This is a genomic window from Pseudomonas sp. FBCC-B545 (assembly GCF_059134095.1).
Genome location: NZ_CP101441.1, coordinates 3305983 through 3363281, shown reverse-complemented (window position 1 = coordinate 3363281; position 57299 = coordinate 3305983). Strand labels below are relative to the sequence as shown.

General features: G+C 60.6%; 52 protein-coding genes (2 of these 52 only partly in view). 20 read left to right on the top strand and 32 right to left on the bottom strand.

The window, feature by feature from the left end; genetic code table 11:
• The 4 genes in view from NMB39_RS15710 to NMB39_RS15695 are tightly spaced (at most 58 nt apart) and all read right to left on the bottom strand, a layout consistent with a single transcriptional unit that may run on beyond the window.
• On the bottom strand, positions 1-51 hold the 5' portion of the coding sequence (locus tag NMB39_RS15710; protein WP_494340477.1) for a MalY/PatB family protein. Its footprint begins 1095 nt before the window's first position; only the first 51 of its 1146 coding nucleotides appear in the window; the start codon lies at positions 49-51; its stop codon lies beyond the left edge, outside the window.
• Between the two features lie 58 nt (positions 52-109).
• Positions 110-703: an FMN-dependent NADH-azoreductase gene (locus NMB39_RS15705; RefSeq protein ID WP_494340478.1), complete on the bottom strand. Its 594-nt coding sequence runs from the start codon at positions 701-703 to the stop codon at positions 110-112.
• Complete coding sequence (locus tag NMB39_RS15700) at positions 700-1140, bottom strand: GNAT family N-acetyltransferase (protein ID WP_494340479.1); 441 nt, start codon at positions 1138-1140, stop codon at positions 700-702. The genes NMB39_RS15705 and NMB39_RS15700 overlap by 4 nt, the downstream gene beginning before the upstream one ends.
• Positions 1133-1609, bottom strand: a complete 477-nt coding sequence (locus NMB39_RS15695; RefSeq protein WP_056845868.1) for a carboxymuconolactone decarboxylase family protein — start codon at positions 1607-1609, stop codon at positions 1133-1135. Before NMB39_RS15695 ends, NMB39_RS15700 begins: the two co-directional genes overlap by 8 nt.
• Positions 1610-1740: 131 nt before the next feature.
• Between NMB39_RS15695 and pdxR the strand changes: the two genes are divergently transcribed.
• Entirely contained in the window at positions 1741-3162 is a 1422-nt protein-coding gene (gene pdxR / locus NMB39_RS15690) for a MocR-like pyridoxine biosynthesis transcription factor PdxR (RefSeq protein WP_494340480.1), read from the top strand.
• On the opposite strand, the gene NMB39_RS15685 is transcribed toward pdxR, so the two are convergent.
• From NMB39_RS15685 to NMB39_RS15665, 5 genes are all read right to left on the bottom strand, one after another.
• Entirely contained in the window at positions 3113-4423 is a 1311-nt protein-coding gene (locus NMB39_RS15685) for an MFS transporter (protein ID WP_494340481.1), read from the bottom strand. The two genes, pdxR and NMB39_RS15685, sit on opposite strands and share 50 nt — an antisense overlap.
• 185 nt (positions 4424-4608) lie before the next feature.
• Entirely contained in the window at positions 4609-5241 is a 633-nt protein-coding gene (locus NMB39_RS15680; RefSeq protein WP_494340482.1) for an N-carbamoylsarcosine amidohydrolase, read from the bottom strand.
• A gap of 10 nt (positions 5242-5251) precedes the next feature.
• The gene (locus NMB39_RS15675; RefSeq protein ID WP_043049871.1) at positions 5252-6004 is read right to left on the bottom strand and encodes a maleate cis-trans isomerase family protein; all 753 of its coding nucleotides are present in this window, start codon (positions 6002-6004) and stop codon (positions 5252-5254) included.
• Positions 6005-6014: 10 nt separating this feature from the next.
• The gene (locus NMB39_RS15670; protein ID WP_198721495.1) at positions 6015-6815 is read right to left on the bottom strand and encodes an alpha/beta fold hydrolase; all 801 of its coding nucleotides are present in this window, start codon (positions 6813-6815) and stop codon (positions 6015-6017) included.
• The gene (locus tag NMB39_RS15665; protein WP_057022420.1) at positions 6812-7945 is read right to left on the bottom strand and encodes an FAD-dependent monooxygenase; all 1134 of its coding nucleotides are present in this window, start codon (positions 7943-7945) and stop codon (positions 6812-6814) included. Before NMB39_RS15665 ends, NMB39_RS15670 begins: the two co-directional genes overlap by 4 nt.
• Before the next feature lie 306 nt (positions 7946-8251).
• Between NMB39_RS15665 and NMB39_RS15660 the strand changes: the two genes are divergently transcribed.
• The 4 genes from NMB39_RS15660 to NMB39_RS15645 all read left to right on the top strand — a co-directional run bounded on the left by NMB39_RS15660 (position 8252) and on the right by NMB39_RS15645 (position 14601).
• Positions 8252-9304, top strand: a complete 1053-nt coding sequence (locus NMB39_RS15660) for a 2,5-dihydroxypyridine 5,6-dioxygenase (RefSeq protein ID WP_043049868.1) — start codon at positions 8252-8254, stop codon at positions 9302-9304.
• Positions 9305-10012: 708 nt separating this feature from the next.
• Entirely contained in the window at positions 10013-10447 is a 435-nt protein-coding gene (locus NMB39_RS15655) for a MarR family winged helix-turn-helix transcriptional regulator (protein ID WP_046067991.1), read from the top strand.
• Positions 10448-10588: 141 nt separating this feature from the next.
• Entirely contained in the window at positions 10589-11074 is a 486-nt protein-coding gene (locus NMB39_RS15650) for a (2Fe-2S)-binding protein (RefSeq protein ID WP_057022416.1), read from the top strand.
• A 2-nt stretch (positions 11075-11076) separates the two neighbouring features.
• Positions 11077-14601, top strand: a complete 3525-nt coding sequence (locus NMB39_RS15645; protein ID WP_494340483.1) for a molybdopterin cofactor-binding domain-containing protein — start codon at positions 11077-11079, stop codon at positions 14599-14601.
• A 145-nt stretch (positions 14602-14746) separates the two neighbouring features.
• On the opposite strand, the gene NMB39_RS15640 is transcribed toward NMB39_RS15645, so the two are convergent.
• Positions 14747-15415, bottom strand: coding sequence for a TetR/AcrR family transcriptional regulator (locus tag NMB39_RS15640; RefSeq protein WP_494340484.1), 669 nt, complete (start codon positions 15413-15415; stop codon positions 14747-14749).
• A gap of 159 nt (positions 15416-15574) precedes the next feature.
• On the opposite strand from NMB39_RS15640, the gene ggt reads away from it, so the two are divergent.
• Together ggt and xth are read left to right on the top strand one after the other, a co-directional pair.
• A complete protein-coding gene (gene ggt, locus NMB39_RS15635) occupies positions 15575-17299 on the top strand; it encodes a gamma-glutamyltransferase (RefSeq protein WP_494340485.1) in 1725 nt (574 codons plus the stop codon).
• 60 nt (positions 17300-17359) lie between these two features.
• The gene (xth, locus tag NMB39_RS15630; RefSeq protein ID WP_057022413.1) at positions 17360-18154 is read left to right on the top strand and encodes an exodeoxyribonuclease III; all 795 of its coding nucleotides are present in this window, start codon (positions 17360-17362) and stop codon (positions 18152-18154) included.
• On the opposite strand, the gene NMB39_RS15625 is transcribed toward xth, so the two are convergent.
• The 4 genes from NMB39_RS15625 to NMB39_RS15610 all read right to left on the bottom strand — a co-directional run bounded on the left by NMB39_RS15625 (position 18151) and on the right by NMB39_RS15610 (position 22686).
• Positions 18151-19668, bottom strand: a complete 1518-nt coding sequence (locus tag NMB39_RS15625) for an FAD-dependent oxidoreductase (RefSeq protein ID WP_494340486.1) — start codon at positions 19666-19668, stop codon at positions 18151-18153. The genes xth and NMB39_RS15625 overlap by 4 nt on opposite strands.
• A gap of 85 nt (positions 19669-19753) precedes the next feature.
• Positions 19754-20284, bottom strand: coding sequence for an AAA family ATPase (locus tag NMB39_RS15620; protein WP_057022411.1), 531 nt, complete (start codon positions 20282-20284; stop codon positions 19754-19756).
• Positions 20281-20844, bottom strand: a complete 564-nt coding sequence (pnuC, locus tag NMB39_RS15615) for a nicotinamide riboside transporter PnuC (RefSeq protein WP_057022410.1) — start codon at positions 20842-20844, stop codon at positions 20281-20283. Before pnuC ends, NMB39_RS15620 begins: the two co-directional genes overlap by 4 nt.
• Positions 20845-21051: 207 nt before the next feature.
• Positions 21052-22686, bottom strand: a complete 1635-nt coding sequence (locus NMB39_RS15610; RefSeq protein ID WP_057022409.1) for a methyl-accepting chemotaxis protein — start codon at positions 22684-22686, stop codon at positions 21052-21054.
• Positions 22687-22913: 227 nt separating this feature from the next.
• Between NMB39_RS15610 and NMB39_RS15605 the strand changes: the two genes are divergently transcribed.
• Positions 22914-23744, top strand: coding sequence for an undecaprenyl-diphosphate phosphatase (locus NMB39_RS15605; RefSeq protein WP_057022408.1), 831 nt, complete (start codon positions 22914-22916; stop codon positions 23742-23744).
• Positions 23741-24124 carry a DUF1294 domain-containing protein gene (locus NMB39_RS15600; RefSeq protein ID WP_057022407.1) on the top strand — a complete coding sequence of 128 codons (384 nt, stop codon included), beginning with the start codon at positions 23741-23743 and terminating at the stop codon, positions 24122-24124. The genes NMB39_RS15605 and NMB39_RS15600 overlap by 4 nt, the downstream gene beginning before the upstream one ends.
• Here the strand turns inward: NMB39_RS15600 and NMB39_RS15595 are convergent.
• Together NMB39_RS15595 and NMB39_RS15590 are read right to left on the bottom strand one after the other, a co-directional pair.
• A complete protein-coding gene (locus NMB39_RS15595) occupies positions 24113-24469 on the bottom strand; it encodes an MmcQ/YjbR family DNA-binding protein (RefSeq protein ID WP_057022406.1) in 357 nt (118 codons plus the stop codon). The two genes, NMB39_RS15600 and NMB39_RS15595, sit on opposite strands and share 12 nt — an antisense overlap.
• On the bottom strand, positions 24466-25374 hold the full coding sequence (locus NMB39_RS15590; protein WP_056845880.1) for a LysR substrate-binding domain-containing protein: 909 nt from the start codon (positions 25372-25374) through the stop codon (positions 24466-24468). Before NMB39_RS15590 ends, NMB39_RS15595 begins: the two co-directional genes overlap by 4 nt.
• Before the next feature lie 125 nt (positions 25375-25499).
• Between NMB39_RS15590 and NMB39_RS15585 the strand changes: the two genes are divergently transcribed.
• Positions 25500-26111 carry an FMN-dependent NADH-azoreductase gene (locus tag NMB39_RS15585; RefSeq protein ID WP_494340487.1) on the top strand — a complete coding sequence of 204 codons (612 nt, stop codon included), beginning with the start codon at positions 25500-25502 and terminating at the stop codon, positions 26109-26111.
• A 190-nt stretch (positions 26112-26301) separates the two neighbouring features.
• On the top strand, positions 26302-27339 hold the full coding sequence (locus tag NMB39_RS15580; protein WP_494340488.1) for an alpha/beta hydrolase family protein: 1038 nt from the start codon (positions 26302-26304) through the stop codon (positions 27337-27339).
• Here NMB39_RS15580 and NMB39_RS15575 read toward each other — a convergent pair.
• Together NMB39_RS15575 and NMB39_RS15570 are read right to left on the bottom strand one after the other, a co-directional pair.
• The gene (locus tag NMB39_RS15575; protein ID WP_306957860.1) at positions 27333-28502 is read right to left on the bottom strand and encodes an MFS transporter; all 1170 of its coding nucleotides are present in this window, start codon (positions 28500-28502) and stop codon (positions 27333-27335) included. The genes NMB39_RS15580 and NMB39_RS15575 overlap by 7 nt on opposite strands.
• Positions 28503-28684: 182 nt before the next feature.
• Entirely contained in the window at positions 28685-30271 is a 1587-nt protein-coding gene (locus NMB39_RS15570; protein WP_080889092.1) for an ABC-F family ATPase, read from the bottom strand.
• A gap of 418 nt (positions 30272-30689) precedes the next feature.
• Between NMB39_RS15570 and NMB39_RS15565 the strand changes: the two genes are divergently transcribed.
• Both NMB39_RS15565 and NMB39_RS15560 read left to right on the top strand, forming a co-directional pair.
• Entirely contained in the window at positions 30690-31265 is a 576-nt protein-coding gene (locus NMB39_RS15565) for a hypothetical protein (RefSeq protein ID WP_494340489.1), read from the top strand.
• A 6-nt stretch (positions 31266-31271) separates the two neighbouring features.
• Positions 31272-31718, top strand: coding sequence for a hypothetical protein (locus tag NMB39_RS15560; protein ID WP_231989034.1), 447 nt, complete (start codon positions 31272-31274; stop codon positions 31716-31718).
• A 73-nt stretch (positions 31719-31791) separates the two neighbouring features.
• Here the strand turns inward: NMB39_RS15560 and NMB39_RS15555 are convergent, their stop codons facing one another.
• Complete coding sequence (locus NMB39_RS15555; RefSeq protein WP_057022401.1) at positions 31792-33051, bottom strand: MFS transporter; 1260 nt, start codon at positions 33049-33051, stop codon at positions 31792-31794.
• 154 nt (positions 33052-33205) lie between these two features.
• Here NMB39_RS15555 and NMB39_RS15550 point away from each other — a divergent pair, with 154 nt between their 5' ends.
• A complete protein-coding gene (locus NMB39_RS15550; RefSeq protein ID WP_057022400.1) occupies positions 33206-34018 on the top strand; it encodes a class I SAM-dependent methyltransferase in 813 nt (270 codons plus the stop codon).
• Between the two features lie 139 nt (positions 34019-34157).
• On the opposite strand, the gene NMB39_RS15545 is transcribed toward NMB39_RS15550, so the two are convergent.
• Positions 34158-34544 (bottom strand): TIGR03067 domain-containing protein, encoded by a 387-nt coding sequence (locus tag NMB39_RS15545; RefSeq protein WP_057022399.1) that lies wholly within the window; start codon positions 34542-34544, stop codon positions 34158-34160.
• A 340-nt stretch (positions 34545-34884) separates the two neighbouring features.
• Here NMB39_RS15545 and NMB39_RS15540 point away from each other — a divergent pair, with 340 nt between their 5' ends.
• Entirely contained in the window at positions 34885-36219 is a 1335-nt protein-coding gene (locus NMB39_RS15540; RefSeq protein ID WP_494340490.1) for a Wzz/FepE/Etk N-terminal domain-containing protein, read from the top strand.
• A 264-nt stretch (positions 36220-36483) separates the two neighbouring features.
• Complete coding sequence (gene lpxO / locus NMB39_RS15535; protein ID WP_059397409.1) at positions 36484-37383, top strand: lipid A hydroxylase LpxO; 900 nt, start codon at positions 36484-36486, stop codon at positions 37381-37383.
• A gap of 19 nt (positions 37384-37402) precedes the next feature.
• Here lpxO and ligD read toward each other — a convergent pair whose 3' ends face one another.
• Both ligD and ku read right to left on the bottom strand, forming a co-directional pair.
• Positions 37403-39901: a DNA ligase D gene (ligD, locus tag NMB39_RS15530; protein WP_494340491.1), complete on the bottom strand. Its 2499-nt coding sequence runs from the start codon at positions 39899-39901 to the stop codon at positions 37403-37405.
• A gap of 24 nt (positions 39902-39925) precedes the next feature.
• Entirely contained in the window at positions 39926-40765 is an 840-nt protein-coding gene (ku, locus tag NMB39_RS15525; protein ID WP_046068018.1) for a non-homologous end joining protein Ku, read from the bottom strand.
• Between the two features lie 184 nt (positions 40766-40949).
• Between ku and NMB39_RS15520 the strand changes: the two genes are divergently transcribed.
• Both NMB39_RS15520 and NMB39_RS15515 read left to right on the top strand, forming a co-directional pair.
• Complete coding sequence (locus NMB39_RS15520; RefSeq protein WP_494340492.1) at positions 40950-41264, top strand: hypothetical protein; 315 nt, start codon at positions 40950-40952, stop codon at positions 41262-41264.
• 11 nt (positions 41265-41275) lie between these two features.
• On the top strand, positions 41276-42433 hold the full coding sequence (locus tag NMB39_RS15515) for a PQQ-dependent sugar dehydrogenase (protein WP_198720461.1): 1158 nt from the start codon (positions 41276-41278) through the stop codon (positions 42431-42433).
• A gap of 68 nt (positions 42434-42501) precedes the next feature.
• Here NMB39_RS15515 and NMB39_RS15510 read toward each other — a convergent pair whose 3' ends face one another.
• Together NMB39_RS15510 and NMB39_RS15505 are read right to left on the bottom strand one after the other, a co-directional pair.
• Positions 42502-42981: a nuclear transport factor 2 family protein gene (locus NMB39_RS15510; protein ID WP_057022394.1), complete on the bottom strand. Its 480-nt coding sequence runs from the start codon at positions 42979-42981 to the stop codon at positions 42502-42504.
• Between the two features lie 55 nt (positions 42982-43036).
• Positions 43037-43600 (bottom strand): TetR/AcrR family transcriptional regulator, encoded by a 564-nt coding sequence (locus tag NMB39_RS15505; RefSeq protein ID WP_124356374.1) that lies wholly within the window; start codon positions 43598-43600, stop codon positions 43037-43039.
• A gap of 124 nt (positions 43601-43724) precedes the next feature.
• Here NMB39_RS15505 and pssA point away from each other — a divergent pair, with 124 nt between their 5' ends.
• On the top strand, positions 43725-45068 hold the full coding sequence (pssA, locus tag NMB39_RS15500; protein WP_494340493.1) for a CDP-diacylglycerol--serine O-phosphatidyltransferase: 1344 nt from the start codon (positions 43725-43727) through the stop codon (positions 45066-45068).
• Between the two features lie 71 nt (positions 45069-45139).
• Here pssA and efeO (NMB39_RS15495) read toward each other — a convergent pair whose 3' ends face one another.
• The 4 genes from efeO (NMB39_RS15495) to efeU are packed head-to-tail and all read right to left on the bottom strand — an operon-like array spanning position 45140 to position 49357.
• Positions 45140-45958, bottom strand: coding sequence for an iron uptake system protein EfeO (gene efeO, locus NMB39_RS15495; protein WP_057022392.1), 819 nt, complete (start codon positions 45956-45958; stop codon positions 45140-45142).
• Between the two features lie 25 nt (positions 45959-45983).
• Entirely contained in the window at positions 45984-47285 is a 1302-nt protein-coding gene (efeB, locus tag NMB39_RS15490) for an iron uptake transporter deferrochelatase/peroxidase subunit (protein ID WP_494340494.1), read from the bottom strand.
• A gap of 13 nt (positions 47286-47298) precedes the next feature.
• Entirely contained in the window at positions 47299-48501 is a 1203-nt protein-coding gene (gene efeO, locus NMB39_RS15485; protein ID WP_057022391.1) for an iron uptake system protein EfeO, read from the bottom strand.
• Between the two features lie 10 nt (positions 48502-48511).
• Positions 48512-49357: an iron uptake transporter permease EfeU gene (efeU, locus tag NMB39_RS15480; RefSeq protein ID WP_306957869.1), complete on the bottom strand. Its 846-nt coding sequence runs from the start codon at positions 49355-49357 to the stop codon at positions 48512-48514.
• Positions 49358-49525: 168 nt separating this feature from the next.
• Here efeU and NMB39_RS15475 point away from each other — a divergent pair, with 168 nt between their 5' ends.
• A complete protein-coding gene (locus NMB39_RS15475) occupies positions 49526-50548 on the top strand; it encodes an AraC family transcriptional regulator (RefSeq protein ID WP_494340495.1) in 1023 nt (340 codons plus the stop codon).
• A 728-nt stretch (positions 50549-51276) separates the two neighbouring features.
• Here NMB39_RS15475 and NMB39_RS15470 read toward each other — a convergent pair.
• The 4 genes from NMB39_RS15470 to mexE all read right to left on the bottom strand — a co-directional run.
• Positions 51277-51801 (bottom strand): hypothetical protein, encoded by a 525-nt coding sequence (locus NMB39_RS15470; RefSeq protein ID WP_057022388.1) that lies wholly within the window; start codon positions 51799-51801, stop codon positions 51277-51279.
• A gap of 290 nt (positions 51802-52091) precedes the next feature.
• Complete coding sequence (locus tag NMB39_RS15465; RefSeq protein ID WP_057022387.1) at positions 52092-53507, bottom strand: efflux transporter outer membrane subunit; 1416 nt, start codon at positions 53505-53507, stop codon at positions 52092-52094.
• Positions 53504-56683, bottom strand: a complete 3180-nt coding sequence (locus NMB39_RS15460; protein WP_057022386.1) for an efflux RND transporter permease subunit — start codon at positions 56681-56683, stop codon at positions 53504-53506. The genes NMB39_RS15465 and NMB39_RS15460 overlap by 4 nt, the downstream gene beginning before the upstream one ends.
• A gap of 15 nt (positions 56684-56698) precedes the next feature.
• On the bottom strand, positions 56699-57299 hold the 3' portion of the coding sequence (mexE, locus tag NMB39_RS15455) for a multidrug efflux RND transporter periplasmic adaptor subunit MexE (protein WP_494340496.1). It continues 641 nt past the right edge of the window; 601 of the gene's 1242 nt are visible here — the last part of the coding sequence; its start codon lies off the right edge, out of view — the gene reads right to left on this strand; the stop codon is at positions 56699-56701.

Genomic DNA, 57299 nt, shown 5'->3' with positions numbered 1-57299 from the left:
GGTACTGCCGGTGCCGAGGCGCGAGTGGAGGGTGTCGAAATCAAAGCTCATGGAAGGCTCATGTCAGGGCTGAGGCGAAAGAATGGCGCTGATTCTAGCGCCATTCATCTTATAGGCCAGCGTTGATTGCCGCGGACAACTGCCGGTGTGCCTGCTCCAGGGCACGGTTGACGGCTGCTTCGCCGCGGACCATGGCGCCCAGGTAGACGAACTCCACGGAGTGAATGCCCACGGTGGCCAGGATAGCGGTCAGGTAGGGCGTAAGAAAGTCAGGCTCATGCCCCTTGCGCGCATTGCCGGAACTCACCAGCACGAAGGTGCGCCGATCCCCCAGCAGGCCGACTTTGGCGAACTGTTCATTGAGCGTAAAGCTGCGGTGTATACGCACCACGTGGTCGATCCATGCCTTCAGCGCCGCCGGTACGGTGAAATTATGCACTGGGGTACAGAGGATCAACAGCTCGCAGGCTTGCAGTTCGACGATCAACTGTTCGGACAGCGCCATCGCATCGGCATTCAGGCCGCCTGGTGTCGTCAGTGCAGTGGCGTACTCACGGGTCAGCGCTGGCAATGCCTGGCTACCGTAGTCGCGTTCGCTGACCTGGGCGTTGGGCACCAGGTCAGTGAGCAGGGCGCGGGCCAGCTTGAACGTCTGCGCGGCTTTGCCATGGGGGCTGAAACTGAGTAACAGGGCGCGGGTCATTGGCTGAGGTCCTGGGAAAAGTGCATGCCTAGCGGCAGCAACCCCTGGCGGAAATAGAAACGCTGGGCCAGGGCCATATGCATGCCGGTGTCCAGCACCAGGTAACGATAGCCCAAGGCGCGGGCTGCCTGGCGTACCTGCTCAAGCAGCTGTTCACCCAGGCGCCTGCGTTGCAGGGGGGCGTCCACGACCAGGTCATCGACATAGATAAAGCGGCCGTAGAGGGTATTTTCCGTGAGGCGGTAACCGGCCAGGCCAATCACCCGTCCGTGCTCGCGGGCGGCCAGCAAGCGGTAGCCGTTTTCCCGTTGGCGTTGGACCTGCCCGGCGAAGGCGCTGGCGTCGGTCAGGTGCGGACGTAATTGTCGCATGATGTCGAAACTGACCATGCAGTCGGCCACGGTTTCCATCAGCTGGAACTCGACGTGCTCATTCATGGTTGAGGTTCTCCAGGTGCGCCTTGATCGCTGCCGGTACCTTGCGAAAGCTGATGGCGACGCGGTTCAGCGCGTTCATCAAGGAAATTGCCAGGGTCAGGTCGGCGACTTCCTTGTCACTGAATACAGCCGCGACGGCGGCGTAGTCGGCATCCGGGACCTGGCTTTGCGCGACCTGCGTGACTACCTCGGCCCAGGCCAGCGCCGCGCTTTCACGGCGTGTGAACAGCACTGGCGCTTCGTGCCAGGTGGCCAGCAACATGATCTTTTCCAGGCTCACGCCCTGTTTGAGCAGATCGCGGGAATGGGAGTCCAGGCAATAGGCGCAGCCATTGAGCTGCGAGACCCGCAGGTATACGAGGTCGATCAGTTCTTTCTCCAGGCCGCAGCGGTGGATATAGCTGTGCACGGAGCCCAGCGCTTTGTAGCCATCGGGGGCGGCCAGGGCGTAATCGAGACGGTGTTTCATGGTGCGATCCTTGTAGGTGTGGGGGATGCGCCATTTTCGCGGCGGCAGTTGCCCGTCGACAGGGGCATGATTGGACAAGTGGGTTGGGACATGATCAGACTCCCATCCGTCTTGCCAACGAGCTGAATACGATGCCGTCACTGCCCAAATACCAGGAAATCTATCGGCGCTTTCGCCTGGCTATCGACCAGGGCCAACTGCGCCCTGGCGAGCGTGTCCCTTCGGTTCGCGCACTGGCCCAGGAACTCAAGGTGGCGCGGGGTACCGTTGAGGCGGCGTATCAGTTGCTGGTCAGCGAAGGTTTTTTCCAGGCCCGTGGGCAGGCCGGTACGGTGATTGCCGCAACGCTGGCTCCGGTCAAGTTAAAGCCATTGCCCAGGCAGCCAGCGCTGGTCAGCGGGCCGCGCCCACTGCAAATGGGCTTGCCAGCGCTGGATGCCTTCCCGCGTAAATTGTGGGCACGCCTGGTCACCCGGCAAGTGCGGCGCATCGATGCCGACAGCCTGGCGATGGGCGACGAACAGGGCGCCCAGGCATTGCGGGTGGCGATTGCCAGCTACCTGGCGTTGTACCGCGGCGTGGAATGCACGCCCAGCCAAGTGTTTGTGTGTGCCGGCTACGCCGGGTGCCTGACACTGCTGTGCGATGCATTGGACATGGCGGGACAGGCTTGCTGGTTCGAAGACCCGGGCTACCTGCATGCACGTCAATTGTTGCGCCATCAGGGGGTGGCGCTGGTGCCGGTGCCTGTGGATCACGATGGGCTGGATGTGCAGCAGGGCATCCAGCGCGGCGAGCAGGCGCGGCTGGCGATCGTCACACCGGCGCACCAGAGCCCGTTGGGGGTGGCACTGAGTCCGACGCGGCGACGGGCCTTGCTGGGGTGGGCGCGGGCGCAGGGCAGTTGGGTGGTCGAAGATGATTATGACAGCGAGTTTCGCTATCAGGGCCAGCCGTTGGCTGCACTTAAGAGCCAGGACGCCGATGACCGGGTGATCTATGCCGGCAGCTTCAGCAAGATGCTGTTTCCGGGTTTGCGCCTGGGTTACCTGGTGGTGCCGGCGGCATTGATCGACACATTTCAGCACAGTGCCAAGGTGTTGCAGCAGCGCAGTGCACAGCTACTGCAACTGACGGCGGCGGACTTTCTGGAGCAGGGGCACTTCACTCGGCATTTGAAGAAGATGCGCGGCTTGTATGCGCAGCGCAGGGCCATGCTGGTGCAAGCGCTGCAGGCGCATTGTGCAGCGTTTCTGCAGGTGGATGAGCAGGCCGGCGGGATCAATTTGCTTGCGCGATTGCGCGTGCAGGTGCCGGATGTGCAGGTTGCAGAGGCCGCCAACATGGCCGGCCTGGGCGTTCAACCCTTGTCCGGCTGGACCCTCGAAGCCGGGGGCGGGCAGGGATTGCTGATGGGGTTCACCAATGTGGCAACGCCAGGGCAGGCCACGGACCTGGCCCTGAAGCTGTTGGAGATCTTGCAGGCATGTGCGGCTCAAGCGCTCAACGGTTCACCAGTTTCGCTGGCAGCGCAATCACCAGCAAACTGCTGAGCATCAGGCAGCCGGCAAAAAACCACAGCGCGCCCGCACTGCTGCCGGTTAGGTCGATCACCACGCCCATCAGCGAGTTGCTCACCAGGCCCGCGATATTGGCAACCGAACAGGCCAGGGCAAACCCGGTGGCCGCGGCAGTGCCTTTGAGAAAGGTCGCCGGCAGGCTGAAAAACACCGGCACGGCACCGATGATGGCGGCTGAGGCAATCGCGAACAACGCCACGGTGGCAGCTACGTTATGGGTGAAGAAAGTGCTGGTGGCCATCGCCGCTGCGCCGATGAAAAACGGCACGATGATGTGCCAGCGGCGTTCGCGGTGCTTGTCGGAACTGGCGCCGATCAGCAGCATGCCGAGCAGTGCGGCCACGCTGGGCAGCGCGGTGAGCATGCCGATATGGAAGGTGTCGGTGACCCCGGCATTGCGGATGAAGGTGGGCATCCAGAAGCCCATGGCATAGGCACTGAGCAGGATCGAGAAGTCGATACCGCCGAGCATCCACACCTTGAGGTTGAAGAAACCGTCACGGAAGCTGTGCTTGCTGCCGGCGCCATCGGCGTCGTCTTTGCGCAGCTCGTTTTCCAGCAGGGCCTTTTCCTCATCCGACAGCCATTTGGCTTGCTGGTAGCTGTTGGGCAGCGCCCAGAACGTCAGCACCCCAAGCAACACGCTGGGTACCGCTTCGATCAGGAACAGCCATTGCCACCCGCGCAGCCCGGCCATCTGGTCGAAGTGGCCCATGATCCAGCCAGACAGCGGGCCGCCGATCACGCTGGACAGCGGCAGGCCGATCATGAACAGCGCGATGATGCGCCCACGCCGGTGAGTGGGGAACCAGGTGGTCAGGTAATACAGCACCCCCGGCAGGAAACCGGCTTCGGCGGCACCGAGCAAAAAACGCAGGATGTAGAACTGGGTGGTGGAGGTGACCAGCATGGTGCAGGCCGAGAGCAAGCCCCAGGTGATCATGATGCGCGCGATCCAGATCTTCGCGCCGACCCGCTCCAGCACCAGGTTGCTGGGCACTTCAAAGATGATGTAGCCGACGAAAAACAAGCCGGCGCCAAGGCCGAAGGCGGTTTCGCTGAAGTGCAACTGGTCGAGCATCTGCAGCTTGGCGAAGCCGATGTTGATGCGGTCCAGGTAGGCAGCCAGATAACAGAAACACAGGAACGGGATCAGCTTCCAGGTGATCTTGTGGTAGAGCGTGGTGACGGGGTCGGCGACTGTAGTCGCGGGCACAGCATTCGCAATGGGCATGGGGTGTCTCCTGGCGGTGACTTATGGTTTTTATACAGCCGCTTTTGTTCCAGCACTTCGGCGTGCTGTTAAAGCGACGTCCAAAGGCAGTGTCAGAAGACTGAAAGCTGCGCCGAGGTTATCAACCTCGGCGGCTCACAGTTTTGTGCAGGACCGCGCTCTATGGCGCGGTTCCGGGTGAAACCTTATTGCTCCTTGAATTGGCGCATCGCGTCTTGCTTGCTCACCACATCACCGTACTTGCTGTCGATATCGAACAGGTTGGCTTCGTGGGGCGCCGGATGGCGGTCGCCGACGCATTCACGCACGACAATGGTGCGAAACCCGTGCTGCACCGCGTCCACCGCCGTTGCGCGGATGCAGCCGCTGGTGGAGCAGCCGGCCAGCACCACGGTATCGATACCTTTGGCGTGCAGCATCGGGGCCAGGCTGCTGCCGAAAAATGCGCTGGCGTACTGTTTGCTGATCACCACTTCAGCAGGCTGGGGCAATACCTCGGTGCAGAACGCCGCCAGTGGGTTGCCTTCGATCATGTCTTTCATCACCGGGGCCTTTTTTACCCAAATACCGCCGTCGGCGAAATGGCCGGGATGGTAGCGGATATTAGTGTGCACCACCGCAATCCCGTATCGGCGTGCACAGGCCAGCAGTTCGACGCTTTCAGCCACGGCGCTGACCACGCCGGGCGCGAACAGTGGCGCGCCTTCGCGGGTGTAGCCCTGCATGAAGTCGATCATCAGTAGCGCGGCTTTGTTGCCGAAGCCGATGCGGTTGCCCCACACGCCCTGATAGTTGGCGTCGGCGGATTGTTCACTCATCTCAATTTCCTCAGTAGGCGCCGGAAAGCAGGGCACCGGCCCCAGGAACGATGGGTTCCAGGTCCAGGGCCTTGAGCATGGCGTAGGTGGTGGCGATGGCGGCGGTGAGCACAGGTTTGCCGGTTTGCGCCTCGACCTTGGCCACCACCGGCAACGACTGCATTTGCACGCAGGCCGACAGCACGATCACGTCGACGCCTTCCAGGTTCATGCCGGCAACGATGGCCGGCAGGTTGGCCGGGTCGTGGCGGGCCACTTCGAGGTTGTCCGGGATCTCCAGGGCGCGCCAGTCGACGACTTCAAAACCTTCTGCGCGGATGTAGTTCACCACCAGCTCCGTCAGCGGTTTCATATAGGGCGCAACAATCGCGATACGCTTGGCGCCCATCACCTTCAAGCCTTCAATCAAGGCGCCTGCGCTGGTGATCACCGGGGCATTGGCGTCGTTGTCAGCCGTAGCCTGGCGCAGGCGCTGTTCGGAGTTGCGGTGGTAGCCCAGACCCATGGCCATGATCGCCACCAGGCAGGCGTACCCCAGCACGTCGACCTTGGCGTCTGACAATTCGATGGCGCAACGGTCGGACTCGCCATCCATCGCCGCCAGTTCTTCCTTGCGCACTTGCTTCATGCGCATGCGGCTGGAGTGGAAGGTAAAACGTTCAGGACGGATCGCCTGGCGCGCGTTGAGCATGGCTGGGATCTCGGTTTCCATGGTGGTGTTGGAACTGGGCACGATCTGGCCGATGCGGTAGGGCTTGAGCATGGGGGTGTCCTTATTGTTGGGTGAGGAAGTCGCCAAGGGCATCGAAAAAGCCCTCAAGGTCGTCCCACGGGATCATGTGCCCGGCATTCGGCACGCGCGCGACCTGGATACTCGGTTGCAGGGCCTGGATTTCGGCGATGTCTTCATCGAGGATCACCCCGCCGCGCCCGGCCACCATCAGCAGCGCAGGGACCTTGACGTGGGGCAGGTGCTGGTGGAAGTCCACCATGTGGAAGTCATTGAAGGCACGCACGATGGCCGGTTCGTAGCAGGTGTGCAGCCACTCGGCGCGCAGTTGCAGCTGTTCATCGGTCCAAGTGGCGCAGAAGGCGCGCATCGCCTGGGCATCCATGCCAATCAGTGACTGGCGGATCGAGTCGACATACCAGGGCAGTTTGCTCGGGTATTCCCGCCTGCCAGGACCGGACACCGGCGGGTCGATCAACACCATGCGGTTGACGCCTTGCGGGTGCTTGATCGCACTGTGCACGGCAAAGCGCGCACCCATGGAATGGCCGACCAGGTGGTAGCTGTCCAGGCCCAGTGCGTCGGCAAATGCGCCAATGTCCTCGGCGCAGGTGTCGGCGCTGTAATCCAGTTCCGGCCCGGTGGACGACAGCCCGCGCCCGCGTACATCCAGCACATAGGTATCGAACTGCTCACCCAGGCGCTCGGCGACGAAACCCCAGGTAATCGCCGGGCTGGTGATACCCGGGATCAGGATCAGCGCCGGGCCTGTGCCGCCGTAGCGCAGATAGTGCTGGCGAATGCCATTGGCCTGCACGTTGCCGCCATGGAGAAAGGTACTCATGCGGCCACCCCCGACTTCAGCTCCTGGGCATATAGGTCGTAGCCGTACACCCAGGCCGGGTCTTCCTGGGTGCGTAGCCAGGTGTTGGCATTGGACACCGCTTGTACCCGGGACGCACGTTCCTTGCGGTTGGCTTCATACAGTTCGAAGGCGCTGCGGTAGTCGCTGATCCCGGTTTCCTGCAGGCAGCGGGTGAGCATGGCGGCATCTTCGATGGCCATGCCGGCGCCCTGGGCCATGTGTGGCTTCATCGGGTGGCAGGCGTCGCCGAGCAAGACCAGGCGACCGCGACTCCACAGCGGCAGCGGGTTGCGGTTGCGCAGCGGCCACTTGGTCACGCTGTCGGTGGATTCGATCAACGCCTGCACGGTGGGGTGGTAGCCCTTGAAGGCTTCGAACATTTCCTCGCGGCTGCTGTCGACGAAGGCGCCCTGGAAGTCCCATTCGGCATGGGGTACGCCGGTCACGTAGTAGTACTCGTCGCGCTTGCCTGTGGTGTAGTAGACCATCATGTGGCGATCCTCGGTCCACCACTTGATGCAGTCTTCGAACTTGAGGTCGTACTTGGCCAGTTGTTCGCCTCGGATCAATGCGCGGTGCGCCACCCAGCCGCTGTACAAAGGTTTTTCCACCCCCAGCAGTTCTTCGCGAATCTTCGAATTGATGCCGTCGGCGCCGATTACGATGTCGGCATAGGTCACCGTGCCGTCGGCGAAGGTCAGGCGCACCTGGGTATCGGTTTCTTCGAGGGTTTCCAGGCGCTTGTTGAAGTGCAGGGTGCCGGGCTGCAGCGTGGACATCTGCAACGCATGCAGGTCGCCACGGTGCACGGTGATGTAGGAGGCGCCATAGCCGGTGAGCGGGATACGCGAGAGGTAATCACCACTTTCGCCGCAGCGGCTGAACCAGTGCTCAGGGTGCGACCCCATCAGGTCCAGCTGCTTCTCGATGCCCATGCGGCGGAAGATTTTCATGATGTTGGGACCCATGTGGATCCCCGCGCCCAAGCGGGAAAACTCCGGCGCCTGTTCGTAGACATCTACGCTGAAGCCGGCTTGCTGCAACAAGGTGGCCGCAGCGGCACCGCCCAGGCCGGCGCCGACTATGGCGATTTTTTGTGTGCTTCCCATGGGGCGTGATCCTCTCTTTTTTGAATTCAGGCGGCGTCTGTCCGCAAGGTTTTTAAAGTGTATACGCTCATTTTTTAAAATGGGAAGCCTGTGTGAGGAAATTTATTTTTTGGTATTTATAGGCTGGTGTAACCAGATGTGGCTAATAAATATTGAATATGTGTGGATTGGTAACGTTTTTATCTGGCACTTGCAGTCCGTCTGCAAATCAGGTCTCATCATTCTTAAATGGTGTATACGCTATAAAAATGCACTAAGTTGAAGCGCGCTGCCCGAACAGGGTGCAGCCCCTCAGGAGACAGGAAAATGCCGGTAAGCGACTGTGAACTGACCCAGATGTTTGAACACGTGTTGAAGCTGTCCAAGGTCGACCCGACCCAGAGCGTCGCGGTGCTCAAGAGCCATTACTCCGACCCGCGTACTGTGCGTGCCGCCATGGATGCGGCGCAGCGCCTGGGGGCCAAGGTGTATGCGGTGGAATTGCCGTCGTTCAACCATCCGCGGGCGATGGGCAACGACATGACTGCCTACTGCGGCGACACCGCGCTCACTGGCAATATTGCCGCCCAGCGTGCCCTGGAGGCGGCGGACTTGATCGTCGACACCATGATGCTGCTGCACTCGCCGGAGCAGGAGCAGATCCTCAAGACCGGCACGCGCATCCTGCTTGCCGTCGAGCCGCCGGAAGTGCTGGCACGCATGCTGCCGAGCGAAGAGGACAAGGTGCGTGTACTGGCCGCCGAACAGCTGCTGAAGAAGGCGCGCTCGATCCACGTCAAGTCCCGCGCCGGCAGCGACTTCCGCGCTGCTTTGGGCCAATACCCGTCGGTGACCGAGTACGGCTTCGCCGATGAACCGGGGCGCTGGGACCACTGGCCCAGCGGCTTCCTGTTCTCCTGGCCCAATGAAGAAACCGCCGAGGGCGTGCTGGTGCTGGACATCGGCGACATCCTGTTGCCGTTCAAGACCTACACCCGTGAAAAGATCACCCTGGAAATCGAAAAGGGCTTTATTACGCGGATTCACGGTGGGTTCGAGGCGCAGTACCTGAGCGACTACATGAAGTACTTCGACGACCCCGAGGTGTACGGCATCTCCCATATTGGCTGGGGCCTGCAACCGCGGGCGCAATGGACGGCCATGGGCTTGCACGACAAGAACGACGGCATGTGCATGGATGCGCGGGCGTTCTATGGCAACTTCCTGTTCTCCACCGGGCCGAATACCGAGGTGGGCGGCACGCGCAAGACGCCGTGCCATATGGATATCCCGCTGCGCAACTGTGATGTGTATCTGGACGATGAGGCGGTGGTGCTGGGTGGCGATGTGGTCGCGCCAGCGCGATCGCTGGCACGCTGAGTATCCGTGTGGGAGGGGGCTTGCCCCCGATGAGGGCGTGCCAGTGAACGCATCAATACCTGACCCACCGCCATCGGGAGCAAGCCCCCTCCCACAGTTTTTGCGGTGTGTCAGTTAACGTGGGTATCTCTTGGCTCATCCAAGCAAACACCGGGGTTCAAAGGTAATAACTCGAGCCAAATGTGGGAGGGGGCTTGCTCCCGATGAGGACGTGTCAGTGAATGCATCAATACCTGACCCACCGCCATCGGGAGCAAGCCCCCTCCCACAGTTTTTGCGGTGTGTCAGTTAACGTGGGTATCTCTTGGCTCATCCAAGCAAACACCGGGGTTCAAAGGTAATAACTCGAGCCAAATGTGGGAGGGGGCTTGCCCCCGATGAGGGCGTGTCAGTGAATGCATCAATACCTGACCCACCGCCATCGGGAGCAAGCCCCCTCCCACAGTTTTTGCGGTGTGTCAGTTAACGCGGGTATCTCTTGGCTCATCCAAGCAAACACCGGGGTTCAAAGGTAATAACTCGAGCCAAATGTGGGAGGGGGCTTGCTCCCGATGAGGACGTGTCAGTGAATGCATCAACACCTGACCCACCGCCATCGGGAGCAAGCCCCCTCCCACAGGCTCGGTGTGTTTCTTCAAGGGCATCTTGAGTCCGCCCGCCAACCCCGCCATCATGCCTTTCCAATACCCACCACCCACCGAGCCCGCCGTGCCTGATTCCTACGTTTTTTCTGAACAAGTCGGCCACCTGCTGCGCAAGGCCTACCAGCGCCACTTGGCGATATTCCAGCAGAATGTCGGCGACTCCCAGCTCACCGCCGTGCAGTTCGTGACCCTGTGTGCGTTGCGCGATCAGGGTGCAAGCTCCCTCACTGAACTGGTCAAGGCCACCGCCGTGGACCAGGCGACTATCCGCGGTATCGTCGAACGTCTCAAGGCCAAGGCGCTGATTACCCTGGAACCGGACCCTGCAGACAAGCGCAAGGTAATAGTCGACTTGTCTGCCTCAGGCGCCGAACTGGTCGCGCAAACCGCACCGCGTGCGGCCCAGATCAGCGAATTGACCATGAGCAATCTCAACCCAGCCGAGCGTGTGGCGGTCCTGTTTCTGCTGCGCAAGATGATTGACGATCCCCAGGAATAACCTGCGCTGGCATCGTTTTTGCTCTGTGTTGATGTAGTAGCCACTTCACCAGTCGAGTGTGTCGCGAGGCCCCAGGTCCGCGACGTTTTTTTTGACTGTTTGATGTAGTGGGCACTTCACCAACCGGCACAGGCGAAGCGAATGACCAGCCAACCCATCACGGTAACGCTTGAGGTCAACGGCCAGACAAGCGAAGTCAGCGCCATGGCGGATACACCGCTGTTACTGGTACTGCGCAACGACCTGCAACTCAATGGTCCCAAGTACGGCTGTGGCCTGGGGGAGTGCGGTGCCTGCACCGTGATCATTGATGGCGTGGCCGCTCGTTCCTGCGTGTTCCCGCTGTCGGGTGCATCAGGGCGCAGGATCGTCACCCTTGAAGGCTTGGGTACGCGCCAGGCGCCGCACCCGGTGCAGCAGGCGTTCATCGACGAGCAGGCCGCGCAATGCGGCTACTGCCTCAACGGCATGATCATGACCGCCAAGGCCCTGCTCGACCGCAACCCCAAGCCCAGTGAAACCCAGGTACGCAACGAGCTGTCGGGCAACCTTTGCCGCTGCGGCACTCATATCGAGATCCTGCGCGCGGTATTGCGTGCGGCACGCCTTATGAACGTGGATGGATGATCATGACCGAAACGACCCTTTCCCGTGAGCAGTGGCTGGCCAAGGCCGGTGTATTGCTGATTGTCGATGATGTATTGCCGCCGTCGGGGCCGGTGGCCAAGGGCGGCACGCCCACGGTGAAACCCAAGGAGCTGGGGTTGTTTATCGCTGTGAACGATGATGGCCTGGTGTATGCGTTCAATGGTCATGTGGACCTGGGGACCGGCGTGCGCACGGCGTTGGCGCAGATCGTCGCCGAAGAGCTGGACCTGGGCATGGACCAGGTGAGGATGGTGCTGGGCGATACCGCGCGTGCGCCGAATCAGGGCGCGACCATTGCCAGTGCGACCTTGCAGATTTGCGCTGTGCCCCTGCGCAACGCAGCAGCAGAGGCGCGACGCTTTTTGCTGGCGCGGGCGGCAGGACGCTGGGGCGTCAGTACCGCCAGCCTCAAGGTCGAGGCCGGTGTTATCCACGCCGCCGATGGGCGCACCACCACCTATTCCGAGCTGGTCAGCGGCCAGCATGACCAAGTGCGCATCAGCGGCAACGCGCCGCTCAAGGCCACCGCCGACTACCGCCTGGTCGGCCAGGATACGGCCCGCGTGGACATCCCCGGCAAAGCCACCGGCGAGCTGACCTATGTGCACGACATGCGCGTGCCGGGCATGCTCCATGGCCGGGTGGTGCGCCCACCGTATGCGGGGCTCGACTGTGGGGAGTTTGTTGGCAATAGCCTGTCGAGTGTGGACGAAACCTCCATCGCCCATATCCCCGGTATCGTCGCGGTGGTGGTGATCCGGGATTTTGTCGGCGTAGTGGCGTTGCGCGAAGAACAGGCGATCAAGGCTGCCGCCGAGCTGCAGGTGCAATGGAAATCGTGGGCTCACGCGGCGCCGGATATGCGCGACGTGGCGCAGGCCATTCGCGCTAACCCGCGCGTGCGCCGCACCGTGCTCGATCAGGGTGAGGTCGATGCCGCCCTGGCCAATGCCAGCCAGCGCATGCCGCGCACTTACCTGTGGCCTTACCAGATGCACGCCTCCATCGGCCCATCCTGCGCCGTGGCGGACTATCAGGACAGCGGCAGCCGCGTATGGTCCGGCAGCCAGAACCCGCACCTGCTGCGTGCCGACCTGGCCTGGCTGCTGGAGTGCGATGAAGCCCTGATCGAGGTGATTCGCATGGAAGCCGCCGGCTGTTACGGGCGCAACTGTGCCGACGATGTGTGCGCCGACGCCTTGTTGTTGTCCCGGGCGGTGGGCAAGCCAGTGCGCGTGCAACTGACCCGTGAACAGGAACATCTATGGGAGCCCAAGGGCACCGCGCAATTGATGGAGGTGGATGGCGGCTTGAACGCCGATGGCAGCATCGCCGCCTATGACTTCGAAACCAGCTACCCGTCCAACGGCGCGCCGACCCTGGCACTGCTGCTGACCGGCCGCGTCGAACCGGTGGCGGCGATGTTCGAAATGGGCGACCGCACCTCGATCCCGCCTTATGACATCGACAATATGCGCGTAACCATCAATGACATGGCGCCTATCGTGCGGGCCTCGTGGATGCGTGGCGTGTCGGCTTTGCCCAACACCTTTGCCCACGAATCCTATATCGATGAACTGGCTTTCGCCGCCGGCGTCGATCCGGTGGAATACCGCCTGCGTTACCTCAAGGACCCGCGCGCCATCGACTTGGTGAAATCTACCGCCGAACGCGCCGCCTGGTCCCCACGCACCGCGCCGATGCAAACCGCCAGCGATGACCACCTGTTACGTGGCCGCGGCTTTGCCTATGCGCGCTACATCCACAGTAAGTTTCCCGGCTTCGGCGCGGCCTGGGCCGCATGGGTAGCGGACGTGGCTATCGATAAACACACCGGCGATGTATCGGTGACGCGGGTAGTGATCGGCCATGACGCGGGGCTGATGATCAACCCGGCGGGGGTTGAGCATCAGATTCACGGCAATGTGATCCAGTCCACCAGCCGTGTGTTGAAGGAGCGGGTGACCTTCGAGGAATCCACGGTGGCGAGCAAGGAGTGGGGCGGTTACCCGATCCTGACCTTCCCCGAGGTGCCGAAGATCGATGTGCTGATGATGCCGCGCCAGGACCAGCCGCCCATGGGCGCCGGTGAATCGGCGTCGGTACCCAGCGCGGCGGCGATTGCCAATGCGATCTATGACGCCACCGGTATTCGTTTTCGCGAGTTGCCGATCACCCCGGAGCGAGTACTGGCGGCATTGAATGCCGGCACCTTGGCTGAGCCGGCCAAGTCGCCACAAAAACGCCGCAAATGGTGGTTCGGCGCGCTGTTCGCGACCCTCGGAGCGCTGCTGGCCACGGCCTGGCCGTTCCACAGCGAAATCGCGCCTATCGCACCGCCCAGCCCCGGCACCTGGTCCAAAGCCACCCTGGAGCGCGGGCGCCTGCTTGCGGCGGTCGGCGACTGCGCGGTGTGCCATACGGCGCCGGGCGGAGCGCCCAATGCCGGCGGCCTGGCCATGCAGACGCCGTTCGGCACCTTGTATAGCAGCAACATCACCCCGGATGTGAACACCGGCATTGGCGCCTGGTCGTACCCGGCATTCGAACGGGCAATGCGTGACGGCATCGGGCGCGACGGGCGTAACCTGTATCCGGCGTTTCCCTATACGGCGTTTCGCAATATCAACGAGGCGGACATGCAGGCGCTGTATGCCTACCTGATGTCCCAGGCGCCGGTCAGCCAGGCACCGACGCCGAACGCGATGAAGTTTCCGTTCAATGTCAGACCCTTGATGGCGGGGTGGAACGCACTGAACCTGAGGCGCGGCGAAATCACCCCGCAGCCTGAGCGCAGTGAACAATGGAATCGCGGCAATTATCTGGTCAATGGCCTGGGACACTGTGCCGCGTGTCATTCGCCGCGCAACCTGATGGGGGCGCAAAAGGGCGGCAAGGCATTCCTCGCCGGCGGTGTGGTCGATGGCTGGGAGGCCCCGGCGCTGACGGGGTTGTCCAAGGCCCCGACGCCCTGGACCGAAGACCAGCTGTTTAGCTATTTGAGCACCGGCTATTCCGACGCCCATGGTGTGGCGGCGGGCCCGATGGGGCCAGTGGTGAGCGAATTGTCGAAGCTGCCGAAGGCGGATATCCGTGCGATGGCGGTGTACCTGGCTTCGCTCAATCACGAAGCGGCAGCGCAGGCACAGGTCGCAGCAGCGGCTGTACCGAATCCGAACGGCCGGCGCGTCTTCGAAGGTTCGTGCAGAGCCTGCCATGCCGATGGGCTGGGGCCGAAACTGTTTGGGGTCAGCCCGTCATTGGCGACCAATACCAATGTATTCAGCGACCAGCCGGATAATTTGATCAAGGTGATTTTGCAAGGTATTTCCCAGCCGGCGACCCGCGACCTGGGGTATATGCCGGGGTTCAGGGACAGCTTGTCGAATACCCAGGTGGCGGATCTGGTGGCCTACTTGCGCGGGCGATTTGCGCCGAACGCGCCACAGTGGCAAGGGCTGGAACAGAAGGTCGCTCACTTGCGTGCCAATCCCGGCAGCCATTGACAGTGGGAGAAGCGGCACAACGATTCGACTTGTCCCCGATATAGATGGGGCTGACCCACCGCCATCGGGGGCAAGCCCCCTCCCACATTTTGACTGTACTCACAAATCAGAGTGTGGGAGGGGGTTTGCCCCCGATGGCAGTAGTTCAGTTAATAAAACCCTTGGCTGACACACTGTCAGGCATGACGCCGCGCAGCACCAGGTCGGTGATGAATGCCAGCCAATCCTGCTGCTGTCCCTTGTTCGACAGGTCTTCACCCAGGAACGAACTGAGGGTATGGCGGTTGGAGTTGTAGAAGTAGCACAGCGAAGCAATCATCAAGTACACATGCTTGAGGTCGATGTCCTGGCGAAACACGCCCTGGGCCTGGCCGGCCTCGATGATCGGGCGCAGCACGCCGACCGCCTCACCGGACAACCGACGCATTTCGCTGGACTGCCGGGCATGCTTGCCCTGATGCAGGTTCTCGATACTCAGGATCGCTACGAATTCGGGATGCTTGACGTAATAGTTCCAGATAAACGCCACCAGCTCGCGCAGGGCCTGGGCCGGTGCCGCAAGGTCCAGCTTGAGCTTGCCCTCGGCCTGGTTGAACTGCTCGTAGATATGCTCCAGCACGCAGGTGAACAGTTGTTCCTTGCTGCCGAAGTAGTAATAAAGCATGCGGTCGTTGGAGTCTGCGGCCTTGGAAATGCTGTCGACGCGCCCGCCGGAATAGCCGTCGCGGGTGAACACCTTGACCGCCGCCTGCAGGATGCGCGCCCGCGTCTGGTCGGCCTGTTGGGCGCGGATACCACTCTTCTTGATCGCCATCTATAGGGCCTTGCTAGACACTCAGGGCGCGAAATATAGCATGGGCTTTTTCGGGCCCGTTCTACCACCGACAGGTTCTGTAATAAAAACGCCATTGCGCTGGGGAATAAATCCGCGAGGGGCTATTTTGGTGCATCTCAATAACCAGAGTAGCCATGGATGAAATACCTACCTTTGAGCCGCACCTTGATTGCCACGGTGCTGGTGTTGACGCTCAGCGGCGTGCAAGCCGCGTCACAGGCCCCGGTCGCCGGTGAAAATGGCATGGTGGTGACGGCCCAGCATCTGGCCACGCATGTTGGCGTGGATGTACTCAAGGCCGGGGGCAACGCGGTGGACGCGGCAGTGGCCGTAGGCTACGCGCTGGCCGTAGTGTACCCGGCGGCGGGCAATCTCGGCGGCGGCGGTTTCATGACCGTGCAACTGGCCGACGGGCGCAAGACCTTCCTCGACTTCCGCGAAAAAGCCCCGCTGGCGGCGACTGCCGACATGTACCTGGACAAGGCCGGCAACGTGGTCGAGGGCCTGAGTGCCAAAGGCCATCTGGCGGTTGGCGTACCGGGCACCGTTTCCGGCATGGAACTGGCCCTGAGCAAATACGGCACGCTCAAGCGTGACCAGGTGATAGCCCCTGCGATCAAGTTGGCGGAAAACGGCTTTGAACTGGAGCAGGGCGATATCGACCTGTTGCATACCGCCACCGGCGAGTTCGAAAAAGACCAGGATTTGCGCGGGATCTTCCTGCACAACGGCCAACCGCTGCAGGTGGGCCAGAAACTGGTGCAGAAAGACCTGGCCAAGACCCTCAGGGAAATCTCCGCCAAGGGCACCGACGGCTTCTATAAAGGTTGGGTGGCCAAGGCCCTGGTGGACTCCAGCCAGGCCGGCAAAGGCATCATCACCCAGGCCGACCTCGACAAATACAAGACCCGTGAGTTGGCGCCCATCGAGTGCGATTACCGTGGCTACCACGTGGTGTCGGCACCGCCACCCAGCTCGGGTGGCGTGGTGATCTGCCAGATCATGAACATTCTCGAAGGCTACCCGATGGCCGACCTGGGCTATCACTCGGCCCAAGGCCTGCACTACCAGATCGAAGCGATGCGCCATGCCTATGTGGACCGCAACAGCTACCTGGGCGACCCGGATTTCGTGAAGAACCCGATCGAACACCTGCTCGACAAGAACTACGCGGCGAAACTGCGTGACGCCATCGAACCGCATAAAGCCGGGGATTCCCAGGCGATCAAGCCGGGGGTGTCGCCCCATGAAGGCAATAACACCACCCACTATTCCATCGTCGACAAGTGGGGCAACGCGGTTTCGGTGACCTACACCCTCAACGACTGGTTCGGTGCCGGCGTCATGGCGAGCAAGACCGGGGTGATCCTCAACGATGAAATGGACGACTTCACCGTCAAGGTCGGCGTGCCGAACATGTACGGGCTGGTCCAGGGTGAGGCCAACGCCATCGCGCCGGGCAAGGCGCCGCTGTCGTCGATGAGCCCGACCATCGTCACCAAGGATGGCAAGGTAGTGATGGTGGTCGGTACGCCGGGGGGCAGCCGCATCATTACCGCTACCTTGCTGACCATCCTGAATGTCATCGACTACAAGATGAACATCCAGGAAGCCGTGGATGCACCGCGCTTCCACCAGCAATGGATGCCTGACACCACCAACCTGGAGACCTTCGCCGTCAGCCCAGACACCCAGAAAATCCTCGAAAGCTGGGGCCACAAGTTTGCCGGCCCCCAGGATGCCAATCACCTGGCGGCGATCCTGGTGGGGGCGCCGTCCCTGGATAGCAAGCCGGTGGGCAACAACCGCTTCTATGGGGCGAACGACCCACGACGTAATACGGGCTTGTCCTTGGGGTATTAAAGGAACATCCGGGTCCCTTCCAGGCTCTACCCCAAGAGCCCTGGAAGAGGAACCAACCCGATGAAAGCGTTGAAAATCGCCACCTTCAACATCAACGGTATCCGCGCGCGCCTGCCTAACCTGTTGCACTGGCTGCAGCGCGAACAGCCGGATATCGTCTGCCTGCAGGAGCTCAAGGCGCCGCAAAGCCTGTTCCCCTATGTTGAGTTTGAAACCGCCGGCTACGGCGCGATCTGCCTGGGCCAGGCGTCGTGGAATGGCGTGGCGATCCTGGCGCGGGATGCGCAGCCCTTGGAAAGCCGGCGTGGTTTGCCCGGCGATGACAGCGACACCCAGAGCCGCTATATCGAAGCGGCAGTGCACGGCGTGCTGGTCGGCTGCCTCTACCTGCCCAATGGCAACCCGCAACCGGGTCCGAAATTCGACTACAAACTGGCCTGGTTCGAGCGCCTGATCGACTATGCCAAGGCCCTGCAAGCCAGTGAGCATCCAGTGTTGCTGGCGGGGGATTTCAATGTGGTGCCCACCGACCTGGACATCTACAACCCGCGGTCCTGGCTCAAGGATGCCTTGTTGCAGCCCGAGAGCCGCGCCTGCTACCAGCGATTGCTGGAGCAGGGCTGGACCGATTCCTTGCGCCACCTGTATCCCGAAGAGCGCGTCTACACCTTCTGGGATTACTTCCGCCAGCATTGGCAGAAAAACTCCGGCCTGCGCATCGACCACCTATTGCTCAACCCCGCCCTCAAGCCGTACTTGAAAGATGCCGGCGTCGATGCCTGGGTCCGCAACGAGGCCCACGCCAGCGACCATGCGCCGACCTGGATTCAATTGGGCACGCGCAAAAAGCGCTAACCTTCGTGAATCAACCCAAGGGCTTCGGCCTTGTTCAACGGACTCTGCATGCGCTGTGACAGGCGCGCCATCGCCTGCGGATATTCGCAGGCGACCACGGCTTCCACCTGATCGTCATGGCAGAGCAGGGCGATGAAGTGGTGTCGCTGCAAGTCGCCCTCGATGTACAGGCGGTTCCAGTGTTGTCCATGGCCGAGCACCTCGAATGTCTTGCCAAAGTGGTAGGTCCAGAAGAAGGGCACGTCGGCATAGGCCTGGGCGGCGCCGAGCATGTTGCGTGCCGCCAGCACCCCCAACTGCTGGGCCAGGCGCCAGTGTTCGATGCGTGTTGGCTGATGGTTCCAAGGGAAGGTCAGGTTATCGCCGGCAGCCCATAACCCGGGGGCGGCTTGCAGGTGGTGATCGGCCAGGAGCGACTGGTCCTCGGCTTTACTGACACCCTCGATAAAACCCGTGGCAGGCGTTACGCCGGCACCGATCACCACCAGGTCGGCCGCCAGTCGTTTACCGTTTTTCAGCAGTACCGTACCGACCGCGCCGTGGCCGTCCAGGCTCACCGGCTCGGTATTGCCGTGGAAGATCACGCCATTGTCTTCATGCAACTGTCGCAGGGCGGCGCCGATGCGTCGGCCCAATTGCGCGGCAAGTGGAACGTCATGGCGGCTGACCACTTGCACCACCAGGCCGCGCTGGCGCAGGGCCGACGCGGCTTCCAGGCCGATAAAGCTGTCGCCGATGATCACTGCGCAGGCTGCCGACTCTGCGGCCGCGTCGATGCGTGCGGCATCTTCGCGGCTACGTAGCACGAAGACGTTGCTCAGCACGGCGCCGGGAATATCCAGTGACTGCGGCTGGCCGCCGGTGGCAAGCAGCGCAGCGTCGTAGTCGAAGTGGCGACCGTCAGCCAGTTCGATGCGTTTGGCAACGGCATCCAGGCGTTGCACCTCACCCTGCATACCGAGGGTGTCGAAGGGCGCGTCTTCCAGCAGGGGTGGCGTATCCTGCGGCGCCATTTGCCCTGCGATCACGAATTTGCTCAAGGCGGTGCGGTCGTAGGCCGGCGCCGATTCGCGGTCGATCCACAGCAGGCGCCCGGTAAAACCCTCGCGGCGCAAGGTGGCGACCGCTGCGGTACCGGCCGCTCCCGCGCCGATCACCGCGAAGCAACGCGAGTCATCGATCACGACCGTGGGTGCAGGGTCAACTGGCGCGTCACCGACACTGACCACACCATCGCGAACCTGCACCGGGTATTGCTTGAGCGCCACTAAGGCTGGCGGTTCGAGCACCGCCCCATTGGCCACGGCAAAGGTTGCCTTGTGCCAGGGGCAGACGATGCGGCCTTGGCAGATAACGCCTTCTTCCAGTGGCGCGCCGGCGTGGGGGCAATCGGCCTGGAAGGCGCGTACCTGGCCTCCACTGCGTACCAGTAATAGCGGGTGCGCCGCCGTTTCGACGCGAACGCCACGGTTCTCGGGCAAATTGATCAGGCGGGCAACGATGCGCATATTCATAGGCCAGTCTCCTTTGAAAGGTTGACTGGCGGTCACAGCGATGGACTGCGTTGACCCGACGGTCGGTGCAGGTGGCGGTGCGTTGCTACGCGGGTTGGGCGAGCAGTCGCTCTACTGCAGCAAATGCCGCCGTGCGGCGGTCTTGCCAGGTTCCGCGAATCACCAGTACTGGCTGTCGATGCTGCTGCATCCAGTCCAGGCTCGCCTGAAAAAACGCGCGGCGGTCTTCAAGCTCCGGCTGGCAGCGCTGGCCGTCGGCGCACCATTGCACATCCTCGGGGGAGAGCAGCAGGTGCAGGTCGTAATGCCGGGCCAGCAGTTCGCTGTCGAGCCAGCCGGGGTAGTCGCCGAACAGAGTCTGACTCCACAGTTTGTTGGCCAGCAGGTGCGTGTCGAGCACCAGCAGGCCAGGGCGTTCGGCGCGGGCAGCGTCTTCCCATTCCAGCTGGCCACGGGCAATCGCCGGGATATCCGCCAGGCAGGTGTCACGCTGATGGTGATCGATGAAATAGCGCACGTACTCGCCGACCATCAGCCCGCCGAAGTGTGCGTGCAACTCGGCAGCCAGCCAGCTTTTACCACTGGATTCCGGGCCTGCCAGCACTACCACCTTCATGGCTGCAACGCCGGGTCGGCGCGCCATTCACGCCAGCCTTGCACAGCGATGGCGGTGAACAGCGCGTAGAGCGCGGCGGTGAGGTAGAGGCCTTTGTAGAGGAAGAGCCCGACGAATATTACATCCACCACAATCCACAACGGCCAGCACTGCAGGCGTTTTTGCGCCATCCACATTTGCGCCACCAGGCTGAAACCGGTAAGGGCCGCGTCGAGCCATGGTTGTGCGGCGTCGGTCCAGTGGGCCATGGCGGCGCCGAGCAACAGGCTGCCAACGGCGCCCACGGCCAGGCTGGTCATGATCGCAGGTGCCCCCAGGCGGGTGACCTGGCGACCCTGCCTGACCTCGCCGGCGCGGGTCCATTGCCACCAGCCATAGACTTGCAACGCGGCGTAGACCACCTGCAGCAGCATGTCGGAGTAGAGTTTTACCTCGAAGAAAACCCAGGTGTAGAGCAGCACCATTACCAGGCCGATGGGCCAGCACCAGGGGTTCTGCTTGACCGTCAGCCAGACAGCGATCACCCCCAGGGCGGCGGCGAACAGTTCAAGCCCGGACATGGTGGATCCTTGGGAAGTGGGAGAGGGCGGTGATTGTACCTAGAGGTCAGCGATCTTCAAACTTGCGTGCAATGGGCATACATCGTACAAAAATGTGGGAGGGGGCTTGCTCCCGTTTACGTTGGATCAGTCAGCTCATTTGCAACTGACCCACCGTAATCGGGAGCAAGTCGAATCGTCGCACCGCCCCTCCCAAAGTTGCCGGCGCTAGATTCGGAATTGGCGCAGCAACCCATCAAGCTGCTCACTCAGCCCACGCAACTGCCCACTCGCCACGCTGGATTGTTCCGCCGCCAGCGCCGTGCTGTGGGACAACCCTGCGGCCTGGGTGACGTTCTGGTTGATATCTTCGACCACATGGGCCTGTTGCAGGGTGGCGCTGGCAATCGAGGCGTTCAAACCGTTGAGGTTGTGCAGCGCCTGGCCGATGGCGGTGAGGCTGGCCCCCGCCTGGCCGGCCTGCTCGATGGTCAGTTGCGAGGCGCTGTGGCTGTCGCTGATGACCTTGACCGCCGCTTCCGAGTGGCCTTGCAAGCGCTCGATCATTGCCTGGATTTCGGCGGTGGATTTCTGCGTGCGCTGGGCCAGCAGGCGCACTTCATCGGCGACCACCGCAAACCCACGGCCCTGTTCGCCAGCGCGGGCGGCTTCAATGGCGGCGTTCAGGGCGAGCAGGTTGGTTTGGTCGGCGATGGAGCGGATCACTTCGAGGACGCCGCCAATCTGAGTGCTTTCGCTGGAGAGCGTGCGAATCACCTCTACGGCCTGGCTGATGGTGTTGGAGAGCTGGTCGATCTGCTGCAAACTGCCATCGATGTTGACCTGGCCCTGTTGCGCCTGGGCTTGGGCATCGCGCATTTCGCTGGCGGCATGTTCGGCATTCTTCGCCACGTCCTGCACGCCGTAGGTGACTTCATTGATAGCGGTAGCCACCAACTCCATCTGCTGCGATTGCTGCTGGCTGCGGTCGTGGGCCTGGCTGGCGTTGTGGCCCAACTCCGTGGACGACTGGCCCAGGGCGGTCGCGCATACCTGCAACTGGCCAACCACCTGGCGCAACTTGGCGGTGAAGCTGTTGAAATGCCGGGCCAGTTGGGTGAGCTCGTCGCTGCCGTGGGTGTCGAGGCTGCGGGTCAGGTCGCTTTCGCCGCTGGCAATATTGCCCATGGCGTTCACGGCCGCCTGCAACGGCTGCACGATACTGCGGGCAATCAGTGATACCAGCAGACCCATGACCAGCGCGATGCCTAGCACAATGAACGAGGCTTTCCACACCTGAGCGTTGAATTCAGCCTGCACATCATCCACATAGACGCCGGAGCCGATAATCCAGCCCCAGGGTTCGAACAGCTGGATGTACGAGGTTTTTTCCACCGGTGCTTCGGCCCCAGGTTTCGGCCAGCGGTAGTTGACGATACCGGCGCCCTTGGCCTTGGCCAGACTCACGAACTCGTTGAATACGGCAAAGCCGTCCGGGTCGCGAATCGCCGAGAGATTCTGGCCATCGAGCTTGGGGTTGGCCGCGTGCATAATCATCACGGGGGTGAGGTCGTTGATCCAGAAGTAATCATCGTGGTCATAGCGCAGCCCGCGCACTGCGCTGAGGGCTTGCTGCTGCGCGGTATCGCGGGTCAGTACGCCGGTCTTTTCCAGGTTCTGGTAATAGCTGAGCACGCCGCTGGCGGTCTGCACCACATGCTGGGTCTGTTGGCGCTTGGCCTGGTAAAGGTCGCCACGGATCTGGTTGAGCATCAGCAACCCCAAGGCCAACAGCATCAACACGGCGACTATCAGGATCAGCCAAAGGCGGCGGCTGATCGACATGCTGCGCAAACTGTTCATCGTCCTGTCACTCCATGCTCTTTATAATTGTGGTGCTGCTTCGAGATTTCCGGCGTGTCTGATAGGCTTTCGGCCCGGAATCGGAAAACCTGAGTACTGCCTGATTTTTCACGGAATTTTTGCAGACCGGCGTTGAGAATCAACCGCGGGCGCTTGAGTGCGCTCGTCGTCAGTGAACTTTAAAAAAACTTAAGAGGCATGCCACGCGCGTGACCTTTGGAGACAGCATGGATTTTTGGACCGCCATACAGGCATTGATTCTCGGCATCGTCGAGGGGCTGACGGAGTTCCTGCCGATCTCCAGCACCGGCCACCAGATCATCGTCGCCGACCTGATCAATTTCGGCGGCGAACGTTTCGAAGCCTTCAATATCATCATCCAGCTCGGCGCGATCCTCGCGGTGGTCTGGGAGTTTCGCCGCAAGATCCTCGACGTGGTCATCGGCCTGCCGACCCAGCCCAAGGCCCGGCGCTTCACCGTCAACCTGATCATTGCCGTGTTGCCGGCGGTGGTACTGGGGGTGATTTTTGCCGACCTGATCAAGCACTACCTGTTCAACCCGATCACCGTCGCCACCGCCCTGGTGGTAGGTGGCGTGATCATGCTGTGGGCCGAGCGCCGCCAGCATGCGGTGCGCGCTGAAACCGTGGATGACATTACCTGGAAAGACGCCCTCAAGGTTGGCCTGGCCCAGTGCCTGGCGATGATCCCGGGTACTTCGCGCTCCGGTGCGACGATTATCGGCGGCCTGCTGTTCGGCCTGTCGCGCAAGACCGCCACCGAATTTTCGTTCTTCCTGGCCATGCCGACCATGGTCGGTGCCGCGGTGTACTCGGGCTACAAATACCGTGACCTGTTCCAGCCGGCCGACCTGCCGGTGTTCGCCATTGGCTTTGTCACCTCGTTCATCTTCGCGATGATCGCGGTCAAGGCGTTGCTCAAATTCATCGCCAGCCACAGCTACGCGGCGTTTGCCTGGTACCGAATCGCCTTCGGCCTGGTGATCCTGGCGACTTGGCAGTTCGGCTTGGTCGACTGGACTGCAGTCAAGCCATGAGCGTCCAGCATCCACGCCTGAAGGCGCTGATCTTTGCGCTGCTGTGCGCCGCGCCGCTGTTGGGCTCGGCGTTGCTGTGGTATCGCGGTGAGACGGTGATCCCGTTGGCGGCGTATGGGCTGGTCAGCGTGGTGGCGTTTTTCCTGTACTGGAGCGACAAGCGCAAGGCCCAGACCGAAGGCTGGCGCACCCCGGAAAACATCCTGCATGCCGTCGAGCTGGCGGGCGGTTGGCCGGGGGCGTTGATCGCCCAGCAGGTGTTCCGGCACAAGACGCGCAAGGTGTCCTACCAAGTGCTGTTCTGGGTGATCGTGCTGTTGCACCAGGTGTTCTGGTTGGACCAGCTGTTCCTGGGCGGCACGTTGCTGTCAATCCTCTAGCAACAGGCCAATCTGCGTGCGCTTGGGCAGCTTGCTCACCACCAGTTGGTGGGAGCGCTGCAACAGGCCGCGCAGCTCGTCGGCGCCCAGCGGGTAGGGCGTGTTCATGATGATCCACTGTGCCCGGGCCAGATATGGCGCCGGGTGGATGCCCGGGCGGTCGACGTGGCCCAGGAACAGGTCCTTGTCCACTTTGAATGCCAGCGATTCACCACGCAGGTTCTGCAGGGCGAACATCTTGTTGCCGGCAATCGAGAACACGCGCACGCCGCCCCATTTGTAGTCTTCCCGCGCACCAGGCAGGCCCAGGCAGAACGCGGCGACTTGTGCTTCGCTCAGGCTCATAGCAAACGGTCTCCACAGCCTTTGAAGCCTTCTTCCAGGTAGTCGATCCAGGCGCGGATGGCTGGCAACACACCACGTCGATGCGGGTACACGGCTTGCAACCAGCCGCCCGGCAATGACCATTGCGGCAGCAATTGCACCAGGCGGCCACTGGCCAGTTCTTCCTCGCAATACATCATCGGCAGCACCGTGAAGCCCAGACCCATGATGGCGCTGGCCTTGCGCACGATAAAGTCTTCGATGCCCAGCCGGGCCTCCATCACCAGGTCGTAGGGGTTGCCCTGAGGGTCGAGGATGCGCTGGTGCACCATGCGATCCGCCTCAAGTGCACCAAGTACGGGCAGTTGCCTGAGGTCGTCGAGGGTATGTACCTGCCGCTCACGCATCAACGCGGGGCTGGCGACCAGTACGGTCTGGGCCTGGCGCAGGCGCTTGGTCACCAGCAGCGGGTCTTCATCGCCCAGTTCGCGCACGCGCAGGGCCACGTCAATGCCTTCGGCCACCAGGTCGACGCGGCGGTTGACCAGGGTCATATCCAACTGCACCAACGGATGCGCGGCAAGAAACCCGGCCACCAGTTCCGGCAGGATGTGTTGGGCCAGGCCCACCGGGCAACTGACCCGCAGGCGCCCACGGGGCTCGCTGGACATGCTCGCCACGGCCTCATCGGCCATCTCCGCTTCCAGCAACATGGCCTGGCAATGGCGCAAGTAGCGCTCGCCGACGGCGGTCAGCGTCAGTTGCCGGGTAGTTCGTTGCAACAGGCGGGCGCCCAGGCGTTCTTCTAATTCGGCGATGCGCCGTGACAGCCTGGACTTGGGAATCCCGAGTAGCCGCCCGGCCGCAGCGAAACCGCCGGCTTCGACGACTTTGGCGAAATAGTAGAGGTCGTTGAGGTCTTGCATGCTGGGCCTATTGTCCTGTCAGTGGGACAAACTATCGCATTTTAGCTGGCTTATCGACCATTGGTTTCATGCGTAGCATCACCACCATCTGATCGCCACTGTCGATCCCACCTCGGAGATCCACCATGAAACTACTGCATATCGATTCCAGCATCCTCGGCGACAACTCCGCTTCCCGCCAGCTCAGCGCCGGTGTGGTCAAGGCGTGGCAAGCGGCTGAACCGGGCGTGGAAGTGACTTACCGTGACCTGGCCAGCGAAGGCATCAACCACTTCTCCGGTGCCACCCTGGGCGCATTGGGTACGGCCGAAGAACTGCGCGATGCGGCGCAAAAACACGAGGCTGAACTGAGTGCAACGTCGCTGGCTGAATTCCTGGCTGCCGATGCCGTGGTCGTGGGTGCGCCGATGTACAACTTCACCATTCCTACCCAGTTGAAAGCCTGGATCGATCGTATCGCGGTCGCCGGCCAGACCTTCCGCTACACCGAAGCCGGCCCGGAAGGCCTGTGCGGCAACAAGAAAGTCATTATCGTCTCCACCGCCGGCGGCCTGCATGCGGACCAAGCTTCGGGCGCCGCCCATGAAGGTTACTTGAAACTGCTGTTTGGCTTCCTCGGCATCACCGATATCGAGATCGTTCGCGCCGAAGGCCTGGCCTACGGTGATGACGCGCGCAGCAAAGCGTTGAGCGATGCCAACGCGCGCATCAACCAGCAGTTGTTCGCAGCTGCGTAAGGCTTTTGTAAATAGCATCTTTCCCGGTTTCATTCTGAAGCCGGGCGCCTAAACTCTGTATTCTGATCGCCTGAACGCGAGCGGAGTACGGAGTTTTTTTGTTTATGGCCCAGGTTATGCAACCATTGCTCCAATACCCTGGGCTTTTATTCGCCATGCCGGTTTTTGCGCAGCAAAGGTGGACGTCCCCATGATGCGTCTTTGTGCTGTTTTGGCTCTCTCCCTGCTCGGCGGCCTGTTTTCAGTGCACGCCGCCCCGGCACCGCACCCCCATTGGAGCGTGGGCTTTCATCGCATGAGTGTGCTCGATCCGCTGGATTCGCAGCCGATGAAAGCCATTGCGTTTTACCCTTCCACCGAGGCCGAGCACACCACGCCACTGGGCGCGTATCAGGTCGCCGCCAGCGAAGATTCCAAGGTCGCCATCGGCCGTTTCCCGATGCTGATGCTGTCCCATGGTAATACCGGGACGCCTTTGGCCTTGCACGACCTGGCTACTTCCCTGGCACGCAAGGGGTTTGTGGTGGTGGCAGTGCTGCACCCTGGCGACAACTACAAGGACCACAGCCGCCTGGGCACCGTGAGCAACCTGTATGGCCGGCCGATCCAGATTTCCCAGGCCATTACCGCCGCGCTGGCCGACCCGATGCTGTCGCCTTTCGTCGATATTGATCAGATCGGCGTCATCGGCTATTCAGCCGGTGGCGAAACGGCGCTGATCCTCGCGGGCGCCAAGCCTGATTTCGAGCGCCTGCGCCGCTACTGCCAGCAACGCCCCGAGGACCGCGATGCCTGCACCACCAACGGTGAGCTGGTGGTCGACCGCGATGACTTGCAGCCCCAGGCCGACCCGCGTATCCATGCCCTTATGCTGATGGCGCCGCTGAGCCTGATGTTCGGTCGCCATACCCTGGCGGACGTGCACGTGCCGGTGCTGCTCTACAGTGGCGACGGCGACCAGTTGGTGGCGGTGGACAAGAACGCCGCCGCCCTGGCGCGTAAGCTGCCGCAGCCGCCGGACTTCAAGCTGTTGGTCGGGGCAGGGCACTTTGTGTTCATGGCGCCGTGTGACAGTAATCAACTGGCGACGATGCCGGCGATCTGCACCGATGCCGATGGGGTTGACCGGGAAGGTATCCATCGCGACATGGTCTCCGAAGCCGGGCGCTTTTTCAGCCATACCCTCGGCGAGGTGACCCGCGCCGGTTTGCAGACAGCTGATCAGTAGGCGCGGCGCCTGAGCAGTACGGTGAGGGCGAGTGCACTGACCGACAGCAAGGCCGCGCAGAAAAAGATCCAGCCGTAGCCGAGGTTCAACGCCACGGCGCCCATCAGCGGTCCGGCAATCGCCAGGGCCAGGTCGAAAAATACCGCATAGGCGCTCAACCCCGCACCGCGGCTGCTGTCCGGCACCTGCTTGATGGCCTCCACCCCCAGCGCCGGGTACACCAGCGACAAGCCAAAGCCAGTCAGGCCGGCGCCGATCAAGGCCGCGCCGGTGGACGGCGCCAGCCACAACAGGGTCAGGCCCAGGGTTTCGATGAGCATACAGCCGATGGCGGCGGTGAACCCGCCAAAGCGGCTGATGGCGGAGATAAACATCAGGCGCGACAGGATAAAACACACGCCAAATACCGTCAGGCAGTACGCCGCACCGGTCCAGCCACGATTGAGGTAATACAGGGTGATAAAGGTTGTCAGCGTGCCATAGCCGATCGAGGCCAGGCACAGGCTGGCGCCGAACGGTGCGATTCGCCCGAACACCGCCCAGAACGGCAGCCGCTCACCGCGCACCACCGGCACTGATGGCTTATTGCGGATCAGCACCAGGCCCAACGCCGCCAACACTGACAGCGCAATACCGAGGCTGATGTAGCCATATTCCGCGACCATCACCACGCCTAATGGCGCACCAATGGCAATGGCGCCGTAGGAAGCGATACCATTCCAGGAAATCGAACGCGCGGTATGTTCGACGCCTACCGCGCCCATGCACCAGCTGATGGTGCCCACGCCGATCAGGCCCTGGGCCACGCCCAACAACAAACGGCCGACGATCAGAATCCCCAGGCTCAAGTTCGGCAGGCTTTCCAGCAGCGTGGCGATAAATGTCAGCACACCGCTGATCAGGATGCCAGCCAAACCCAGCACAATCGCCCGCTTGGTGCCGACGTTATCCGACACCCGTCCGGCCATCGGGCGGCTGAGCAGCGTGGCCAGGTATTGCGAGCCAATGGCGATACCGGCCACTACCGCGCTGAAACCCAGTTGTTCATGCACATAGCCTGGAATCACCGCAATCGGCAGGCCGATGCAGATAAAGGCGATGAAGGTATAGAAGACGATGGAGACGATCTGCAGGGTGATCGACAGGGAAGAGGGGGCAGGCATGGCACTCGTTCGCTGGCGGGCGGTACGGCCATGATGGCATAACCCGCTATCAAATGTGGGAGGGGGGTTGCCCTCGATAGCAATGTCTCAATCAATACATCTGTTGACTGATACTTCGCTATCGGGGGCAAGCCCCCTCCCACATTTGGATCTGCTTTTTTTCTTGCAGCCAAGCGCTGTTCTTAGAACACCACGCCCTGGCTACGCAGGTAGTCGTCATAGGTGCCGCTGAAGTCGATCACGCCGCTCGGGCTCAACTCGATGATGCGGGTGGCCAGGGACGATACGAACTCACGGTCGTGGCTGACGAAGATCAGCGTACCCGGGTAGTTCTCCAGCGCCAGGTTCAGCGCTTCGATGGATTCCATGTCCAAGTGGTTGGTCGGTTCGTCCATGATCAACACGTTTGGCTTTTGCAGGATCAGCTTGCCGAACAGCATGCGGCCTTGCTCGCCACCGGAGATCACCTTGACCGACTTGAGGATCTCGTCGTTGGAGAACAGCATGCGCCCCAGGGTGCCGCGGATCACTTGCTCGCCCTGGGTCCACTGGCCCATCCAGTCGAACAGGCTCATGTCGTTTTCGAAGTCACTCGCGTGATCCTGGGCGTAGTAGCCCAGTTCTGCGGCGTCGGTCCACTTGATGCTGCCGGCATCCGGGGTCAGTTCGTTGACCAGGGTACGCAGCAGGGTGGTCTTGCCGATGCCGTTCGGGCCGATGATCGCCACGCGCTCGCCAGCTTCAACCTGGAAGCTGAAGTCTTTGAACAGCGGCTTGCCGTCAAAACCTTTGGCCATCTTTTCGACCATGACCGCCTGGCGGTGCAGCTTTTTAGTCTGCTCGAAACGAATGAACGGGCTCACACGGCTCGAAGGCTTGACCTCGGCCAGTTGGATCTTGTCGATCGCCTTGGCACGGGATGTGGCCTGCTTGGCTTTCGAGGCGTTGGCCGAGAAGCGGCTGACGAAGGATTGCAGCTCGGAGATCTGCGCTTTCTTCTTGGCGTTGTCCGACAGCAGCTGCTCGCGGGATTGGGTCGCCACGGTCATGTACTCGTCGTAGTTGCCCGGGAACAGGCGCAGCTCACCGTAGTCCAGGTCAGCCATGTGGGTGCACACGCTGTTCAGGAAGTGACGGTCGTGAGAGATGATGATCATCAGGCTGGAGCGCTGGGTCAGGATGTTTTCCAGCCAGCGGATGGTGTTGATGTCCAGGTGGTTGGTCGGTTCGTCGAGCAGCAGCACTTCCGGGTCGGAAAACAACGCCTGGGCCAGCAATACGCGCAGTTTCCAGCCAGGGGACACTTCGCTCATCGGGCCGAAGTGCTGCTCCAGGGGAATGCCCAGACCCAGCAACAGCTCGCCGGCGCGGGACTCGGCGGTGTAGCCGTCCATCTCGGCGAACTCGGTTTCCAGCTCGGCCACGGCCATGCCGTCGTCTTCGCTCATTTCCGGCAGCGAATAGATACGGTCGCGCTCGGCTTTGACCTTCCACAGCTCCTCGTGGCCCATGATCACGGTGTCAAGCACGGTGAATTCTTCATAGGCGAACTGATCCTGGCGCAGTTTGCCCAGGCGCACATTCGGCTCCAGCATGACCTGGCCGCCGGATGGGTCAAGGTCGCCGCCGAGAATTTTCATGAAGGTCGACTTGCCGCAACCGTTGGCACCAATCAAGCCATAGCGGTTGCCGGCGCCGAACTTGACCGAGACGTTCTCGAATAGCGGCTTGGCGCCGAACTGCATGGTGATGTTAGCTGTGGAGATCAATTACTTTACCTATCAATGGGTTGCGAGCGTGACGGCAGGTGCCTTCAGGCATGCGTCAACAGCGACATCAAGGCGCGAAACCCGGTCGCTGAGCGAAAAATTTGGGGTGTGTGTTGGAATTTGGCGCGCATTGTCGCATATGTTAGGCAACAGGTGTATGGCGAACGAAGGATGGTTTTGCCGTTGCCTGCGCAGTAGCCAGCTCTGACAGCTGCAACGCCACGCCAAGCGGCATCAGGAAGGTGCATCGTGACCGGCCTGGTTCACCAAAAGACTCGATGTCGGCGCCCATGGCAATTGCAAAAGACGGATTGATATTAAATAGCTACTAGCTCATGTGTGCTACATCGTTATTTCGGTCGAGTTGCTATGGTTTGAACGCAGTACGTCCTAAAAAGGCCAGGGAGTTGAGCCGCAGATGTCTTTCATATTAGGAACCAACAATCGTCTTCTTCTATTGGCCCTGTTGTTATCGGGGTCTACTTTGGTGTTCGCCAATGAGTCAGAGGTGATCGGTAACTGGTGGATTGTTCACAGTGACGATGCCGGGCCTAAAAATATAATGTATATAGCGGACGGCACCACGGTGGTGCCGTCGAAAAAAACCAGCGGCGCCCAAATAGTTGAGGTGACTAAAGTCTATGCTGAAAAAAGTAAACCTCTTAGCGACGATGTCAATATTGAGGTTCAGTGCGCCAAACATCGAGTGCGCTTTCTTAATGGAACATCTGTCGAACGTCAGGGCAACAAGCGCCACGAATTGAAAGTGTCTGGTCAATGGCAGAACATGATGGACCTGGTGGATAGCGGGAAGGATATGTGGCTGCTGAAGAGCTTTGCCTTTGTTTGTCAGCCTGCCAATCGAAAAGTCAATGGGATGATCCCCTTGGGCAATGCACGTCGTGCGCAGGCGCTGAAGAGTATTACTGAAATCCAGGCGCCGCCGAAGAGCGTAATGGAAGAGCTGGATGAGATGTTAGGCAATGGAGAGTAGGCAGAAATGGCACTAGGGATGAAGAAATATTCGAAGGTACCCATGTTGATGCTGATGGTGTGTATTGGGTGGGTCGCCAGTGGTTGCTCTTCGATTGCTCAAAGTCGATGGGAAGGACGGGATGCGCAAGAAGCCATTAATTTATTTGGCAGGCCTGATCGCATGAAGAAGCAAACAGGTTCAAGCGGTGAAGTGCTGGTTGTCATGACTTGGTATAAAACGTCCAATTGGACGACTACTGAGGCGGCAGGAACTTCAATGGCTCATACAGGTAACGGAATGGTTTACACCGAACATTATGAGCGCGTTGGGCATAGCTCCGACTGCAAACTTGAAGCGACAGTTAACAAAGCAAAAAAAATAGTGCTTTTCAGGATTGAGGATGGGCGCATCCTGCATGGTAAATGCACCAACGTCCCTTATGTGCCAGGTTACATTCCTCCAGGTTTCTAGTGTGTTGATAAAGCGTTGAGTATTTCCATCTCAAGAGACGGTAAAAATTCGGGGCGCGTAACCTGCCTGTCCACTATAGCGTTTGGCTTGCCGTTGCAGAGCGCGCCTGGGTTGCGCCAGTGGATGATTTTACCAACGTTTCCGGCATGGCCAGCCATAACAGCAGCAGCGCAATACCCGCCACGCCGGCCAGCGCCAGGAAAGCCGCGTTGTAGCCAGCCTGCTGCACCACGAAACCGGCCAGACTGTTGCTCAGCGCCGCGCCCAGGCCGAACACGGTGGAGAGGGCGCCCAGGCTGACATTGAAGCGCCCGGTGCCTGTAGTCAGGTCCTTGACGATGACAGGGAACAGCGCGCCGAAAATACCGGCGCCGATGCCATCGAGCATTTGCACTGCTACCAGCCAATAGGGGTCGCTGGACAGGGTATAGAGCACGCCGCGCAGCGGCAGGATCAAAAAGCCAGCCAGCAACAGTGGCTTGCGCCCCCATACATCGGCCTTGAGCCCTACCAGCCAGGCCATCGGCACCATTACCAACTGCGCAGCGACGATGCAGGCTGAGGTCAGCGGCGTCGCCATCTGCAGGTTGATCTGCGCCAACTTCTGGCTGACCAGTGGGAGCATCGCGGCATTGGCAAGGTGAAACAGCGCGCAGCAGACGGCGAACAGCAGCAGCGGGCGGTTGGCCAGCAGGACTTTCAGGCCCGAGGGCTGCTCATGGTCGTTGTGATGGGCGGGGTCGAAGCCGCGGGCTACCTCATGATCAATCGCCTTGGCCGGCACGCAACTCACGGCGATGACACTGGCCACTGCCATAAACGCCATCAGGTAGAACACCACCACCGGCCCATACAGATACGCCAGGCCTCCGGCCAGCAATGCGGCCACGGCGTTGCCGGCGTGGTTAAAGGTTTCGTTGCGCCCGGTGCGCGATGTAAAGGCACGGGGGCCGGTGATGCCAAGGGAGATGGCGCAAATGGCCGGGGCAAATACAGAGGCGGCTACGGCGCTGGCGGCTTGGGTCAGCGCCACCCAGCCAAATGAACTGACGAAGGGCAGCAGCAGGCAACTGGCGGTCACCAGCAGCGCGGCGATGGCAATCACTGCACGCTTGCTGCGCGTTCGGTCGATCAACGCCCCCGCCGGGCCCTGGGTGATCAACGCGGCGATGCCAGCCAGGGTCATGACCACGCCGATACTGGCGGGGTCCCATTTATGGACTGCCAGCAGGTAAATCGCCAGGTACGGCCCGAGACCGTCGCGCACATCCGCGAGGAAGAAGTTCAGGCTGTCCAGGGATAAGGCAATGCGCAGGTCTGAGGGATGGGCCACGGTGCGTTCTTCGAGAGCGGCGTCCGGGGGCCGAACACACGTTGGGGTAATGACCTGCAAGCTCGACGATAAGTTTCGCCGAAGCCGAGGGTTTCATCCTGCAGGTATTTGGCTTATTTTCCCAAGCCCGCAGTACTGACTTTCTGGAGAAGCAATGGACATGCCCTCAGCGCAAGAGGCGATCGCCAGCAACAAGAAGGCATGGGATGAGTCGGCCCGGCTGCACAAAGACTCCGCGACCTGGTCGGCCCTGCTGGGCCAGGTCGCCAAGCCTGATTTCTCCTGCCTTGATCCCACCATTACCGCGGTGCTGCAAGAGGTCGGTGTGGCGGGCAAGGATGTGGTGCAACTGGGTTGTAACAACGGGCGCGAAAGCCTGTCGTTGTATAGCCTGGGCGCGCGTTCGGTGGTGGGGATCGACCAATCCCGGGCGTTTCTTGGGCAGGCGCGGGAACTGGCTGCAGTCTCGCCCCATAGCCCCGAGTTCATAGAGAGTGACATCCACGCTTTGCCGGAGCGCTTGCACGCGCAATTCGATATGGCCCTGGTGACCATTGGTGTACTGGGCTGGATGCCGGATGTGGCGTTGTTCATGCAGCATGTCGCCCGTGTGCTGAGGCCTGGCGGCACGCTGGTGATGTACGAAACCCATCCCTTCCTTGAGGTGTTCGACCCGCGGGCGGCCAACCCGTTGCTGCCTGCCAGCTCTTACTTCCAGCGTGAGCCTTTTGTGCTGCAGGAATCCATTGTCTATGAAGGGCAGGGCGAACTGGCCGGGCCGACATCCTATTGGTACGTGCATACCCTGGGCAACGTGATCAGCGGGGCAATCGCTGCGCACATGCAGATTGCTCATTTGCAGGAATACCCGCACTCCAATCGGGAAGAACTCTACGATCGATATGAGCATCAGGCAGCGCAATTGCCCCTGTGCTTTACCCTCACGGCCACCAAGCTGGTCGAATGACAGCGTTTGGCTCACGCAAAAAAAAGCCCGCGAGGAGAGGCGGGCCAAGTGATCCACTGGAGTAGGTAGGTCCGACTCTAACGGGCGGAAAGTGAAGGTCTCGTGAAAATACCGTGATCGAATCGGATAAACGCGTCGATCACCGCCGCCGCACGAAGGTGCGCATGGTTTGCCCTGGGCCGGTGCTGAATACCGTTGGCCTGGGCATGCCTTCGTCCGCTGCAATAAATACAAAATCGTCGCCTTCGAGCCGGTAACTGGCGGGTAACCGCTTGCCTGCATCATCGCCGATGGCGTCAATCCAAGTGATGCTCTTGGGCGCGGTATCGGCGTCCAGCGCAAACCGGCCAGCCAGCAATGTCTCTCCCGTTACCGTAACAACTTCGAAGCGGTCTGCGTTGATAGTCGTGATAGCACCCGGCGCACTGTGAGCGTCGTCGGGGTTGAGTACGCCACCGTCTTCGAGGGCCGTTTGTTCCCAGGCACCTTGAAGAGCGTGAAAGTCAGCGGTTGACAGAGGTGACATGCAAATTCCTTATTGATGATCCAAGACGTATTCAATTGTACCGAGGGGTGAGGCCACAAAGCGGGGAGGCTGATTTTTTTCTTTATAAGACAGGTATTTGACAGCATTTTCATGTTGTATTGACTACGATGATATCGAGGTTAGTCCGACATGGCTGTTTCATTTGGACTACTCATCGATATAAAACCGAAATAATCCCCCAAGCTGTGGGATATTTCAGCAGACTAAGTGGTCAGATCGCCATTGGTCCGCCGTAGCCAGGGCGTTGTCCCTGATTTTTGAAGTCATTCGGACTTCTGAGAATGATGGCCTTTTAGTATTATTTTAAGGTGTTCTTATTTTGAATCGAACTTCCCCACTCCCGCCTTCCGCAGCGTCTGATGAAATTGATCTGTTTGAACTGTTTCACGCCATTTGGCGGCAAAAGAAGCTCGTCATCGGTTGTACGCTTTTGGCAGGTGTATTAGGTGCGGGGTATGCCTTCCTGGCGCCCAAGACGTATGAAGTCAGCAGTGTGCTGCGACCTGCGGCAATCAACGAACTGGATGCCTTGAATCGTTCGGAAGTTTATAAGTTGCCCCCCGCTGATGCGTTGCTGAAGGTGGGCGCCCAGTTGGACTCCTACGAGGCCCGCCTAGGCTTCTTCAAGGACCATGAAGAGTTGTTCAAGGCGTTCAAGAAACCTGGGCAGAGCCTTGAGCAGAGCTTTGAGGAGTTCAACCGCAATTCCGTCAATCTGATCCTTCCCGACCCGAAGAAATCCGATTCGCTGAGCAACTATATCCGCCTGGAGCTGCAATACCCGGCCGAAGTCGATGGCGTCGCGATCCTCAACGGTTTTGTGGACTACGCCATTGCCGCGGAACGCCAGCAAGTCGGTGCCGATCTCAAGGTCATCGTCAATAACCGCTTGACCGAGCTCAAGGGCAAGATCGACGCCGCCCGCTCCAACTACGATACCGACAAGGAGTCCAAGATTGCCAAGCTGCTTGAGGCTGACCGTCTCAAGCGCGCCCAGCTACAGGACGAACTCAGCGCGCTGCGCCTGCAGATGAAGATGGAGCGTACCAATCGCCTGGCCGAGCTGGCGGAAGCCATCAGCATTGCCAAGTCCATGGGTATCCGCACACCGACCACGCCGTCCTCCATGGCCGACGCCACGCGCAGCTCGGGCCAGGTCATGCGCACCGAGGTGAACAATCAGAAGATCCCGCTGTATTTCATGGGTACTGAAGCATTGGAGGCCGAACGCGCCGCATTGCAACAGCGTACCAGCGATGACTTCACCAACCCGCGCATTGCCGAGATTGGCAAGGAGTTGCAACTGCTGGAAAGCAACCGCGAGGTCGAGGTGCTGCGCAAGCGGGGTAATGAAGACATCTTCCTGCAGGACGTAGAGCCGCTTCGCGCTGAAGTCGCCAGGTTGCGCGGCTTGAACATCGACATGAGCAATCTGAAGCTGGTGACGATCGACCGCCGTGCCCAGGAACCTTTGTCGCCGGTCAAGCCGAAAAAACCGCTGGTGATCGCATTGAGTCTGGTCGGTGGCCTGCTGCTTGGCCTGATGATCGCGCTGATCCGCTACTTCATCCGTAGCCGTAGCCAGGCGTTACCTTATACCGCATTGGGTGATAGCAGTTTTGCCCGTCGCGAGGGTAAAGACGAGTCCTTGTAAGTGTGACAAAGCCCAGAAACAGGCGGGCGCAAAGGCCCGCCTGCTCTTACCCTCAGCACAATCAGTGAACAGGTTTTCACAATTCTTAGTTAACCTTTGGTTACAAAGTGTGGCTAAATAACGGCCAGTGGTTCCACGCCGAAGGGTTGCCCGACCGGTCGTGCCGCCTGTATGTGAATTGTGATTTCAGGTGCTGCTTATCATCCTCGGCCGTTGTGGGCCCGCAGGTGCAGCCTGTTCTCTCCCTGACTTGTGACGAATCCCTTGAAACTCATCATTGTTGCTCTCTACGTTGCCTCCATTGCGTATGTACACCTGCGCGGCCGGGTGCGGCACAAGCTGGGGCGCCAGCTTAGCGATCACTCGACGTTCCTGGCGCCGGTCAACTGCTTTCTGTACCTGTTCTCCAAGCAGCCAAGCCGCCCCTATCTCTCACCCAGCGACTTTCCGGAGCTGAGCCCTTTGCAGGAACATTGGGAGCAGATCCGCCAGGAAGGCCAGAACCTGATGAGGGCAGGGGAGATCAAGCGTTCGGACCAGTACAACGACGTGGGTTTCAACTCGTTCTTCAAGTCGGGGTGGAAACGCTTCTATCTCAAGTGGTACGGCGACAGCCACCCCTCGGCGATGAAGCTATGCCCACGCACCACCGAGTTGGTGCAAAGCATCGGCTCGATCAAGGCCGCCATGTTCGCCGAGCTGCCGCCAGGCTCCAAGCTGGTGCGCCACCGTGACCCGTACGCTGGCTCCTATCGCTACCACTTGGGGCTGGATACGCCCAACGACCCGGGCTGCTACATCAATGTGGATGGCGAGAGTTATTACTGGCGAGACGGCGAGCCGGTGATGTTCGATGAGACCTACATCCACTATGCGGAAAACACCACCGCGCAAAACCGCATCATCCTGTTCTGCGATATCGAACGCCCGATGAAGTACCGATGGGCCGCGGCGTTCAACCGCTGGTTCAGTCGCAACGTGATGGCGGCGGCGGGCTCGCCCAATGATGAGGGTGACAAGACCGGTGGCCTGAACCGTGCCTTTACCCGCCTGTACAAGATCCGCCTGCGCGGTAAAGAGCTGAAGAAGCGTAACCGCACACGTTACTATCTGGAAAAATGGGCGATCTTTGCCGGCTTGGCGTTGATCTTCATTCTTATCTGAACCTGGCGCCGGGTGCGAATCACTGCGGTGGTTTCGCGCCCAGCTTGTCCCACATCTTTTTGCTGATCTTCTGTCGATTGGCGTAGCCGGCCCACGGATCCTCCTTCAAACCCTGCAGCCGCTCGTGCAGGTTCGCCACCGTCCACTGCTGGGCGCCACGCAAGTCTTTCAATTCATCCCGACTGACCGGCACCGATACCGGCAAGCCCGGCCGCGCCCGCACGGAATAAGCTGCCACCGTACTGGCGCCCCGGGCGTTGCGCAGGTAATCGATAAAGATCTTGCCTACGCGGTTTTTGGGGCCGCTGGTGGCGGTGAAACGCTCCGGCAGCTGCTGGGTCATGAACTGGGCCATTGCCTTGGCGAATGCTTTCACGGTGTCCCAGCCATCGCGCCGGGCCAGCGGTACTATCAGGTGCAGGCCTTTGCCGCCGCTGGTCTTGACGAAGGCTTGCAAACCCAGCTCATCGAGTACCGATAAGGTCAACTGTGCCGCCTCCAGCATGGCTTTCCACGGCAAGGCCGGATCCGGGTCTAGGTCCAGCACGAACAGGTCGGGGGTTTCAATCTTGTCCGTCGTGGCGCCCCAGGTATGCAACTCGACGGTGCCCATTTGCACAGCGCCGACCAACGCGTCCCGGCTGTCGATTTCCATCAGGCGCGCGTGGCCAGGGTCCAGCGCCTGGTCAAGTTGCTTGATATGGGGAATGGCCATGCGCTCGGAGTGCTTCTGAAAGAACTGTTCGCCCTCAATGCCCTCCGGTGCCCTGAGCAGCGACACGGGCCGGCCATGCAGGAAAGGCAGGATCCATTGGCTGATACCGGCATAGAACTGTGCCAGCTGCTGTTTCTGCGTGCCGCTTTGTGTGTCGATGATGCGCTCGGGGTGGGTGATATTCACCCCACTCTCGGTGGCTTTTGCCTTGGGCTTCTTGGGCTTGTCCAGGGATTTTGCCGCGCGCGGCTGTTCATGGATGATCTGTGCGGCAGGCTTATCCGTGCGTAAGCCGAGAAACGCGGCTTGGCGCACCACACCCTCACGGGTCCATTCGGTAAATTGCACTTCGCCCACCAGCGTCGGTTCCACCCAATGCACGCCACGGGCCTGGGCGCTGGTCAGCGGCTTTTCCAGCGGCGAGGTTTTGCGCTCAAGGGCGGTGAGCTTGGCGTAGATGCTCTTCAGCGCCGCCTGGTCAAAGCCCGTGCCCACACGCCCGGCGTAGACCAGCCCGGCATCGTCGTTGACTGCCAGCAACAGCGCGCCAAACCCGCTGCGAGCACCTTGCGGACGGGTGTAGCCAACAATCACGAACTCCTGGCGCAAGCGACACTTGAGCTTGATCCAGTCCGCGCTGCGGCTTGATACGTAGAGGCTGCCTGCGCGCTTGCCGATCACACCCTCAAGGGCCAGGTCACAGGCACTTTCGAAGATATCGCGCTGGTTGGCGGCGAAAGCTTCGGAGAAGCGCAGCAGCTTGCTACGGCTGCCGGAAAGCGCCGACTTGAGGGCGGCCCGGCGTTCTTCTACCGCCACGTTGCGCAGGTCTTGCCCATCGAGGAAGGGCGCATCGAACAGGTAATAGACGATATCCAGGCTGCGGCCAATATCGAAGGCATTCTGCAGCGCCTGGAAATCCGGCAGACCGTCGGCGTTGAGACTGACGACTTCACCGTCCAGCCAACTGTCCTTGAGCTTGAGCGCCTCCAACGCTTTCACCTGGCGGGGCAAGCGCTCGGTCCAATCGTTGCCGTTGCGGGTAAACAGGCGCACCTCACCGTCGCGGATACGTGCCAGCATGCGGTAGCCGTCGAACTTGATCTCGTACAGCCAGTCGCCAGCAGGGGCGCGGTCGACCAGCGTTGCCAGTTGCGGGGAGAACTGGTCTGGAAGGGCGGAGGTTGCTTTCTTGGGTTTTGCAGCTTTCCTGGTTTTGCTGGCAGCCTTGACTTTGCCCACCGAGGCGTCGCTGAGCACACTGTCGGGCTGGGCCTGGACGATATCGTAATCGGCCGTCGGACGGGCCTGCTGGTCTTTTTCCTTGATCAGCAACCATTGCTCCTTGTCGCCGCTGCCTTTGAGCCGGGTGCGCACCAGAGCCCAGTCCCCCGAGAGTTTCTCACCAACCAGAGTGAACTTGAGTTTGCCGGCTGCGTAAGCCTTGTGCGGATCGTCATGGGGTTGCCATAGGCCACGGTCCCAGACGATCACATCCCCGGCGCCGTATTGGCCGGCGGGAATGCTGCCCTCGAAACTGCCGTAGCTCAGGGGATGGTCCTCGACATGCACCGCCAGGCGCTTCTGGGTCGGATCCAGGCTCGGGCCCTTGGGCACGGCCCAGCTCAACAGCACACCGTCGAGCTCCAAGCGAAAGTCATAGTGCAGATTGCGCGCATCATGCTTCTGGATTACAAAACTCAGGGCCGAGGTTTTGCGCTTTGTGGCTGGTGAACTGCCGGCCGGTTCGGCGGTGATCTCAAAATCGCGTTTGCGGTTGTACTCGCTCAGGGGCTTTGCCATGTCATTCTCCAACCGATGGCGGACTCAAGAGGCTTTTTTACTGGACTTTTTTGCGGCGGGCTTCTTGGCTGCCGGTTTGCCCGCCAGACTGCGCTTGAGCAATTCCGTCAGGTCGATTACGTCGGCAGATTTGCGCTCTTCGCTGCCCTCGGCCGTTTCTACATCTTCGATCTTGCCAGCCTTGGCCTTCTTCGCCACCAGCGCCATGATCTTGTCCTGGAAACTGTCGCGGTACTCATCGGGCTGCCAGTCGGCGCTCATGTCTTCCACCAGGCGCTTGGCCATGTCCAGTTCGCCCTTGGCCAAAGTCGGCTTGGTCACATCGCTGCCCAGTTCCAGCTCATCCAGGCTGCGCACTTCGGCAGGCCAGCGCAACATCACCAGCACCAGGGCCGACTCCAACGGCATCAACGCGGCCAGGTGCTGTTTGGTGTGCAGCACGACATTGGCCAGGGCGACCTTGCCGGTTTTCTTCAGGGTTTCACGCAGCAGCGCATAGACCTTGCCGCCGCGTTTGTCCGGGGCCAGGAAGTACGGCGTGTCGATGTTTTGCAGCGGGATCTGGTCGCTGGCGACGAAGGCGATGATCTCGATAGTCTGGGTCGACTTGGGGTGGGCCGAGCGAATTTCATCTTCGCTGAGCACCACGTAGCGACCTTTTTCATATGCGACGCCCTTGACGATATTCTCCTTGGTGACGTCCTTGCCGGTGGTCTTGTTGATGCGCTTATAGCCCACCGGGTCCATGCTGCGCTTGTCCAGCCAGTCGAAATCGACACCCTGGGATGACGTGGCCGAGACCAGCGATACCGGGATGTGAACCAAGCCGAAACTGATGGCGCCTTTCCAGATTGCCCGCGGCATAGATGAACTCCTTAACGAAGAGACTGTGTTCTGGTGACTCATGGGCCAGGACAAAAGTTTCGACGGGTAGATGCTCGGACAGATCGTGTTACACCTGATGAGAAACTATTTAGTGTCACAACGCGAACCCTCGGGGTAGCGTGTTATCGAACGCAGGTAGTACTCGGCAAAGAGAGGTTTGCTCATGAACCGTTGTGTACGTCATCTTGCAGTACTCGCGCTGGGCCTGGCCCTGGCGCCATTGGCCCAGGCGCAAAACCTGCCGGGCCGTTACGACACCAACAACAGTCCGATTCATCGGGCCAATCCCAACAGCATGCAGGGCACCCAGCCAAATGCGCCGGCTGTTCGTGGAATCCAGACCACCCCGAGCAGCCCGCGACCGACTGTGGAGAACGGTGGCATCGGCAACCGTTATCCGAGGCAGGAAGTGGCCCCGAGCCGCCCGGCCACCGAACCCAAAGCGCCCACCTATGATGCCAACGGCAATCGCCGCTAAGGACTCGTCTTATGTTGCTACGCAAAACTTTGTTGGCCGCTTTGTGCGCCACCGTTCTTGTACCGTTGAGCGCGGTACACGCCGCCGATGGCCAGCAATTTCCCAGTGAGCAAGGCAGCGTCACCGCCACGCCGATTGCAAAGGGCCTGGACCATCCGTGGGCGCTGGCGTTTCTGCCCGACCAGCAAGGTTTCCTGGTGACAGAGCGTCCTGGGCACCTGCGTTTTGTAAGCCCGGACGGCAAGCTTTCCGCGCCATTGACGGGCGTACCGCAGGTATGGGCCAAAGGGCAGGGCGGCTTGCTCGATGTAGTGCTGTCGCCGGACTTCAAGCAGGACCGTATGGTTTACCTGTCCTACGCCGAAGGGGGCGGTGAAGGCGGTAAAGCCGGAACCGCCGTAGGGCGCGGGCGTCTGGCTGACGACTTGAGCGGCCTGAAGGATTTCAAGGTCATCTTGCGCCAGGAGCCCAAGCTGTCCACCGGCAATCATTTTGGTTCGCGGCTGGCGTTTGACCGTGACGGCTACCTGTTCGTGACCCTGGGAGAGAACAACGACCGCCCGACGGCCCAGGATCTGGATAAATTGCAGGGTAAGGTCGTGCGCATCTATCCGGATGGCCGCGTACCCGATGACAATCCCTTCGTCGGCCAGCCCGGTGTACGTCCCGAGATCTGGTCCTACGGCCAGCGCAACCCCCAAGGCCTGGCGCTGAACCCGTGGAGCGGCACGATCTGGGAAAACGAACACGGGCCCCGTGGCGGTGATGAAGTCAATATCATCGAGCGCGGCAAGAATTATGGCTGGCCGCTGGCGACCCATGGCATCAACTATTCCCTGCAGCCTATTCCCGAAGCCAAGGGCAAGACGGCAGAAGGCACTGTGGCGCCGCACCATGTGTGGGAGAAGTCCCCGGGCATCAGCGGCATGGCGTTCTATGATGCCGACCGTTTCAAGGCGTGGCAGCACAACCTGTTTATCGGCGCGCTGGTCAGCCAGGAGCTGATTCGGTTGCAATTCGATGGCGATAAGGTCATTCACGAGGAACGCTTGCTGGGTGAGTTGAAAGCGCGGATTCGCGACGTGAGGCAGGGGCCGGATGGCTTTCTGTATGTGCTGACCGATGAAGATGATGGCGTGCTGTATCGGGTCGGGCTCAATCAGGACTGATCAGGCTTGTGTGGGAGAGGGCAAGCCCCTCCCACATTTGGATCTCATCTGGTTGTAGAGCGGGAGTGTTACAGGCCCAAGTCCGACAACCCTGGATGATCATCCGGGCGACGGCCCAGCGGCCAGTGGAACTTGCGTTCGCTTTCCTGGATCGGCTTGTCGTTGATGCAGGCAAAGCGGTTGGCCATCAGGCCGTTCTCATCGAACTCCCAGTTTTCATTACCGTAGGAACGGAACCAGTTGCCCGAATCATCGTGCCACTCGTAGGCATAGCGCACGGCAATGCGGTTACCGGTGAACGCCCACAGTTCCTTGATCAATCGGTAATCCAGCTCCTTGGCCCATTTGCGCGCCAGGAACTGCTTGGCTTCTTCGCGGCTGTGGGCAAATTCAGCGCGGTTACGCCACTGCGTGTCCAGGGTATAGGCCAGGGACACGCGCTGCGGGTCGCGGGAGTTCCAGCCGTCTTCGGCCAGGCGGACTTTTTCAATGGCCGACTCGCGGGTAAACGGCGGCAGGGGCGGACGGACTTCTGCTTGTGCTGACATTGGGCGGCTCCTGAATACAATTAAGTTAGATCGAAAGTTGCCTGGCCAGTGGGGTTCAAAGTTGCAATAACGTCCGCGCCATGCATTGCGCATTATCGGCAGCTGTTGAATCGCCCATGACCAGGGCAACGGTAATGGCGCCATCGATCAGGATCAGCAGTTGCGCGGCCTGCCGTTCCGGGTCGGGGGTGCCATGTGCTTGGCACAGTTCAAGTGCGTACTCGAACAGTTTTTGTTTATGTGCTTTGGCCAGCAGGCGAACCGGATCTTGCGCATTGCCGGTTTCACCACTGGTATTGATAAAGGCGCAGCCACGAAAGTCCGCCGAGCCAAACCAGCGCTTGAGGGCGTCGAACAGCGCCAGCAGGCGCTCGCCGCTGCCTTCACTACGCTCCACTTCGTCGCGCAACCATTGCATCCAGCGCTCGTCGCGGCGTTGCAGCGCGGCAATCACCAACTCGTCCTTGTTGGCGAAGTAGCGATAGATGCTTTTTCTCGACACGCCGGCGGTTTTCACCAGCAAGTCCATGCCGGTGGCGGCAATGCCATGCCGATAGATCAACTTCTCGGTCACGTCGAGGATAATGTCGCGGGTTTCACTGCTGGCTATATCGTTCATGTCGAGTAAAGTAGAACGATCGTTCTTCATGGTCAAGCGGCTTTTTCATTTGTCGATGGCGAGACCTGAGCCGCCCCATGGTGTAAGCTCGGGGCCTCTTCGGATTCGACCCATTGCGAGCCTTATGCCGACGTTCTTCAAACGTTCCCTGTTGCCCAAGCTGCGCGGTTTTCCATTGTCCCCCGAGGCCATCGAGGTGCTGCCCAGCGCTGACGCGTATCGCCGCTGCCTGCTGGAGAAAATCCCCCAGGCCACGCGGCGTATCTACATCGTTGCGCTGTACTTGCAACAGGACGAAGCGGGGCAGGAAATCTATGACGCCCTGCACGCCGCCAAGGCTGCAAGACCCGAATTGGACATCGTGGTGATGGTTGACTGGCTGCGGGCCCAGCGCGGGTTGATCGGCGCCGGCAAGCAACCGGGCAACAGTGCCTGGTACCAGGCGATGACCCAAAGCCATGCCAGCGAAGTGCCGGTGTATGGCGTGCCAGTGCAAACCCGCGAGCTGTTCGGCGTGTTGCACCTCAAGGGCTTTATTATTGATGACAGCGTGGTGTACAGCGGTGCCAGCCTGAACAATGTGTACCTGCACAAGTTCGACAAATACCGCTTCGACCGTTACCACCTGATCCACAGCCAGGCCCTGGCCGATTCGATGCAGCACCTGGTGGAACATGGCCTGGTCGCATCCAAGGCGGTGCATCGCCTGGACCTGCCGAACCCACCGACCACCCGCAGCCTGCGCAACGACATCGGCGACCTGCGCAGCCGCCTCAAGCATGCGGCCTATGACACCACGGCAGGGCAGTTGCCAAACGGCCACCTGTCAGTCAGCCCGTTGCTCGGTGTCGGCAAGAATAACCCCCTGAGCCGGGTGATCCTCGAGTTGATTGCCAGCGCCCAGCAGCAACTGACCATCTGCACGCCATACTTCAACCTGCCTTTGCCGGTGACCCGCGAGATCAACCGCGCCCTGGCGCGTGGGGTGAAGATCGACATCGTGGTCGGCGACAAGACCGCCAACGATTTCTACATTCCGCCCAGCGAGCCGTTCAAGGTGATCGCGGCATTACCGTACCTGTACGAGATCAGCCTGCGGCGTTTTGCCAAGCGTCACCAGCCAATGATCGACAGCGGCCAGTTGAACCTGCACCTGTGGCACGATGGCGACAACACTTACCACCTCAAAGGCCTGTGGGTTGACCAACGCTACACGTTGCTTACCGGCAACAACCTCAACCCTCGGGCGTTCCGCCTCGATCTGGAAAACGGCTTGTTGATCGACGATCCCAAAGGCCAATGGCTGGCGCCGCGGCGTACCGAGTTGACGCAGATTTTCCAGCACACCACGCGTATCCAGGGTTACCAGCAGTTGCAGACGCTGGTGGATTATCCGCCAGCGGTGGGCAAGTTCCTGCGCCGGGTCAGCCGGGTGCGCATCGAGCGTTTGCTTTACCGCATCCTGTAGCCGAATAAGCCACGGGTAAAAAAACACCCAGGCCCCTTAACGGGACTTGGGTGTTTTTTTGCGCCAAGCGCTTAGTTCAAGCCCAACTTGCCGCGCAGCATCGACAGGTCTTCAGCGAGGGTGTTGACCGGGCCCACCAGCGCCTTGCGGTCGTTGTCCTTGACCTTGTCGTAGGTCTCGAAGCCGCCATCCTGGGTCTTGTACTTGGCCAGGATCTTGTTGACGGTGGCGAAGTTCTTGTCGACCTTGGCCAGGAAGGCCTGGTCTTGCTGGCCGATCTGGCCACGGAATAGGTCGACGATTTTCTTCGCGCCATCGATGTTGCCCTGGAAGTCATACAGGTCGGTATGGCTGTAGCGATCTTCCTCGCCGGAGATCTTGGTAGCGGCGACTTCTTCCAGCAGCGCGGCGGCGCCGCCGACGACTTTTTCCGGTGGGAAGGTCAGGCCGTCGACGCGGGTCTGGAGATCATTCACATCGGTGTTGAGCTTGGCGGTCAGTGCCTCCAGGCCCTGGGTCGAGTTCTGCGCGAACAGCGCATATTCAATCCGGTGGAAGCCGGTGAAGTCTTCGGCCGTCACACCTTTTTCATGGTCATCGACGCGGGAGTCGATGGACGCGTCGAGGTCGCTGAACAGCTCGGCGATCGGCTCGATGGCCTCATAGTGCACGCGGGTCGGCGCATAGAGCTGCTTGGCAGCGGCCAGGTCGCCTTTGTTGATGGCGTCGGTGAACGCCTGGGTCTGGGTGACCAGCTCGCCGATTTCCTCGGTAACGTAGATCTTGTAGTCCGACACCGGGCCTACCAGGTCCAGCGGCGCTGTGGCGGCGAAGGCCGCCAGTGGCGCAAGGCTCATTAACAACGGCAATGCGATAAACGACTTCTTCATGGGAGACATTCCGCTCTGGTTTATTTTAGGTATTGGCAGTGGTTGAGGACGTTGCGGCGAGCAGCGTGCGCCCAAGGAAATCCTTGGGCCCGATGACCCCCGGCAAGGTGAAGAAATAGCCGCCACCCACCGGCTTGAGGTATTCCTCCAGGGGCTCGCCGTTTAGCCGGGTTTGCACGCTGATAAAGCCTTTCTCCAGGTCGGCCTGGTAGCAGATGAACAACAGCCCCATATCCAGCTGACCGTTTTTGTTGACGCCGTTGGAGTAGTTGAAAGGCCGACGCAGGATCAGGTTGGCCTGGGTCTGCGGGGTGCGCGGGTTGGCCAGGCGGATATGGGCGTCGAGCTTGGTCAACTTGCCTTCCGGGTCTTTGCTGTAGTCCGGAACCTGGGTTTCATGCTGGCCATCCATGGGGGCGCCCGTGGGTTTGACGCGGCCTATGATGCTTTCCTGTTCTTGCAGCGGGGTGCGATCCCAACGCTCGACAAAGTTACGGATGATACGCACGGCCTGGTAACTGCCATGGGCGGCCCAGGCCGGTTCGTCGCTGCCGGGTTGGACCCAAACGATCTGGTCCATGGCCTTGGCATCGTTGGAGTCCGGGTTGGCCGAACCATCGCGAAAACCCAGGAAATTGCGCGCGCTCTGCGCAGGCTCGCCGGGCTTGGCCGGTGCCTGGGGCGGCACGCTGCCTTCCTGTTTCCAGCGCACCAGCAGCAGGTCGGGCAGGTTCTTTACGATGTCGCGCAGGGCGTGGATATTGGTGTCCGGCGTATTGGAGCTGAACTGCAGGCTCAGGTCGCCGTGGCATTGCGCCGGTTCCAACGCATCGTTGGGAAAACCGACCATGCGGCTCAGGCGCTTGGGTTTGACCGCCTTGAGGCCGAAGCGCTCATCGAACAACGACTCGCCCACCGACAGGGTAATAGTCAAGTTATCCGGCGACACTACGGGGCCGAGGATGCCGGAATCGGTAGGTGGCAATTTCGGATCGACCTGGGGCACGGTGCCGCCGCTCATCAGGAACGCGATGCGCTCGTTCAAGGTACGGAACAGCCGCTCCAGATCTTCACGGTCGCTGGCCAGTACATCGAACGCCACGACCATGCCGCAGGCCGGGCGCGGTGTGACGATGCCGCTTTGGTGCTGGCCGAAAAACGCCTGGCGGTCATGGGTCTTGTCACTGCGCGGTGCGCTGGTCACTTGCTCTGCCGCTGCGGCCATGGCCGGGCAACTCAAGCTGCTGCCGGCAATTGCCGCGCCAGTGGCGGCCATGCCCAGCAGGACGCGGCGGCGTTGGAGATCAAACTGTGGTGTATCACTCATAGTGCGGTCGTCTTCACTGCAGGCCGGAAAGGCCGAGGGCGGGGTCGATTCCATCGAGTGCGGCGGCCAGTGCCTTGGCCTTGTCGGCGATCTGCTTGCGCTGATCGTCGGTGACGCTGTCGTAACGGGCGTAGTGGTTGTCGACCTTCAATCCATTGAGCTCGGCATCGAAGGCGTTGAGCGCGCTGTCGATGTGGGGCAGCAGGTCGGCGGCGGACTTGGTCAACAGTGGACGCATCAGGTCGATCACTTTGCGGGCGACCTGCAGGTTGGCGGCAAATCCATTCAGGTCAATATGGCTGTAGCGCTCCTCTTCACCGCTGACCGCGCGTACATCCGCCAGACTGTTGAGGTTGCGCACCACAATGCTGACCAATTGCTCCGGCGGCAGGGACTGAGCCAGCAGCTGTTGCTTGAGCGTGGTGACGTCGGTGACCAAGCGTTGGGCGACCGGCGCCAGGCCATCGAGGCTGCGTTGCTGGAACAGGCTGTATTCGAGGCGGTGGAAGCCGCTGAAGGCCGGATCCTGCTCGCGTTTTTCAAAGTAATCGGCGCGAGCATTGATAGCGTTGTCCAGCTCGGCGAGGCGCTGGGCTGCCGGCGCCAGGCGCTGATAGGCTTCACGGGCCGGCGCGTACAGCGCCTGGGCCTGGGCCAGGTCGCCGGCGTCGATCGCCTGTTGCAGGGCGGCTGCGGCCTTGACCAGCGCGCCGCCTTGGCCGCTCAGGTACACACGGAACTCCGACAGCGGGCCGATAAACGCCACCATCGACGGCTTGGCCTTGGCCTGGGCGTCGGACTCAGCGGTCGGCGTGACATGCAGCGTGCCACGGGGATTGCTCAGCAGGCCGCAGGTGATCGCGTAGTCGCCGGGCTGCAGATTGGCGTTGATCACCTGGCTCAGGCCCGGTGCGATATTTTCCCGCTCTTCGACCACCAGCACGCCATCGAGGATTTCCCATTCCACAGCACGGTCGGAGCGGTTGATGATACGAAAGCTCGCACGCCCGGCCGGTACGGTAAGGGCGTTGGGCTCACAGGCGTGGGCGTGGATCGTCACCGCGATTTCATTGTGGTTGACTTGGCGTTTGGTAGCGGCCAGTTGCGAGGCGTAGTAGAACAGGCCACCGGCGGCGATCATCACCACCACCGAGCCGGCCACGCCCCAGCGCAAGGCTCGGGACGGCGGGGCCGATTGAGGGGTTGGGTTGGACAAGGGACGGTCCTTACTGGCTGGAAACGGAAGAGGTCTTGGCAACGGGCTTGGCGGAGGGCGAGGGCAGGAAGAACATCACCAACGCCACCACCAGGTAAATCACATAGGCACCCAGGGTGCTGACCGTCGGCGCCTCCTGGTAGCCGAACATGCCGGCCAGTACTGAGCCCAACGGGCTGTCCATCGGCAGCGCAGCGCTGAAATCGAACAGCACGGTCTGCCAGTGGTTCCACACGCCGGCCTCGTGCAGGGCCTGCACCGAGTTGGCGAGAATGCCGGCGGCCACCACGAGGATGAACAGGCCGGTCCAGCGGAAAAACGCGCCGAGGTTCAGGCGCATGCTGCCGGAATAGATGAGGAAACCGACGACGATGGCCAGGATCAGGCCGAGCAGGGCACCGATCGGTGCGCCCGGGCCTTCGCTCTGCTGGAACACGGCCAACAGGAAAAATACCGTCTCCAGACCTTCGCGGGCCACGGCGAAAAACACCATGGCGATCAACGCGATCACCTGGTGCCTGGAACCTGCCAGCGCATGATCGAGGGATTCGTGCAGGGTATGCTTGATCGAACGCGCCACCTTGCGCATCCAGAACACCATGGAGCTGAGGATACCCACGGCAACCAGGCCGACGACGCCTTCGAACAATTCCTGCTGCTTTTGCGGAAATTCCGCACTGACCAGTTCCAGACCGCCGCCCACCAGCAACGCCAGGGCCGCGGCCAGGAATACGCCGATCCACACCGCAGGCATCCACTGGCCACGGCCGGTCTGCTGCAGATAACTGGCGATGATGCCAACGATCAAGGCGGCTTCAATGCCTTCGCGCAACATGATTAAAAACGGAACGAGCATCGGGCACCGGGGCGTAACTAGTTAGGAAGCTAAGTTGTAACATAATGATACTCATTGCTAAACAAGAAATATTGACCTTTGCTGAACCTGGGCTGAACGGTGGTGGCGAAGCGAAACCGCCTTTATGATGCACGCCACTGAAGTAGCCGTCGGATTGGCCAACAGCTCATGTCGGAAAAAGACACCATCTCCATCCACCTCGTGCGTGAAGCCCTGTTGCAGAGCTGTGCGCCTGGGGCGGCCACCGTTGAGGCGTTAAGCAAGGTCGGGATTGATCCCGCATTGCTGGAGCAGCCAAGCGCACGGGTTGCGGCCACGGCCTATGCGCGCCTGTGGAGATTGCTGGCGCGGCGCACAGACGATGAGTTCTTCGGCATGGACCCGCGCAAACTCAAATCCGGCAGCCTGGCGTTTCTGTGTCGTGCCGCCATGGCGCAACCCAGCCTGGCCCCGGGCCTGGAAACGGGCTTGGGGTTTCTGTCGCTGATGCTTGAGCGCATGCCCGCGCAGCTGGTTCGCCAACAGAGCCTGGCGGAGATCGTCCTGCTCGAACCCGAGCCTGAGCCTAAGCGTGCGTTCACCTATTTCACCTACTGGATGATCGTGCACGGCGTTGCCTGTTGGCTGGCAGGGCGTCGAATCCCCATCCTCGCCATTGAGTTGCGCTGTGCGCAGCCGGGCTTCTGTGACGATTACCAGGTAATGTTTTCCGACAACCTGCGCTTTGATCGACCCCGCACTCGCATGATCTTTTCTGCGGACTGCCTGGACCTACCGATCAAGCGCAGCCCGCAGGAGCTCCAACGTTTCCTGGCCCATGCGCCGGCCAATATTCTGGTCAAATACCGCGACCCTGAGAGCCTTGCTACCCGCATCAAGCATGACCTTCGGCAGATGCCTCCCGACGCCTGGCCTGAAACCGACGGGCTTGCGGCTACGTTGTGCATTTCGGCGTCCACATTGCGCCGACGTCTGGCGGAAGAAGGGCAAACTTATCAGGGCCTCAAGGACAGCGTACGCAAGGAGTTGGCGATTGTGTGGCTGGCTGAGCCGCAGATCAGCTTTGCCGAGATTGCCTCGCGGCTGGGGTTTGCCGATGCGAGTTCGTTTTACAAGGCGTTTCGTAAGTGGGCGGGGTCCAATCCCGGGCATTATCGGAGTTTGATTTTGAACGAGCCAAGTCGGTTCTAACCGCTGTTATCAGGACTAGGACATTTCTCTCTTATTCCTTCATCTGGGTATGACAGATCGATCCTTCTATGTTTTAGGAAGCGGCTGGCATATTTGGCGCTTGATTTCGTGCACCGTAAGCAACGTGTTCCTACCTGCATTAGTGGGTGCTTGATATCTGCTGGGTTGATATCGAGTGTCGTGTGCTGGCAGCCGTTGCTTAACTGTGAGGTGCGCTTATGGGGAAATAAAAAATCCGATATTTCGAGTGAGTATTCATTCATTATTTACTGATTTGAGGTGAGATCATGAAAGGTCTTATTGCGTTGCCGTGTCTCGCGTTAATGCTTTTTTCTACTCAGGTGTCGGCCTTGTGTCTGTATATAAGTGATAGCTATAGCGGGCTTTTGCAGCCTGGTGTGGAAACGACAGTGTATGGCCCGTTCACAATAACTTCCGCGAATGGATGTGCGGGTGCGACTATTGATGCCTCAGCTTCCACGAGCGGTGGCGGGAGGGCGCCACAGTTGATTATTCAAAAACAGGCGGGCGCTTCCTGGGGGGATGTTGCTGGAACCTTTGGAGGGACTACGTCCTACTCTGGTGTGTTTGGAACCTATCGAATCGTCATGATTAATTCTGGTTCGGAGGCGCAATCTTATTCTGGCACCGCTAGATACGGCCGCTGAGTCGTTGAGCCAAACAGTGCGCCACGAGGTTTATTGGCGCACTGTTTGCGAGCATCTTAATCAAGCTTTTTCATCTACTGATAAAGCGCTGTTGGAAGATTTTACAAAATAGGCCAGTGCTCCCATGGCGTGATTAGCGGCTACCATTCCCTGCCTCCATCTCAACGTATGCTCGTTTGCCCCCGCAGGGTTGTCTTCCAGGAATTCGCTGTACTCCACCAGTCGCTCGTTAAATAAGGCAATCGCGTTGAATTTTACGTGCGTCTCCGTTGGAACGCCGTTTGCATCGGTGTGCAGATTGCCACCTATGAACATCCTGTATGCATAGATATCAATCATATCGTGTTCGAACAGCGTGCGTCCCACCTTTCTTAAGTCGTCTGAATTAATAGACGTCATGTCATAATCTTTCAGATAAGCCTTGAGTTTGGTGATTTGACTGTTGTCATTGAGCTGTAGGGTGTCAGCCGCTACGTTCTTCTTTGTAATCGTAAATGCATTGGTTGTCTGCTCTGGATTTTTGATCACGAATGCATTGGTTGCCTTGGTATACCTCATCTGCTCAGCAGTCAACATGATAGCCATGTCGCCTTCCTCCATTGGTAAGTGACATTGGGTTGTCGACGCTTGTGCCAATTACTTTAGCGTGGGTGTAACGCTTGCCTACATGAAGTGCACAGTTGTTTCTGAAGTATTTAAACCTGGAAACCGGATATAGCGCGGTACTAGGAAATTACCTACGAAGGACTTCTTAATTGTCTTACAGAAATAGCTTTCAATATTTTAGGAAGTCTTGGCAAAAAAAAGCCCCGTGACCGAATGATCCACGGGGCTAAAAATTGGCTGGATGCGACCAACCAAAGGAGCTCTTTACCTCACTTGCTGCTGGCGACTACCGTATCTGGCTGCCAGCCACCACCCAACGCCTTGTAGATCGCGACAATGCCGCGATACAGATCCACTTCGGCCTGGGCCTGGGAATCTTCGGCAGCCAGGCGTTCGCGCTGGGCGTCGAGCAATACCAGGAAGTCCACGGTACCTTCGCGGTAGCGGATCGCCGCGAGGTCGGCGGCGGCGCGGCTGGATTCGCTTTGACGGATCAGCGAGACCAGGCGTTGCTGGCGCTTGCCGTAATCGCTGAAGGCGTTTTCAGATTCTTCCAGCGCCAGCAACACCTGCTGCTCATAGGTCGCCAACGCGCCATCGGCTTCGGCATTCGCACCACGCAAACGTGCGCGCACGCTGCCCAGGTCAAATGCGGCCCAGGTAATGCTTGGGCCCAGGGACCAGGCATTCGCCGCGGCCGAACCGATCTGCGAGCCCCGCCCGGCGGTGAAGCCGAGGAAGCCGCTGAGGCTGACCCGTGGGAACAGGTCGGCCTTGGCCACGCCGATCCGTGCAGTGGCGGCGGCCAGCTTGCGTTCGGCGCTGAGAATGTCCGGGCGACGTTGCAGCAATTGCCCTGGGTCGCCGATCGGCAACGCCTTGGCGATTGCCGGCAGGTCTTTGGGGCTCAGGTCCACGCTCAGCTTGTCGGGGCGCTGGCCGAGGAGGGTGGCGATGCGATTGCGTTCGCGCACTTGTTCGGCCTGCAGTTGCGGCACGCTGGCTTCCACCGCCGCCAGGCGCGCATCGGCACGTTCCACGTCGAGCTGATCACCGACGCCGGCATCACGCAGGCTGACGGTGATGGCGCGCGATTCTTGCTGATTCTTCAAGTTGTCCAGGGCGATGCGTTCACGCAGTTGCGCACCGCGCAGCTGGCCGTAGGCATCTACCAACTCGGCAATCATGGTGACTTGCAGTTGGTACAGGTCGGCTTCGGCCACCTGCTGGTCGGCGTCGCTGGCTTCCAGGTTACGGCGGATGCGTCCAAACAAGTCCACCTCCCAGGCCATGTCCAGGCCCAGGTCGTAGCGCTCGCTGTTGACGCGCTTGGTGGTCTGCCCGGGAATCTGGCCCTTGCCCACATCGCTGCTGGCGCGGGAGGTGACCACCGGCATGATGTCGTTGGCGGCATCATCGCGGATCGCCCGTGCCGCTCGCAGGCGGGCGAAGGCCACGCGCAGGTCGCGGTTACCGCTCAGTGACTGGGTCACCAGTTGGTCGAGGGTCGGGTCGTCGAACTGCTGCCACCAGATGCCTTCGTACTTGGCATGGTCGTAGCTTTTGCTGTCGGCGGCGGCCGTGATATTGGCCGCCTCCAACTGCTGGGTCTTGTAGTCCGGGCCTACGGCACAGGCGGCGAGCGCCAGTACCAGCAAGCTCGGCAGGAATACTTTCACACTCATTGCTGTGTCTCCAGCTTCAAGGCCTTGGCCGCTTTGCGCGCTTCCTGGCGCTCCACATAGCGCCGGATCAGTACGTAGAACACTGGTGTCAGCAACAGACCGAAGAAGGTCACACCGATCATCCCGGAGAACACCGCCACACCCATGGCATGGCGCATCTCGGCACCGGCACCGGTGGACAATACCAACGGCACCACGCCCATGATGAACGCGAACGAGGTCATCAGGATCGGCCGCAGACGCAGGCGGCAGGCTTCCAGTACCGCGGCGAGCGGGTCGAGACCTTCCTGCTGTTTATCCTTGGCGAACTCGACGATCAGGATCGCGTTCTTGCACGCCAGGCCCACCAGTACGATCAGGCCGATCTGGGTGAAGATGTTGTTGTCGCCGCCCGAGATGATCACCCCGGTAATGGCCGACAGCAGCGTCATCGGTACGATCAGGATCACCGCCAGCGGCAGGCTCCAGCTTTCGTATTGGGCGGCCAGTACCAGGAACGCCAGCAGTACGCAGAGCGGGAACACGAACAGCGCGGTATTGCCCGAGAGGATCTGCTGGTAAGTCAGGTCGGTCCACTCGTAGGTCATGCCGTTGGGCAATTCATCCTTGAGCAGCTTTTCAATCGCGGCCTGGGCCTGGCCGGAGCTGTAGCCCGGTGCGGCGTTGCCGTTGATTTCAGCGGTGATAAAGCCGTTGTAGTGCATCACGCGGTCCGGGCCCGAGGTGTCGCTGACCTTGATAAAGGTTGCCAGCGGGATCATCTCGCCTTTGTTGTTGCGCACTTTCAGCTGGCCGATCTGGTCGGAGTCCTGGCGGAACTGTTGCTCGGCCTGCACGTTGACCTGATAGGTACGCCCGAAGCGGTTGAAGTCGTTGGCATACAACGAGCCCAGGTAGACCTGCAGGGTGTCGAAGATGTCGCTGATCGCCACGCCGTGGGTCTTGGCCTTTTCGCGGTCGATGGCGGCATCGACTTGCGGCACGTTGACCGTGTAGCTGGTGAACAGGCCGAACAGTTCAGGCACCCCGTGGCTCTTGGCGATGACGTTCTGCACTTCTTTATACAGCTCGTCATAGCCGAGGTTGCCACGGTCTTCGATCTGCAGGCGGAACCCGCCAATAGTGCCCAGGCCTTGCACAGGCGGCGGCGGGAAGATCGCCATGTAGGCTTCTTCGATATTGGCGTATTGGCCGTTCAGCGCACCGGCAATCGCACCGGCCGACATGCTCGCGTCTTTACGCTCGTCGAAGGGCTTCAAGGTCACGAACACAATGCCGCTGTTCGGGCTGTTGGTGAACCCATTGATCGACAGGCCAGGGAATGCAATCGCGGCTTCCACGCCGGGTTGTTTAAGGGCGATCTCCGACATGCGCTTCATCACGTTTTCGGTGCGGTCCAGGCTCGCAGCGTCGGGCAGTTGGGCGAAGGCCACCAGGTATTGCTTGTCCTGGGCCGGTACGAAACCGGTCGGGGTGTGGGCAAAGCCGAAGAATGTCAGCACCATCAGGCCGGCGTATACGAACAGGGCAATGCCGCTGCCACGAATCACTCGGCGCACGGTGCCTACGTAGCCATGGCTGGCCTTTTCGAAGAAGCGGTTGAAGGGCCGGAACAGCCAGCCACCGAAGAGCTTGTCGAGGAACCTGGAGAAACGATCCTTCGGCGCGTCGTGAGCACGCAGCAACACGGCAGCCAGGGCAGGGGACAGTGTCAGCGAGTTGAACGCCGAAATCACGGTCGAGATCGCAATGGTCAAGGCGAACTGCTTGTAGAACTGCCCGGTCAAGCCACTGATAAAGGCGGCCGGGATAAACACCGCACACAGCACCAGCGCGGTGGCGATGATCGGACCGGTGACCTCACTCATGGCTTTTTCGGTAGCCGGGAACGGTTCCAGGCCCAGCTCGATATTACGTTCGACGTTCTCCACCACCACGATGGCGTCGTCCACCACGATGCCGATGGCCAGTACCAGGCCGAACAATGACAGCGCATTGAGCGAGAACCCGAACAGGTGCATCACCGCAAACGTACCGATCAAGGACACCGGCACCGCCACCAATGGAATGATCGAGGCGCGCCAGGTCTGCAGGAACAGGATCACCACCAGCACCACCAGGATCAGTGCTTCGAACAGGGTGTGCACCACCGCTTCGATCGAGCCGCGCACAAAGATGGTCGGGTCATAGGCGATGCGGTAATCCATGCCCGCCGGAAAGCTCTTTTTCAGCTCGGCCATCTTGCTGCGCACATCGTTGGAGATGTCGATGGCGTTGGAACCGGGACGCTGGAAAATCGGAATCGCGACGGCGGGCTGGTTATCGATCAGCGAGCGCAGCGCGTATTGGCTGGAGCCCAGCTCGACCCGGGCGATGTCTTTCAAACGCGTGATTTCACCGTTGGCGCCGGCGCGAATCACAATGTTCTCGAACTCTTCCTCGGTGACCAGGCGGCCCTGGGTATTGACCGACAACTGGAAGCTGGTGTCACTTGGCGCAGGCTGCGCGCCCAGGGCACCGGCCGCCACCTGGCGGTTCTGTTCGCGGATCGCCGTGACCACATCGGTCGCGGTGAGGTTACGCGATGCAGTTTTGTTCGGATCCAGCCACACGCGCAGGGAGTAGTCGCCCATGCCGAACAACTGCACATCGCCAACGCCGCCCAGGCGGGCCAGCTCATCCTTGATATTGAGGATCGCGTAGTTGGACAGGTAGAGCATGTCGTAGCGCTGATCCGGGGAGGTCAAGTGCACCACCATGGTCAGGTCGGGGGAGGCCTTGTCTACGGTGATACCGATGCGCGTCACTTCCTCAGGGAGCTTGGGCTGGGTGCGCGTCACACGGTTCTGCACCTGCACCTGCGCGTTGTCCAGGTCGGTGCCCAGGGCGAAGGTGATGGTCAGGGTCAGCTTGCCGTCGGCGGTGGATTGCGAGGACATGTACAGCATGTTCTCGACACCAGTGATGGCTTGCTCCAGCGGCGCAGCCACGGTTTCACCGATAACCTTGGGGTTGGCGCCCGGGAAGTTGGCGCGTACCACTACAGTTGGCGGCACCACTTCCGGGTATTCGCTGATCGGCAGTTGGAACAGCGAGATCGCACCTGCGATCAGGATCAACAGCGACAGCACCGCTGCGAAGATCGGCCGCGAAATGAAGAAATTGGAAAAATTCATCTTGAGTCGTATCCCTTAATCGCGTGAAGTCGCGACACTGGCGAGCTTGGGCGCGGGTTTGTCCGGCGCCACTTGCTCCAGGTTGCTGGCTTCAAGCGCTTGTCGTTGTTGGGCCAAGGCGGCGAGGGTTTCCTTGCTGGCCATCGGGATGGTTTCCGGCGCGACCGGCGAACCCGGGCGCACGCGCTGCAGGCCCTTGACGATAACGGTGTCGTCCTTGTTCAGGCCGCTGCGCACAATGCGCAAGCCTTCGATCTTCGGCCCCAGCTCTACCGCGCGGTAAGCCGGCTTGTCGCCTTCCATCACCAGCACGAACTTCTTGCCCAGGTCGGTACCGACGGCTTCGTCGTTGATCAGCACGGCGGAGTAGGTGCCGCTGCCGACCAGCTTCAAGCGTGCATACAGGCCGGGGGTGTACTCGCCCTTGCTGTTGTCGAACACCGCGCGGCCGCGGATGGTGCCCGTGGCCGGGTTGACCTGGTTGTCGACGAAGTTCATCTGGCCCAGGTGCGGGTTGCCGGTTTCATTCGACAGGCCCAGGTACACCGGGGTGGTTGCGCCACGACGGCCCTGGCGGGCCAGTTCGGTGTACTTGAGGAACACGCGCTCATCGGCG

Bases quoted from the DNA above. Each gene is read 5' to 3' on its own strand.
- NMB39_RS15545 (WP_057022399.1), bottom strand. From the start codon at position 34,544: ATGTCACCTCTGTCAACCGCTGACTTTCACGCTCTTCAAGGTGCCTGG.
- pnuC (WP_057022410.1), bottom strand. From the start codon at position 20,844: ATGTCCGGGCTTGAACTGTTCGCCGCCGCCCTGGGGGTGATCGCTGTC.
- NMB39_RS15685 (WP_494340481.1), bottom strand. From the start codon at position 4,423: ATGCCCATTGCGAATGCTGTGCCCGCGACTACAGTCGCCGACCCCGTC.
- ligD (WP_494340491.1), bottom strand. From the start codon at position 39,901: ATGGCAAAGCCCCTGAGCGAGTACAACCGCAAACGCGATTTTGAGATC.
- NMB39_RS15625 (WP_494340486.1), bottom strand. From the start codon at position 19,668: ATGAATATGCGCATCGTTGCCCGCCTGATCAATTTGCCCGAGAACCGT.
- NMB39_RS15705 (WP_494340478.1), bottom strand. From the start codon at position 703: ATGACCCGCGCCCTGTTACTCAGTTTCAGCCCCCATGGCAAAGCCGCG.
- NMB39_RS15620 (WP_057022411.1), bottom strand. From the start codon at position 20,284: ATGAAGGTGGTAGTGCTGGCAGGCCCGGAATCCAGTGGTAAAAGCTGG.
- NMB39_RS15640 (WP_494340484.1), bottom strand. From the start codon at position 15,415: ATGGCGATCAAGAAGAGTGGTATCCGCGCCCAACAGGCCGACCAGACG.
- NMB39_RS15465 (WP_057022387.1), bottom strand. From the start codon at position 53,507: ATGAGTGTGAAAGTATTCCTGCCGAGCTTGCTGGTACTGGCGCTCGCC.
- pdxR (WP_494340480.1), top strand. From the start codon at position 1,741: ATGCCGTCACTGCCCAAATACCAGGAAATCTATCGGCGCTTTCGCCTG.
- NMB39_RS15515 (WP_198720461.1), top strand. From the start codon at position 41,276: ATGTTGCTACGCAAAACTTTGTTGGCCGCTTTGTGCGCCACCGTTCTT.
- NMB39_RS15575 (WP_306957860.1), bottom strand. From the start codon at position 28,502: ATGCCTGCCCCCTCTTCCCTGTCGATCACCCTGCAGATCGTCTCCATC.
- NMB39_RS15470 (WP_057022388.1), bottom strand. From the start codon at position 51,801: ATGGCTATCATGTTGACTGCTGAGCAGATGAGGTATACCAAGGCAACC.
- NMB39_RS15650 (WP_057022416.1), top strand. From the start codon at position 10,589: ATGACCAGCCAACCCATCACGGTAACGCTTGAGGTCAACGGCCAGACA.
- ggt (WP_494340485.1), top strand. From the start codon at position 15,575: ATGAAATACCTACCTTTGAGCCGCACCTTGATTGCCACGGTGCTGGTG.
- NMB39_RS15505 (WP_124356374.1), bottom strand. From the start codon at position 43,600: ATGAACGATATAGCCAGCAGTGAAACCCGCGACATTATCCTCGACGTG.
- NMB39_RS15580 (WP_494340488.1), top strand. From the start codon at position 26,302: ATGATGCGTCTTTGTGCTGTTTTGGCTCTCTCCCTGCTCGGCGGCCTG.
- ku (WP_046068018.1), bottom strand. From the start codon at position 40,765: ATGCCGCGGGCAATCTGGAAAGGCGCCATCAGTTTCGGCTTGGTTCAC.
- NMB39_RS15695 (WP_056845868.1), bottom strand. From the start codon at position 1,609: ATGAAACACCGTCTCGATTACGCCCTGGCCGCCCCCGATGGCTACAAA.
- NMB39_RS15670 (WP_198721495.1), bottom strand. From the start codon at position 6,815: ATGAGTACCTTTCTCCATGGCGGCAACGTGCAGGCCAATGGCATTCGC.
- xth (WP_057022413.1), top strand. From the start codon at position 17,360: ATGAAAGCGTTGAAAATCGCCACCTTCAACATCAACGGTATCCGCGCG.
- NMB39_RS15585 (WP_494340487.1), top strand. From the start codon at position 25,500: ATGAAACTACTGCATATCGATTCCAGCATCCTCGGCGACAACTCCGCT.
- NMB39_RS15565 (WP_494340489.1), top strand. From the start codon at position 30,690: ATGTCTTTCATATTAGGAACCAACAATCGTCTTCTTCTATTGGCCCTG.
- pssA (WP_494340493.1), top strand. From the start codon at position 43,725: ATGCCGACGTTCTTCAAACGTTCCCTGTTGCCCAAGCTGCGCGGTTTT.
- efeU (WP_306957869.1), bottom strand. From the start codon at position 49,357: ATGCTCGTTCCGTTTTTAATCATGTTGCGCGAAGGCATTGAAGCCGCC.
- NMB39_RS15645 (WP_494340483.1), top strand. From the start codon at position 11,077: ATGACCGAAACGACCCTTTCCCGTGAGCAGTGGCTGGCCAAGGCCGGT.
- NMB39_RS15700 (WP_494340479.1), bottom strand. From the start codon at position 1,140: ATGAATGAGCACGTCGAGTTCCAGCTGATGGAAACCGTGGCCGACTGC.
- NMB39_RS15520 (WP_494340492.1), top strand. From the start codon at position 40,950: ATGAACCGTTGTGTACGTCATCTTGCAGTACTCGCGCTGGGCCTGGCC.
- NMB39_RS15680 (WP_494340482.1), bottom strand. From the start codon at position 5,241: ATGAGTGAACAATCCGCCGACGCCAACTATCAGGGCGTGTGGGGCAAC.
- NMB39_RS15605 (WP_057022408.1), top strand. From the start codon at position 22,914: ATGGATTTTTGGACCGCCATACAGGCATTGATTCTCGGCATCGTCGAG.
- NMB39_RS15590 (WP_056845880.1), bottom strand. From the start codon at position 25,374: ATGCAAGACCTCAACGACCTCTACTATTTCGCCAAAGTCGTCGAAGCC.
- efeB (WP_494340494.1), bottom strand. From the start codon at position 47,285: ATGAGTGATACACCACAGTTTGATCTCCAACGCCGCCGCGTCCTGCTG.
- NMB39_RS15550 (WP_057022400.1), top strand. From the start codon at position 33,206: ATGGACATGCCCTCAGCGCAAGAGGCGATCGCCAGCAACAAGAAGGCA.
- efeO (WP_057022392.1), bottom strand. From the start codon at position 45,958: ATGAAGAAGTCGTTTATCGCATTGCCGTTGTTAATGAGCCTTGCGCCA.
- NMB39_RS15595 (WP_057022406.1), bottom strand. From the start codon at position 24,469: ATGAGCCTGAGCGAAGCACAAGTCGCCGCGTTCTGCCTGGGCCTGCCT.
- NMB39_RS15610 (WP_057022409.1), bottom strand. From the start codon at position 22,686: ATGAACAGTTTGCGCAGCATGTCGATCAGCCGCCGCCTTTGGCTGATC.
- NMB39_RS15475 (WP_494340495.1), top strand. From the start codon at position 49,526: ATGTCGGAAAAAGACACCATCTCCATCCACCTCGTGCGTGAAGCCCTG.
- NMB39_RS15665 (WP_057022420.1), bottom strand. From the start codon at position 7,945: ATGGGAAGCACACAAAAAATCGCCATAGTCGGCGCCGGCCTGGGCGGT.
- NMB39_RS15600 (WP_057022407.1), top strand. From the start codon at position 23,741: ATGAGCGTCCAGCATCCACGCCTGAAGGCGCTGATCTTTGCGCTGCTG.
- NMB39_RS15510 (WP_057022394.1), bottom strand. From the start codon at position 42,981: ATGTCAGCACAAGCAGAAGTCCGTCCGCCCCTGCCGCCGTTTACCCGC.
- NMB39_RS15675 (WP_043049871.1), bottom strand. From the start codon at position 6,004: ATGCTCAAGCCCTACCGCATCGGCCAGATCGTGCCCAGTTCCAACACC.
- NMB39_RS15460 (WP_057022386.1), bottom strand. From the start codon at position 56,683: ATGAATTTTTCCAATTTCTTCATTTCGCGGCCGATCTTCGCAGCGGTG.
- NMB39_RS15560 (WP_231989034.1), top strand. From the start codon at position 31,272: ATGGCACTAGGGATGAAGAAATATTCGAAGGTACCCATGTTGATGCTG.
- NMB39_RS15660 (WP_043049868.1), top strand. From the start codon at position 8,252: ATGCCGGTAAGCGACTGTGAACTGACCCAGATGTTTGAACACGTGTTG.